Below are 56198 nucleotides of genomic sequence, written 5' to 3'. Positions count from 1 at the left end.
TGGGTGTGAGGGTCAGAGGATCGCGACCGGGTTGATCGGCGATCCGACGGCCCCCGTGATCGGCAGCGGCGCGGCCGACAGAAGCATCTCGTAGCGTCTCAGACGCGCGCACTCGTCGGCGAGCGCTTCGAGGTTCCACATCTCGCCGATCGTGAGTCCGATGTTGGGGATGACGACCTGGTGCAGCGGCTGGAACGCGGGGGCGTCGAACTCGTTGGGCCGCACTTCGAAGCCCCACGTGTCGGTGGCGATGGCGGCGATCTCGGTGCGGTGCAGCCAGCCGGCCGTGGTCAGGGAGAGGCCCGGCGCGGGACCTCCGGCGTAGTCGCCCCAGCCGTCGCGGCGGGTGCGGCCGTACTGGCCGGTGCGGACGAGGACGATGTCGCCCCGGCCGACGGCGCTTGTGGCCCCCTGCGCGGCGATGCACGACTCGAGGTCGTCGACGGTGATGGCGTAGCCGTCGCGCAGCTCGCCCGTCTCGGGCTCGAGGTGGCGGCCCAGGTCGAGCAGCACGCCCCGCGAGACGATGACGGATGCCGCGTGCTCGATGCCCGTCACGAGGTCGCCGTCGCTCGTGACGACGTCGCCGGCCCGTCGCCCGTTCCAGGCGTTGCCGTGGTCGAAGATGTGGCCGAGGCCGTCCCACTGCGTCGAGCACTGGAGGGGCATCGCGATGACGTCGTCGGCGCCGCCGATGCCGTGCGGGAATCCCTGATTGCCGCGCTCGGCGTCGGTGCCGGTGTCGGTCATGGTGTGCACGGGGTTGGTGCGGCGGCGCCACCCCTTCTGCGGGCCGTTGGTGTCGAACGCCTGCGCGAGCGAGATCACCGTGCCCTCGCGGACCAGGCCGGCGGCCTCGATCCGCTTGGCGGCATCAATGAAGTTGAGGGTGCCGAGCACGTCGTCCTCGCCCCATCGACCCCAGTTGCGGAAGGCCTCCGCGCGCACCGCGACCTCGCGCTCGGGGTCGGTGCGGTCGAGCTCGGCGGGGTTCTCGGTGGGCGCCGTGCCGGTCGACGGCGGGGTCATGAGCGCGGTTCCTGCGTCGTCGCCTCGGTGCCCGACCGCGGTTCCGCGACGCAGCGGACGACCTGCGTGCCGAGCCCTTCGATGGACCCCGTCATGACGTCGCCGTCGCGCAGGAATCGCTTCCAGTGCTGGCCGTTGCCGGCGGGGCTGCCGGTGAGCAGCAGATCGCCCGGCAGCAACGGCATCGTCTGCGAGGCGCCGGAGACCAGGGCGGGGATGTCGAACAGCAGGTCGGAGGTCGAGGCATCCTGCATCACCTCGCCGTTGAGCTCCAGCCGGACGTTGAGATTCGAGCCGTCGACGAACGGGGCGGGCACCAGCAGCGGACCCGTGGGCAGGAAGCCCGGGGCGTTCTTCGCCCGGTACCAGTCGGTGCCGATCTCTTTCATGTCCTTGCGGAACACGAGGTCGCGCGTCGTGATGTCGTTGACGATCGTGTAGCCGGCGATGTGGTCGAGCGCGTTCTCGCGGCTCACCCGGAACGCTTCGCGACCGATGACGACGGCCAGTTCGAGCTCCCAGTCGTGGACATTGCTGTACGCCGGCAGCACGAGGGGCACGTCGTCGCCGACGACGGCCGCCGGGAGCCCGATGAAGAAGTACGGCTCGCCGCTGCGCTTGCGCTCGTCCATGATGTCAGCGGCGAAGGAGCGGGCCTGATCCGGGGTGCGCGTGCCGTCCTGGGTGAGGCCGGCGACGACGAGTTCGATGACGTGCTGGCGGTAGTTCGCCCCGGTCTGCAGCACCTGCCGCGGCTCGACCGGCGCCACGAGGGTGAGCTCGGCGACGGGGCGCGTGTCGGTCGACTCGCTCGCGAGACGGGTCAGGCGGTCCCAGTCGGGGTCGGCGAGGAAGTCGTTCAGTGTGGCGGCGCCGAGGTCGTCGGGGCCGAGGTCGCGGACGCGGTCGCCGACGAGCAGCCCGAGCTGGGTGCCGCCGTCCGACCGGTAGCGCACCAGGGCGAAGGGGGCGTCGAACCGTTCGATCGTCATCGAGTGTGTTCCTTCTCGCTCATCATCGTGCGACGTTGGTGTCGCGGGCGGCCACGGCAAGGAGGTACCGTGACCGCCCGCGAGGCTTCAGCCCTGCCCCTGCTTGGCGTAGGGGTTGAGGAGCGCGTCCCGGATCTCGTCGGGCACGCCTTCCTCGGTCGCCGAGGGACCGTCGGCGGGCGGGAACGACTCCGTCATCGACATCGGCATGACGCTGTTGCGGTAGAAGTTGTTCGACCCCTGCGACGGCTTCCAGGTGTTGGCTTCCCAGTCGGGCACGTAGTTGCGGTAGCCGCCGGTGTTGAGTTCGATGCGCAGGCTCGACGGCTCACGGTAGTAGAGGAAGTTCTGCTCGCCGATGCCGTGGATCGAGGGTCCGTACTCGATCGGGTAGCCGTTCTCGCCGAGGAGGTCGGCGGCGATCAGCAGCTCTTCGCGCGTGTCGACCCAGAAGGCGTAGTGGTTCACGCGGCCCGCGCGGGTCGAGCCGTCGAGGACGACGCCGAGGTCGTGCGACTTCTCATTGGTGGTGAGCACGGAGAAGACCGAGATGGGGGCCTCGTCGAGCACGGTGCGCGCCATGAAGCGGAAGCCGAGCACATCGACGTACCACTGCACGAATGCGTCGACGTCACTGGTGGCGACGGTGACGTGGTCGAGCTGGCGCGGAGCGCCGGCGACCTTGCTGCGGCGCGACGGGCGGTCGGGGTAGATCGACGCGGCGTCGCCCTGGGTGTCGTGGTGGCGGGTGACATCCCAGTGGAGCGTCATGTTGTGGCCGAAGGGACCGGTGTAGCGGTAGGCCCGGCCGATGCCGTTGCCCTCGAACCACTCGCCTGTGACGCCGGCCGCCTCGATGTTCGCGACGGCGGCCTGCAGCGCCTCCGCCGAAGACGTGCGCCAGGCCATCGTCTCGAGGCCGGGCTCGTCGCCCTTCACCACCACGACGGAGTACTTGTAGTAGTCCCCCCAGCAGCGGAGGTACACGCGGTCGTCCTCGCGGTCGACCTCGACCAGTCCGACCTGGTTGACGTAGAAGTCGACGGATGCCTCGACGTCCGGCGTCGTGATCGCGACGAACGAGAGGTGGGACAGCAGCTTGATCATCTTCGATCCTTTCCGGTGGGACGGAGGAGATCCCGACCCTTCTTCCACTATCCGACCGAAGTCCGTATCAGGGAACCGGATTGCATCGATGGCGGTCATCGACCGCGGTTATAAGAGAGCGCCGCGGTCAGGCACGCCAAGGATGAGTTCAGCGATGCCGGCGTCGTGGTTCAGCTCCGCGAGGTCGTCGCAGGCAGCTCCGGCTATGGCATCGAGCGCCCGTCGGAGAGCCAAGCGCTCACGAGCCTCATACCGGCCCGGGCGGGTGAGAACACCATCGGCGTCGTGGATCGAAGAACGACGGATGCCGGCGACCGCGTCGATCTCGACCTCCAGGCGCGTCGCGCCCAGGCCATCGACGGACAACGCGGGGGCGATCGAGGTGTCCTGCCGCGTCGCGGTCAGCACGGCGGTCAGCCCTCCGTGCCCGACGACCTCGGCGAGGACCGCGTCCGGGGTGCGGTCGGCGGACACGACCGAGACGGGTGCTCCGGCGAGGAAACGGAGCCAGCCGATGCCGTCCAGCAGCGCCGCCCGGAAATCGGCCGGGCCGCTCACGACATCCACGAGGACGTGGCGCACCGCGACACCTCGTGCCGCCTCCACATCATCCGGACGGAGGAACGGCCGATCGACGACGACCGGGGCCGCGGCATCCGTCAACAGCTCCATTGCCGCACGCGACGCATGCGCGGGATGCGTCAGCACGACGGCGGCGGGGCCTGCTTCGAGAAGCCGCCGCACCCCATCGACGCCCTCGGTCGCCGCGTCGATGACGCAGACCGCCCCGGCGGGCGTGGTCGCGCGTTCGAGCCGGTCGGGAAGCTGCGCGACGGCCGCGGTGAAGCGCTGCTGGTGCGCCCATACCTTCGTGCGGCTCATGCTGCTCCCCCATCGCGGATCGCGTCGGCCACCGCGTCGGCGAGGATGATCGCGAAACGGGCGTCGGCCTCGAGCTCCTCGAACTCCATGGGCAGGTCGCCCCGCAGCAGCGCCGCCAGCGCACGCCACTCCTCGAGGTACCCGTCGCTGGGCTCGACGGGGAAGCGGAGGATGCGCCCTTCCTCGTCGCGCACCCGCACCGCGGCGCTCCCCGCGTGCACGAACGGAGGCGGGAAGTCGACATCGACCCGATCGTGGGTCGTGGCGATCCGCACCCGCCAGAGACTGTCGGCGCCCGACGCGTTGATGAGCGCCGTGAGGCGGACCAGCGCGCCACTGGCGCGGAAGCCGATGTCGTAGCCGATCGGCGGGAGCGCCCGTGCGAAGGAGATCTCCTCGAAGACGGGCGCCACGTCCCGCACGAGGGGCAGGTCGTGGATCGCGAGCCCCAGCACCAGCTGGCGCACGATCGCCGCCGACAGTGCGCGGTCTGCGGGATCGACCGGCGGGCGGTCCGGCGGCGACAGAGCCGGCACCGGGTCGGACACCGCCTCGTGATAGCGACCGTTGGGAGCGAGCGAAAGCGTCGCCGAGACGCTGAGCACACGGGCCGACGCGGCGTTCAGGTGGTGCTTGACGTGACCCCACGCGGGATCGAACAGGTGATTCGTGCCGACCACCAGCGTCACCCCCGCGCCCGTGCACGCCTCGACCACCGCGTCGAGCTCGGCCGACGTGGTCGCGATCGGCTTCTCACAGAACACGGCCCGCTTGCCGGCGCGGACCGCGGCGAGGATGAGCTCGGCGTGCGACGCGGGCGGCGTGCAGATCGCGACGACCTCGACGTCCGGATCGGCCAGAACGTCGGCGGCATCCGCTGAGAATCGCACACCATCTCGCCGAGCCAGCTGCTCGGCCCGCCCGCCTCCCAGGTCGGCGAGGTGCACGACGCGGAAGTCGGCGGGAAGGGCGCCGAGGGTCGGAAGGTGCAGAGCCCACGTGCCCGGCCCAGCGCCGATGATCCCGACGTTGTGCATCGTCGCTCCGTTCGTCGTGGGCGACACTACCCGGTCTTCGGCTGGAATGGAACCAAAGTTGGGTCAGATTGCGGCGTTCAGCGTACGAGTTGCGTCGTCGACGACAGCGCTTGTGTCAGAATCAACCATGGCCACGCAGTCCACACTCCGCTTCGGAGCCCAGACCGACGAGGTGACGAGCCTCCTCCGCATCGTCAACATGGTCCGCACCGGCGATGCGGTCACGCGACCCGACATCGGCCGCGTGACCGGCCTCGGCCGGGGCGTCGTCGCCCAGCGCGTCGACCAGGCCATCGAGATGGGCTTCCTCGGCGACGGCGAGTACGGTCCGTCGTCGGGAGGGCGCGCTCCCCGCACCCTGCGGTTCCGGTCGGAACAGGGGCTGATCGTCGTCTGCGCACTCGGTGCGCTGCACATCCACGTCGGCCTCACCGACCTCGACGGAGCGATCATCGACCAGTCGCACCGGGATTGGGAGATCGCCCGCGGCCCGGCCGAGACCCTCGAGGCCACCCTCGCCATGGTCGACGATCTCCGCGCGCGCAACGACGCCGCGCCGATCTGGGGCGTCGCGGTCGGCCTGCCCGGGCCGGTCGACTTCGCCACCGGCCGCCCCGTCGCCCCGCCCATCATGCCGGGGTGGAACGGGTTCGACGTGCGCCGACGGTTCGAGCAGCACTTCGACGCGCCGGTCTGGGTCGACAACGACGTGAACCTGCTCGCGTACGGCGAGCGCGCCCGCCGGCGCGACGACGACCTCGACCTGATCTACTGCAAGATCGGCACCGGCATCGGCGCCGGACTGCTGTCTCGCGGGCACATCCATCGGGGCGCCAACGGCGCCGCCGGCGACATCGGTCACGTGCGCGTCGCGGGTTCCGAAGCGCAGTGCCGGTGCGGGAAGATCGGATGCCTCGAAGCCGTCGCCGGCGGCTGGGCTCTCACCCGCGACGCCGAGGCGGCCATCGCCGGCGGCGCGTCCGGTCAGCTGGCCCGACAGGCCGCGGACGGCACCGCGCCGACGCCGGAGGTCATCTCACGCGCGGCCGAGAACGGCGACGCCCTCGCGATCTCGCTGGTCCAGGCATCCGCCCGCGTCGTCGGCGAATCGATCGCCGCCCTCGTGAACATGTTCAACCCGGGAGTCATCGTCATCGGCGGCGCCGTAGCCGCGGCCGGCGAGGTTTTCCTGGCCGAGGTGCGGCAGCGGGTGTACGAGCTGTCGCTTCCGCTCGCGACGCGCGATCTGAGCATCGTGCAGTCGGTCGACGACGTCAGCGAACCGTTGCGCGGCGGTGTCGAGATGGTCAAGGAGCAGCTCTTCGAGGCGACGTTCCCCCGCTGGTTCGCCGACCGGCGCCCTCCCGTGTCGCTCACCTCGAACGCCGCCTGACTTATTCCGTTTTTCGACTAAAGCGTGTACCTTAGGTGCTAAAGCCACCTGAGGAGCCGCGATGACGCTGTCCGCTCTGCGCGATGACGCGCTCTCAACGCGCCCCGACGGCTTCGTGCTGCGACTGTCGCTCCCGTGGATCCGGTCACTCCCCCTCGCCAGCCTGCACGACGTCGCGGTGGAGATCGACGGCGAACCCGCGGGCCAGCTGACCGCCGAGATCGGCGACCGGTCCGTGACGCCGGCGGCATTGCGGCACGAGCGGGGGTGGTGGTTCATCCAGGACCGGGTGGTGCTGCGCGGCCGGCGCCCCGTCACCCCAGGGCGTCACACGGTGACCGTCACGTTCCACCTCGTCATCCCCTATCTGCCGGCGGGCCCGGACGGGCCGCTCTCCCTCCCGTTCTCAACGACCCGAGCGCTCCAGACCGACGTCGCGCCGGTCGCCACCGTCTCACGCGATGTCGCCTGACCCGATCGGAACCCCATGACGACACCGATCCCCGACGCCTGGACCCTCTCGGCGAGCGCGTTCAACCTGACCCCGACCGTCATCGAAGCGCGTCGCGACGCGACCGAGGTGGCGGCATCGCTCGTCGCGGAGGGACTCGCGTCGCACATCGAGGTGGAACTCGGCCAGCTGTGGCGGTCGTTCCCCGAGCCGCTCGCCCGCGATGCCCGGGCGCTTCGCGATATGCTCGCGCAGCTCGGCGGCCGGGTGAGCATCGTGGGCGGCAGCATCGACGACTGGGCCGGGCCGAACCGTCGGCGCAGCGACGACGAGCGCTACGACTTCCTGCTGCCGCAATTGCGGACGGCGGCGGCGCTCGGCGCGACCGGCCTGCGACTGCCCCTGGGCCAGGCGGGCGCGGACCTCCTGCATCGCTTGGTGCCCGTGCTCGAAGAGCTCGACGTCGTGCTGTTCGAAGAGGCGCAGGGCTCGGGCTCGCCGTCGAACCCGGCTGTCGCGCCGGCATACGACACCATCGCGAGGATCGACAGCCCGCACCTGCGGCTTCTCGTCGACATCAGCATGCTCATGCCGGCGCTGCCGGTGACCTACCTCGAGCTGCTCGACGCCAGCGACCTCCCGCGCGATCTCGTGCGCCGGCTGCGCGACGAGTGGCAGGATCCGGCGACGACGGGGGCCATCGTGGACGTTCTCCGTGCCGGAGAGGTGCCGCCCGGCATCCATACCCTCTTCATGAACCTGCTGGTGCGATTCGGCCGTTCCTCGGTGGCCGAGCTCGACCCGGTGCTGCCCCTGCTGTCGGCCGTGCACCTGAAGTTCTGGGATCTCGACGATCGCGACGACCGGGTTTCGCGACCGATCCGCGAGCTGGGCGCGACACTGCGCCGGTCGGGATTCGCGGGCACGCTCTGCAGCGAGTGGGGCGGGCAGGAATGGCTCGATGACGACCCGCTCGAGATCACACGCGCGCACCTCGCGCTCGCGTCGGCCGCCCTCGCGGCGAGCCAGAAGCCGGCAGCCGCCTGACTCCCGCCGGTCAGCCCGGTTCGCGCGGCGGGTGTCGGGAAATCAGGAGAATCGGGGTCCGGTCGGCTGACCCGAGGCAGCCGGCCGGCGTGTCTCCTGCTTTCTCGACGCCCCCGCGGTCAAACGCCGGGGAGAATCCGGGGGCGCGACGCCGTGTGGGTGCGGTACGGCCCGTATGAGCCCCGCGCTTTCACGCCGGTGTCGGGGCCACGGCCGGTGTCGGGAAACCAGGAGAAACCCGGTCGGATCGGCTCACGCGCTGCCGCCGGGCGGCGTGTCTCCTGTGTTCTCGACGGTCTTCCGCAGCGCGCCCCAACCAGGGGAGGGGCACCGGATGCCGCAGCTCCGGCCTCTCGGGGCGCCGAACCCAGCCGACACGCCGACCGCACCGGCGGGTCGCGCACCAACCACGCCCCAATACCCGCCTGCCCTCCCGTTCGGGGCGCGTTCGCGCGTTCGGGGCGGGTTCTTCCGCGCCCCGAACCCGGCAGCGCGCCCCCAACCGAGACCCGCTGCCCCCGGCCCGGGTCAGCCCTCGTGGTTGTAGTACGGCCAGGGGAGGAAGCGCCGCTCGCCGCGCCGGTCGGGGCCGTTCAACGTGACCTCGCCGGTCGCCGCCCACTCGACACCGCGCGGGAACATCCGGATGAACTCGATGCGCCGGAACGTGTCGATGTCGTGGCCGATCGTGATCGTGAACGAGCGGCCTGCGCCGTATTCGTTGATCCAGGCGATCGGCTGGTCGGTGTTCATGCCCGGCAGCGCGGCGACGCCCTCGGGCGGGATCGCGACGGGATAGTGCGACATCGGCCAGACAGGGGCCTTCTCGTAGGACTCGAGGTCGTCGAAGGTCGTCAGAAGCACCTGCGCGCCGTCGGCGATCTCGACGCCGGTGAGGATGTCGTCGCCGGTGACGGTCCAGCGGGCGCTGATCCCTTCGGTGATCGGATGCCGCGGCTCCGCCGTGTCGAGCTGCGCCTCGCCCCACGGGCGAGGCCGCAGGCCCCCGGCGACGGTCAGGCGCGACCCGCGCATGACGTTGTACTCCTCGGGGTAGCCCCAGTCGTCCTCCTGCGCGGCCGACCCGTGGAACCAGACGATCCCCTTGCCGTCGTCGTGGACGAACTTGAGCAGCGCCGCGTCGGTCTCGGCGCCGAAGCCGACCGCCTTGTCGAAGTAGCCGTCGCGGCCCTCAAACACGACGATCACGACGTCGTACTTGTCGATGACGGCGGCCCCGAGTCCGCGCGGGTCCTCGACGACCCGCACCCGGAACCGGCCGGTGTCTTCGAGGAGGGTCGTCAGCCACTGGTTGTGCTGCCGGAAGCTGCGGTGCTCGTTGTCGTGCTCGCGGGTCATGTGCCCCGACAGGATGAGGGCGTCGAGCACGTTGCCGCCGCGCGTCATGCGAGCACGACCTCGCGTTCCACGGGCACGCGGTTGGTGACGTAGCGACCGGGGCCGCCGTCCTGCCCGGGCATGATCTGCATGTACAGCAGGCGCATCGTGAGCACGACCTCGACGGTCAGCTTCTCGCCCGGTGCCGGCTCATGGTCGAGCGGGATCACGACGTCGGGCCGGTCGGCGACGAACCACAGGGTGTCGGACTGCTCGGGCAGCTCCTCGACCCGGTACGTCTTGCCCTGCAGCTCGAACCGCAGCGATCCCTTCGGGACCTCGACGCCGTTGACGGATGCCGCGACATCGTCGACCGCCGACAGCCAGAGGCTGCGGTACCAGGGCAGCTGCACCGAGACCGCGATGCCGCCGTCGACGCGACGCACGTCCTTCTCGGAGAAGAGGGAGTTGTGGGTGGCCATGGCGCTTCCTTACGCGTACGTGTCGGTGAAGGTCTCGTGCGGCACCGGCGGTGCGGGCTCGAGCTTCTGGACGGTCTCGGGGCTGTAGGGGTGGTTCGTCGACGGCACCGGCTCGTCGGCCGGCGGCATGAAGACGGGCTTGCCGTCGTCGCCGAAGTACATGAGGTCGAGGTCGAACGCGCCCTGGTTCTTCAGGCCGAAGCTGACCCAGTTCTCCTCGAACGGGGCACGGGCGAGCTCGTAGCAGCGGAACTTCCAGAACTTCCACTCGCCGTCCTGCTTGAGGAAGTCGATGGCGTACTTGCACCACACCCAGTGCGCCCAGACCTTCTTGCCGAGCACTTCCTCCGGCGAGTACATGTCGGGGAACGCCTCGGCGACCTTGGGGTCGGTGAGGCCGGACTCGGTGCCGGCCATGAGCCACACGCCCTTGGCGGTCTTGCCGTCGGCGGCCACTTCGATGACGGGGGTCGTCGTGGCGTGGAGGATGAGCTTGCCGACCGGCGTCGGGCGATCGCGGTGGTAGCGGGTCACGCTCTCCCACGTCGTGTACTGCCCGGCGTTGGTGTAGCGGGCGCGGATCCCCTCCGTGCCCTCCTTCACCCACAGCGGGATGATCTGCTCGTCCTGGAACGCGTTGTGCAGGTACATGTACCGGTTGAACAGGTTCTCGACCTGCCCGCGGTCCTCGGCGCGCTGGGCGAGCCGCTGCGCGGCGACCACCTCTTCGCGCAGCCGCGCGACCTCGGCGGCCAGTTCGGCGACGGATGCCTCGGCAGTGGTCGTGTCAGACACTCGCGGTCTCCTTAACGGTCTCTTCGATCGCGCGCCGCATGAGGGCGTGCTGCTTCCTCACCAGGTCGATGGGGTCGGCCTCGCCGAGGTCGACGAAGGCGTGACCCTCCCACTCGCTGGAGAGATATCCCTGGTATCCGCCCACCACGAACTGCTTCACGATGCGCGGGATGTCCATCGCGGGCTCTTCCCCGTCAGGACCGATGTCGTAGAACTTCGCGTGCACGTGGAAGATCTGCGGCATGATGTCGAGCCATTCCTCCGGCGGCACGAGACCGTGCATGTTGAACGCCAGGCGGGTGTGCGGTCCGAAGCCGACCGGGTCGACGCCTTCGCCGATCAGGTAGTCCTCGAACTTCTGGTTGCGCACGTGCATGGGCGTCGGCTCGTGCCAGATCTCGTCCATGACCGAGAAGTGCCGGGGGTCCATGCCCATCAGCTCGAGCTGCTCGAGCAGCGTCGGCGACAGCGAGTGCATCGTCGACGAGAAGTCGGCGGTGAAGCCCAGTCGGTCGGACTGCAGCTCGTCGTACATCTCGCGGATCTGCAGCACGTGCGGGTTGTTCGGACCCGACGGCGCGTGGATCTCGTAGCCGAGCTTCTGGTCGTACTTCTCCGCCAGCGGGAGGAGGCTGCGCAGCAGCTCCTTGCCGTGCGACCGGATCACGACCCTCTTGAAGCCGAGGGTGTGCGCGGTCTTCAGCTGCCGGGCGAGGAAGTCGTGCTCCTCGTCGGGGGTCATGTCGCGGTCCTTGCGCCGGCCCATGTCGAGGTTCGTGCCGACCGCGCTGGGCTCGAGGCCGTACTTCTCGATCGAGTCGAACCAGAGCTTGACGAACTCCTGGTCGACGTCGGGGTAGGTGCGCAGCAGCTGCGCGATGTTGAACTCGATCCCCGGGCCGATGCCCTCGTCGTGCACGGCGCGGATCAGCGTCTCGGGGGTGTAGAGCCCGGCCGCGAATTCGCTCGTCATCGAGTAGAGGGTGGTACCGAGCTTGATGCCGGTCCCGGCGATCCCACCGGCTTCCTCGTGGTGGCTCATGCGTTCGCTCCCGTCGTGGCGGGCAGGTGGGCGGCGAGCGCAGCCCGGGCCTGCGAGGCATCCGTGATCATGTGCGAGCCGGCCGCCTCGGCAGCCGAGCGCTGCACGGCCTGTTCACCCGCGATGATGTCGAAGGGCGACTGCCAGTAGTTCCAGTGCCATCCCTCGTACTCGCTCGAGATCGCGCCGGAGTACCCGTTCTCGACGAGGAGGCGGATGAGGTCGCGCACCGGCACCGAGGGCTCTTCGCCGTTCTCGTCGATGCCGAAGAACTTGCCGTGGACGTGCTTGATCCACGGGAAGATCTCGAGCCAGTCGTCGACCCGTGCCGGACCGAACAGACCGGTCCCGTTGATGCCGAAGTCGATGCCGAGGTCGGGACGCCCATTCTGTGCGGCCAGGGCGATGAATCGGCCGAAGCGCTGGCCGTGATCGGCCTGATCGGCCGGCGGGCCCTGCTCGTAGAACTCGTCCCACAGCGCGACGACCTTGCCGAGCAGCTCCTCCGAAGCACCGCGGCGGCGGTACGCCTCGACGAGCGACGGCGCGAAGCCGGAGACGGTGGCGCCCCAGTCCATCGTGAAGCCGAGGAACGGGGAGCCGACCTTCTCGTACCGGTCGCGCAGCGCGAGGATGCGCGGGTGCGACGCGTACTGGTCGGCGTGCACCTCGAGGGCGAGCGTCACGCCGTGCTCCTCGGCGATGGGGGCGAGCGCCTCCATCGAGTCGGGCGTGATCGAGATCTGCACGCGCGCGATGGGGAAGCCGAGCTTCGCGGCGGCCTGGATCTGGCGCCGCATGTACTCGAGCAGCTCGTCCTGGTTCAGGAGGCGATCGCGATGGATGCCGATGTCGGCGTTGACCGCGAGCGACGTCGTGACGAGGCCGGTCTCGGCGACGAGATCGCGGAACCAGCCCGCGTATGCGTCGTCGATCGTAGGGAACCCGCGGAAGCTGGAGAAGCCGATGATCTCGAGTCCGGGGCCGTAGCCCTCGGCCGCGACCTTGCGGATCAGTCCCTCGAGGTCGTACTCGCGACCGTGGAAGGCGCGGGTGAAGCTGTAGAGGGTGACACCCTGGATCGGGGTGCCGAGGGTGCCGGAGCCTGGACGGGTCATGCGGCCACCGCCTTCCGTGCGGTCATCGTCTTGGTGTCGTGCTCTTCGATGTGGAGCACTTCGTCGGCGCCGATGACGATGTAGGGGATGTAGAGGACGAGGCCGACCTCGACGGTGTGATCGGCGTCGCCGTCGGCGACGGGGATGTCGCCCGAGAGCACCGCCGAGTCGACGGGGAACCACCACTCGTCGGTGTTGGGGATCAGCTCTTCGAAGGTGAAGGTGCGGCCGTTCATCTCCCACCGGAGGGAGTCGGCCGGGGCCTCGACGCCGTCGACCGCGAGGGTCGCGCCGGCGATGCACGAGGCGGGAAGTGCGCGGTACCAGGGCAGGCGAACCTCGACGGAGGCTCGGGCCCCGTCGGTGGTGAGCGTTCCCTGCTCGATGATGCGATCGGGGATCACGAGTCCTCCTCGACTACTTTGTCTATGTTTCTACAGTGTAATGTCGTATTTCGACATAAGCAAGTCCGGCTAGCTGGTCGCGAGCCGGGCGGAGATGGCACGCGCGCCGTGGACGGCGAGCGCGACACCGGTCAGCGTCGGATTGCATGCCGTCGCCGTGGGGATGACGCCGTTGCCGGCGACGAAGAGCCCCTCGACACCCCACACCTCGCTCTCAGGCGAGCACACACTCGTGCCGTCGTCGACCTCGCCCAGGCGGGTCGTGCCCTGGTAGTGCAGCGAGGCGCCGAGCGGCATGACGAACGGCCGGTCGTCGAGCGGCTCGCCGACCGCCTTGCCCAGGCGCACGATCTCCTCCTTGCCGCGGGCGATCACCGCCTGGTCGTGCGGCGTGAGGGTGTAGTGCAGGGTCATGGCCGGCATCCCGTAGCCATCCGTATCGGCGTCGGAGAACTCCACGCGATCGGATTCCTGCAGGTCCTTGGCGCAGAACAGCCCGAGCCCGACGATCGACCCCGGCGCCGCCGGGTCGTCGTCGGCGAGCTTCACCGGCGAGGCGTCGAGCTGCATGACCTGACCGTGGAAGGGCATGTCATCGGTGAACGGCACCCACGTGACGCCGCTGTACTCGCTGAGTCCGGTCGACCCCGCGGCCTGGTCGTCGGCGGTCTGCTCGAGGTCGCGGATGCGGACGGCGAACACGATCTGCGCCTGGTCGTTGAGGTAGCGACCGAGGGCGGGCGGACGGATGCCGGAGGCCCACAGCAGCTGCGGGGTGCGCAGGGCGTCCGCGGCCACGACCACGAACCGCGCGCGCACCTCGGCGCTCTCGCCGGTGCGCCGGTCGGTCACGACGACGCCTGCGGCCCTCCCGTCCTCGACGAGCACGCGCGTGACCAGGGACTCGTCGAACAGCGTGAACCGGGGGTTGTCGCGCGTGACGTCGCCGAACACGACATCCGATCCCGACCAGACGAGGTTGCCGTCCTCGCGTCGGTGCACGGCCAGCGGCATCCGCTGCACGCGCGTCGACGCGATGCGTCCCGCGTCCTCGGCTGCGGCCAGGCGATTGCGCACGAGCTCCCCGTACGGCGAGGCGTCGAACGCGTCGGTCGTCACGCCGAGGAGCCGCTCGCCTTCCGCGAGGAGCTCGTCGAGCGTGCCGTCGGCCTCGAGCACCGCGATCCGCTCGCTGTCGTTCGGACGCGGGCAGGCGCCGGTCCAGTGCGCGGCCATCCCTCCGACGTTGCTCGACATGGCCGCCACCGGCAGCCCGTCCTCGCCCTCGACCTGGTACCCGCTCTCGAGCAGGAACGTGCCGGGCCGGGCCCGGCGCTGCGAGGTCTTGACGATGCCGCCGACCCGGTCGTCGCTGTCCTTCGCGTTCGGACCCTCCGATCGGGTCTGCGCTCGTGCGCGCTCGGCGGGGTCGGCGATGTTCTTGACGTGCGCGCCCGGCGGCGTCGTGACGGTCGGCCCCACCTCGAAGAGCGCGATCGTGGCACCCGGCGAGCGCTCGCTCAGCACGCGGGCGTAGGCCGCGCCGGCCGGTCCGCTGCCGACGATGGCGACGTCCACCGCGTCGGGATAGCGGCCCGTCATGCCGAGGCCGCCAGTTCGCGCACGAGGGCGACGGATGCCTCCGACTCCTGGGTCGGGTAGTACTCGAGTCCGATCGGCCCGTCGTAGCCCGCGGCGCGGAGGATGCCGAAGCGCTCCGCCCAGTCGAGCGATCCGCTGCCGGGCTCGCCGCGACCGGGAGCGTCGGCCAGCTGCACGTACTTGACGAGGGATCCGGCGTTCTCCAACTCGGCCGCCATGTCCTCGCCCTCGACGGCCGAGTGGTAGATGTCGTAGAGCACGCCGAAGTACTCGGAGTCGACCCCGCGGGCGACGTACACCGCCTCGGCGGTGCGGTCGAGCAGCGACCCGGGGTGGTCGACCCGCACGTTCACGGGCTCGAGCACCAGCGTGATCCCCGAACCGTCGATCTGGGCGGTCGCCTTCTGGTAGATCTCGATCAGCTTGTCGAGCTGAACTTGCCGCTTCCACCCGCCGAACCCGGTGCCGCTTCCCACGACGATGCGGGGGCAGCCGAGGTCGTTCGCGATCGCGACGCCCTCGTCGAGCTTGCGGAAGAACTCGGAGTGGTCCCACGGCGGGATCATGAACTGCGTCCGCGGCTCGGACAGCTGCGCCGTCAGCTGGGTGCCGGTCTCTTCGAGCGCCGCCTTCAGCGCCGGGAGGTCCTTCGGGGCGGCCGGCGCGTCGACGCCCGTGGGCCCCCACATCTCCACGGCAGTGAAACCGGCAGCGGCGGCGGCGCGCACGCGGTCGTGATACTCGCCCGCCTCGGTGAAGAGGAGTTCGATGTTGGGTGCGAGCTGGTACATGAGGAATCCTTCGGAAGTCGGGGTTGGAGGTTCGTCGAGATCAGGCGGCATCGCTGTGACGGATAACGGATGTCGCCGGCATAGATCGCCTCGATAGGATGGGTCGACTCGCCGAAGCCGGAGGGATCACACTGCCGTGACCGACAACCCGCTGCTGTCCCGCCTCGACCTGAATCTGCTCGTGGCGCTGGACGCGCTGCTGACCGAGCGCAGCGTGACGCGTGCGGCCGATCGTCTGCACCTGAGCCGGCCGGCGCTGAGCGCGTCGCTGGCCCGCCTGCGCACGCACTTCAACGACCCGATCCTCGCCCGGCGCGGCAACGCGTACGAGCTCACGCCGCTGGCACTGCGCCTGTCGGAGCACACCACCATCGCGCTCGACGCGGCGCGGCGCGTGTTCGAGAGCCAGGCGACGTGGACGCCCGAAGAGTCCACCCGCGAGTTCTCGATCTACGGCTCCGACTACGGATTCGCCACCATCGGCGCCGCCGTCTCCCGGCTCGCCGCGCAGGCGGCGCCCGGCGTGCGGTTCCGGTTCATGCTGCACAACACCCCGATCGTGGACGACGCGGCGAACAGCCTGCGCTCGGTCGACGGCATGGTCATCCCCCACGGCTACCTGACCGACCTGCCCTTCGACGACCTCTGGCGCGATCGCTGGGTGGTCATCGCCGACGAGTCCAACGAGCGCGTCTCCGGAGGCCTCACGATGGAGCTGCTCAGCGAACTGCCGTGGGTCTTCACCTACCGCTCGCGCTCCGCCTTCACCTCGGCCAGCCGGCAGTTGCAGATGCTCGGGGTCGAGCCCGTGGTCGATGTCGTCGTCGAGAGCTTCCTCGCGCTGGGGCGCTTCGTGGCCGGCACCAACCGGCTCGGCCTGATCCAGGCGGCGCTCGCCCCGGAGGTCGCGCGGCTCGGCGGCCTGCGCGTGCTGGAGACCCCCTTCGACGCCACCCCGACGGCGAACGCCCTGTGGTGGCATCCGGTCCACAATCGCGACCCCGAGCACGCGTGGATGCGACGCATCTTCGCCGAGGCGGCCCGCGAGGTGCAGGCGACCCTCGCCGCCGGCGACCGCTATCTCGAGCCCGCGGGGTCGCTCACGGACTCGATCAACCTTTGAGTCCACCGGCGAACCCCTGGATGAACTTCTTCTGGGCGAACATGTAGAACGCCAGGATCGGGATCATCGAGATGATCACGACGGCGAAGATCTTGTTCCACGCCGACACGAGGCCGCCGACGTAGGTGTACATCGCGACCGGAAGCGTCTGCGTCTCGGACCCGCCGAGGAAGATGAGCGAGTTGAAGAAGTCGTTCCACACGATGAGGCCGGTGAGGATCGCGACCGTCCCCGTCGCCGGCGCCATGAGCGGCAGCACGACGCGGAAGAAGGCCTGCGTGGGCGAGGCGCCGTCGATGACCGCCGCCTCCTCGTACTCCGTGGACAGCCCGCGGAAGAAGCTCGCGTAGAGGAACACCGACAGCGGCAGGAGGATGCCGATCCACAGCAGGATCATGCCGATCGCGTTGCCCGTCAGGCCGACGCTGCGCGCCCCGATGTAGAGCGGGACGGTGCCGAGCTGAGCGGGCAGGATGATCGCGATGAGCACGAGGTAGTAGGTCAGCGTCGTCCAGTGCCGGGTGCGCCGTGAGATGACGTACGCGGCGACCGAGCCCACGAGCACCAGCCCGAAGATCGCTCCCGCGGTGATGATGACGCTGTTGACGATGCTCAGCGGGATGCTGTTGCGTCCGGTCGACGTGAGGACCTCGACGAAGGAGCTGAAGTCGACCGTGGTCGGCGGGGCGATGGCACTGGTGGTCAGCGCCTCTTCGTCGCTCTTGAGGGAGGTCACGACGAGGATGTACAGCGGCACGAGCCCGAGGAGCGTGACGATCCAGACGAGCACCTCGCGGGTCGCGGTGAGCTTGGTGTAGCGGAACATCGGTTCAGGCCTTTCGCGCGTCGCGGTCGCGAGTGACGTACTGCTGGAGGATGGCGAAGAAGAGGATGATGACCGTCAGGACGAGGGCCAGCGCCGAGCCGAAGCCGAACTGCCCGAGCGAGAACGCCTGCTTGTAGACCTGGGTGGCGAGCGTCTCGGTGGCGCCGGCCGGTCCGCCGCCGGTGAGGGCGAGGATCTGGTCGAAGATGCGCAGTCCCTGGATGATCCCGAGCGTGGTCGCGATCGCGATCGACGGGCGGATCGCGGGGACGACGACGTGCCAGAAGCGCCCCCAGATCCCGGCGCCGTCGAGGGCCGCGGCCTCTTCGATCTCGACCGGCACCGAGGCCAGGCCCGCCAGGTAGATCACCATGACGAATCCGGTCTGCTGCCAGACGACGGTGATGAGGATCGCCCAGATGGACCAGGTCGGGTCGGCCAGCCACACCTTCTGGAACTCGGTGAGGCCGAGCGCGCCGAGCAGCCCGTTGAGGGGGCCGTTGAACTGGAAGATGAACTTCCACACGTACGCCACCGCCAGCGGGCTGAGCACGACCGGCATGAAGAGCAGGGTGCGCAGGATGTAGCGGGACTTCAGCGTCCGGTTGATGGCGAGAGCGAACAGCAGGCCGAGGACGTTGGTGAGGATGACGGAGCCGAATGCGAGGAAGAGCGTGTTCCAGACCGAGCCGAGCAGCAGCGGGTCGCTGAAGATGCGCTCGAAGTTCTCGAGCCCGATGAACTCCCAGTCGCCGAGTCCGGTCCAGTTCGTGAAGGCGAAGAACCCGCCCGTGAGCGTGGCGACGTAGTGCACGCCGATCACCAGGATGATCGCCGGAAGCGCCCACCACCAGTGTCCGTAGCTGATCAGCGGCTTGCGGCGGCTGCGGGGCGGCGGAGTGCGCCGGGCACGAGGCGGCACCGTGAGGGTGCGTGTGGTGTTCTCGTCGATCGTCGTCACAATGGTCTGCTCTCTGACCTCGTCGTCATGCGCTCCGACCACGGCAGCGCCTTTGGTCCATGATCACACCCTTGCGTCGAAATCACACATTAGTGATAGCGATATGCGCTATAAGTTCAGGTGCAAAGCCCGAGCCTGGGCAGCGCTCCGCGCGGTGGCAGGATGCTTCGGGTGACCCCTCCCCCCGGCCCCGACGAGAGCCTCTCCCGGCTGTGGTCTGCGTTCGTAGACCCGCCCGACGCCGCACGACCGAGGGCCTGGTGGCACTGGATGGACGGCAACGTCGACCCGGCCGGGATCGAGCGCGACCTCGAGTGGCTCCACCGGGTCGGGGTGCGCGGAGTGCAGCTCTTCGACGGGGGCATGGGCGTTCCCCTCGTCGTCCCGGAGGCGGTGCGGCCGGGGACGCCGGAGTGGCGCGCCGCCGTGTCGACGGCCGCCCGCACCGCGGAGCGACTCGGGCTCGAACTCGCCGTGGCCACCTCGTCGGGCTGGAGCGCCGCGGGCGGACCGTGGGTTCGTCCCTCGGACGCGATGAAGAAGGTCGTGTGGTCGGAGACCGTCGTCGACGGCGGCGATCGCGTCGAGATCGCGCTCCCGCCGCTTCCCGATGTCGCCGGCCTCTATCAGGACACCCCGCGGGAAGGCGGCGCCGCCTCCGAGCGGTTCGCCGTGGATTGGCGGGTGCTGGCGATCCCGCACGCGCACTCGGCCGACGCGCTCCGCCCCGACGCCGTGACGAGCTCGGGCGCGATCGAGGACGCCGCGCTGCTCGTCGACGGATCGTTCGCCACCGCGTTCGCTCTCCCCCGCGACCCCGACGGGTGGTCGGACGCCTGGGTCGAGCAGCAGTTCTCCCAGCCGGCGACCGTGCGCTCCGTGGTCGTCGGACTTCCCGGGCCCCGAGGGTTCGGGGCGGCTCCGGCCGCGTCGGCGGTGCTTCGGGTGAGCGACGACGGCGTCGAGTACCGGGACGTCGTCGCCCTCGACCCCACGACGGTGCCCGCCCGCACGGCGAGCTTCGCGCCCGTGACGGGCCGGCGTTTCCGCCTCCTCCTCTCGGGTGGGAGCGCCGCCGATGCCCTGCCGCCGCTCTCCCCCGGGGTGCGCGTCCCTCCCGTCCTGCGACCCACGGCCGAGTTCCTCCTCACGCAGTTCGCGCTGCACGGAGCAGGACGGGTCCACCACGCCGAGGTGAAGGCCGGCCTCGGCGCGGCCTTCGACTACTACGCGATCGACAGCCCCCTCAACTCGGCCGAGGGCGCCGCTCCTCCCGAGAGCGTGATCGACGTCGGCGCCTTCGTCGAGAACGGCGTGCTGAGCTGGGATGCACCTCCGGGCCGCTGGCTCGTGCTGCGGCTCGGCGCCTCCCTCACCGGCCAGACGAACGGCCCCGCTCCGGCCGACTCCACCGGGCTCGAGGTCGACAAGCTCGACGGCGCCCGCGTGGCGGCGTACCTCGATGCCCACCTCGCCCGGTTCGCGGGCACGGCCCCCGAGGGCGCGCCGGGGTTCGCGGCGCTGCTCAGCGACAGCATCGAAGCAGGTCCGCAGAACTGGACGGACGACATCGCGGACGAGTTCGCGAGCCGCCGGGGATACGACCCGACGCCGTGGCTGCCGACCCTGACCGGGCGGCTCGTGGGCAGCCCGTCCGAGTCCGACCGCTTCCTCTACGACTACCGCCGCACGCTCGCCGAAGTGCTGGCGAGCGAGTACTACGGCACGCTCGGCGCCGAAGCCCGGCGTCGGGGAATGACGTACTACGCCGAAGCGCTGGAGGATGGGCGGCCCTCCCTCGGCGACGACCTCGCCATGAGGGCGGCCGCCGATGTGCCCATGGGCGCGATGTGGACGTTCGCCCCCGAGCGCGGGCCGCGACCGACGTATGTCGCCGACCTCAAGGGCGCCGCCTCGGTGGCCCACGTCTACGGCAAGGAGTGGACCGGCAGCGAGGCCTTCACGTCGTTCGACGAGCCCTGGTCGTGGACCCCAAGGTCACTGAAGCACATCGCCGACCTCCAGCTGTCCCTGGGGGTGACCCGCTTCTGCCTCCACACCTCGCCCCACCAACCGCTGGCCGCCCCTCCGCCGGGCATCGCGCTCGCCCCTTTCCTCGGGCAGGCCTTCACGGTCCACGAGACCTGGTCCGGGATGGCATCCCCGTGGATCGACTACCTCGCGCGCTGCTGCGCCGTGCTCAGCGCGGGCCGACCGTCCGTCGAGGTCGCCGTGTTCGTCGGCGAGGAACGGCCGGTCACCGCGCTGCCCGCGGACGACGTGCTCCGGCTGGCGGCTGACGGCATCGACGCGGACTTCGTCGGGATCGACGGCCTGCTCCGCGTGCTGCGCGTCGAGCAGGGCGAGCTCGTCTCGGAAGGCGCGACGTACGCCCTGCTCCACCTGGGCGGATCGTCGCATCGCATGACCCTCGCCGCGCTGGAGGCCGTCGAGCGGCTCGTGGACGACGGCGCGCGCGTGGTCGGCTCCCGCCCCGCGACCTCTCCCTCCCTCGCCGATGACCCCGCAGAGTTCGAGGCGGCATGCGACCGCCTGTGGGGAACCGGCCGGGTGAGCGACGTCGACCTCGACGAGGCTCTGGCAGGTTTCGGCATCCGCTCCCCGCTGCGGATCGAGGGCGGGCCGGTCCGCCGCATCAGCCGGATCGTCGACGGCGCTCGCGTCACGTTCGTCGCCAACCCGACGCCGGAGGCGCTGCGTCTGCGTGTGACCGCGCTCGACGGGCGCCGGCTCGCCGCGTGGGACCCGGTCGCCGTCACGCGTGCGCCGTTGCCCACCGAACGGTCCACGCCCGACGGCCCGGTCGCTCACACCGTCGAGCTGGCGCCGTTCGGCTCGCTCTTCCTGGTTGCCGACGAAGCCGACATGTCCGCCCCGACCTCCGTGCGAACGCCGGCCGAAGTGGAGCTTCGCGGTGACTGGATCGCCTCGCTCCCCGGACTGGAACCCCTGACGATGCGACCCGGACCCACCCTGTGGACCGACGCCGACAGTACCGCGCGCGGCTTCTCGGGGGTGGGAACGTACCGTCACGAATTCCGGATGCCGGAGCACGAGAAGACTCATGCGAGCTGGAGTCTCGAGCTCGACGTCGTGCGCGACATCGCCCGGGTCGTCCTGAACGGCCAGGACTGCGGCGTCGCCTGGACGGCTCCGTTCCGCGTCGACGTCTCGTCGGCGTTGCGGCCGGGGCTCAACACGCTGGAGGTGCACGTGGCGACGCCGTGGCGGAACCGCCTGATCGCCGAGGCCGCGCACGCGAGCGGCGAGCTGTTCGCACCGGCGACGACGGTGTTCACGCCGACCGCGGAGCCCCTGCCCGCGGGTCTGAGCGGGCGGGTGCGCCTCGTCTCCGAGGCCTGACACGCGGCCTGGGACCCGACACGACGGATCAGCCACCCGATATGTGCACATAAGCGACCGTTATGTCGAAATGATGCAAATGGTGTCACAGTGGAGGTGCGGCCCCCGAAGCCGCGGTCAGCTGCACCGCTGACGACAATGACGTCACGAAAGGTTCGATATGTCACAGCACGACGCCGCACGGCGCATCCGCTGGTCGCTCCTCGCGGTTCCCGTCGCGGGTGCCCTGGTACTCGCCGGGTGCTCCGGCTCGAGCGACAACGACGCTGACGGGGGCGACACCGGCAACGGCGACCTCGCCGGCTTCTCGGTCATGGTCGCACAGGCCAACGATCAGGACGACTTCTACGCGCAGATCCTCGAGCAGTACTCCGAAGAGACCGGCGTCGAGGTCGAGGTCATCCCCTACCCCTCCGACGCCTACAACACGCAGGTGACCACGCAGCTGCAGGCGGGCAACGCCGCCGACGTGATGATCCTCGCTCCCGGCACGGGGCAGCCGATCTCGGTCATCACGCTCGCCGAAGCCGACTTCCTCGAGCCGCTCGACGAGACCTCGGCGGGCCTCATCCCCGAGGGCAGCGAGGCCGAGTACCAGATCGACGGCGCCACCTTCGCCCAGCCCACCGCGCTCACCCCCGTCGGCATGGTGTACAACGTCACGGCGGCCGACGAGGCCGGCGTCACCGCGTACCCCGAGACCTACGAGGAGCTGCTCGAGGCGTGCACCACCGCGCGCGACGGCGGCAAGACGTTCACGGTGCTGGCCGGCGGCATCCCGTTCAACACGGGTCTGTTCTCGATGCTGATCTCGGCGACCCGGGTCTACGCCGAGACCCCCGACTGGAACGAGCAGCGCGCCGCGGGTGAGGTCACCTTCGCCGACAGCGGCTGGCGCGAGGTCCTCGAGGACGTCGTCGAGATGAACGACGCCGGATGCTTCCAGGACGGCGCCGCGGGCGGCACGTTCGACAACATCACCGCTGGCCTCGGCGGCGGCACGTCGCTCACGGCCGCCGTTCCGGGCAGCGCCGCTGCGTCCATCAGCGACGCGACCGGCGCCGAGCTGAACGTGCAGGCGTTCCCGCCGGCCGACGGCCAGGAGGCCTTCACCGTCACGGGTGCGAACTACGCGTGGGGCATCAACGCCTCGTCCGACGCCGACGTGAAGGAATCGGCTCAGGCGTTCCTCGACTGGGTCGCCCAGCCCGAGAACGCGCAGGCCTACGCGGAGCTGTCCGGCAGCGTGCCGATCACCGGCATCGACCCCGAGACGCTCCTCCCGCAGTACGAGCCCATCGGCGACCTGCTCTCGAGCGGCGCATACGCGGGCCTGCCGAACGCGACCTGGCCGAACCCCGCCGTCTACGACGCGCTCGGCACCGGCGTGCAGGGCCTGCTGACCGGTCAGAAGACCGTCGACCAGGTGCTCGACGAGATGGATGCCGCGTGGGGTTGAGCCCGCTCGGCCTCCCCTGAACACATCACCGGCCGCAGCCCAGGGATTCGCTCCCTGGGCTGCGGCCCCGTTTACGCCGAAGGACCGCACCATGGTGAGTGCCCGGATCCGATCGCTCCTGTCGCGCATGACGACGGACGAGAAGCTCGGCCAGCTCCAGGTCGTCTTCCGCCCCGATCTGGACGACGCCGCGGCGCTCGTGCGAGCGGGCATCGGGGCGATGTTCTGGCCGCAGTCTGCCCGCAGCTCGAACGCGCTGCAGAGCGAGGCTATCGAGAACACGCGGCTCGGCATCCCGCCCCTCATCGGTCTGGACGTGATCCACGGCCAGCGCACGATCTTCCCCGTGCCGCTGGGTCAGGCCGCGTCGTTCGACCCGGCGATGGTCGAGGCGCTCGCACGCACCGCTGCCGCCGAGGCCCGCTCGGGCGGTGTCACCTGGACGTTCTCGCCGATGGTCGACATCGCCCGCGACCCCCGGTGGGGTCGGGTCGTCGAGGGTTTCGGCGAGGACGTGCATCTCACGGCCACGATGGGCGCGGCGATGGTGCGGGGGTATCAGGGCGACGACCTCGCGTCTCCGGGCTCGATCGCCGCGACCGCGAAGCACTTCGTGGCCTACGGCGCGGCGGAGGGAGGCCGCGACTACAACACCGTCGACGTCTCGGACGCGCGGCTGCGCAACGTCTACCTCGAGCCGTTCCGTGCCGCGGTCGAGGCGGGGGTCTCGTCGGTGATGGCCTCGTTCAACACGGTCGCGGGCGTGCCGATGCACGTTCACCGCGACCTGCTCACCGGCGTCCTCAAGGACGAGTGGGGCTTCGCCGGGGTGGTCGTCGGCGACGCCGACGGGGTGCCGAATCTGCTGGATCACCGCATCGTCGCGACGCTGAGCGACGCCGTGCACGCGGCATACAGCGCGGGGCTCGACATCGAGATGGGAGGCTCGGCTGCGGGGTGGGATGCCTCGTCCCTCGACCAGCGCCGCCTGGACGACGCGGTCATGCGCGTGCTGGCGTTGAAGGAGGCGCTCGGGCTGTTCGAGCGCCCGTACGCCGACGAGTCGGCGGAGCGCACCGCGCCGACGATCGCCTCGCGGTCGGAGGCCCGACGCGCGGCTGCGCGCTCGGCGGTGCTGCTGCGCAATGACGGAACGCTCCCCCTCGCTGCGCCCGCGCGGATCCTCCTCACCGGCCCGTACGCCACCTCGACCGATCATCTGGGGGCGTGGACGCAGTCGTTCGGCGCCCGCGCGATCAGCATCGCCGAGGCTCTCTCGGCGCGCGACGACGCTGATGTCGATGTCATCGAGGGGGTGTCGTTCTTCGGCGCCCGCTCCGACGACGTCGACCTCGTCGCAACGGCGGCGCTCGGCTACGACGCGGTCGTCGTGTGCGTCGGGGAACCGTCCTCCCTGTCGGGCGAGGCAGCCTCGCGGAGCGACCTGCGACTGCCGGGACGGCAGGCGGACCTGATCCGGGCGGTCGCCGGCACCGGCATCCCGTTCGTCGTGGTCCTCGCCAACGGCCGTCCGCTGGTCGTCGCGGACTGGATCGATCACGCGCCGGCCGTGCTCGAGGTCTGGCACGGAGGCACCGAGGCGCCCGCGGCGATCGTCGACCTGCTGTTCGGCGACGAGGAGCCGGCCGGCCGACTGCCGATGTCGTTCCCGCGCTCCGAGGGCCAGGTGCCGATCCACTACGCGCACGAGAACACCGGCCGCCCCGCGACCGTCCGAGGCGCGATGGAGCTGGAGGCCGTCGACGTGGCCCTGGCCGGTCCGGCGAACCTGAAGGACAAGTACACCTCGAAGTACCTCGACCTCGATCTCGGTCCGCAGTTCCCGTTCGGGCACGGCTCCGGCTACGCGTCGTTCACGCACGCAGCTCCGCGTCTCTCGGCCACCGAGCTCGGCCCCGGCGATTCGACGATCCTCTCGATCGAGGTGACGAACACCTCGGCGCGGGCCGGCGACGAGGTCGTGCAGGTGTACCTCGAAGACCTGGTCGCGACGGTCGCCCCTCCCGTGCGACGGCTGATCGCCTTCGAGCGGCGGAGTCTGGCCGCGGGCGAGACGGGCACCTTCTCGTGCACGATCGGGCCCGAGCAGCTGGGCTTCTGGCTCCCCGACGGTTCGTTCACGGTCGAGCCGGGCGGGTTCGTGCTCCACGTCGGCCCGACGCTCGACCGAACCCAGGCGCTCACCCTCGAGGTGCGCGCCTGACCGCGCACCACCGGCGACGGCCGCGACCGCGCCAGATCCCGGCGAACGCTGAGCCGCGCGTAGCGTGGCAGGCCGCGAGCGCGCTCCATTACTGCGACTGCTGCATCGGGCGACGGCGCGGATACCGGAAAGTGCAGCGGATGCCTCGGGCCGGGGCATCCGGAAGCGTCGTCCGCGCAGTCGCGATGCGGTCGCCGCTGTGGTGGTCAGAGCGCGGTGTACCGGAAGTCGCGGAACCGCGCCGAGCCCGAGCCCGCCGAGTACAGGGCAGGGCGCAGGCTCAGCAGGTCGCCGACCGTGTTCGCGTGGTACCCCGACGTCTCGTACCGCACCCCGTGTCGCGTCCACTCACCACCGGCGACGCGGTACCAGCCGATGACGATGTGCCGGTCGTTGCGGAGGCGCAGGGCGATTCGTCGTGTCGGCGGCACGGGCTCGCGCCAGTGGGTGCGGATGCCTCCCGAAAAGCTCAGCATCCGCTCGCCGTCGATGCCCATGCCGCAGAACAGCCGGCTGTTGAAGAAGAGGAGCAGCCCCGCCTGCACGTCCCCCTCGAGCTCGACGTCGACTTCGACCTCGTAGGAGTGGTGGCCCGCGAGGATGGCGAGGGGCGAGGCATCCGCCGGCGACGATCCCTTGCCGTCGACCACGAGGCCGTCGTCGACCCGCAGCCGCGCGGCTTCATCGGGGCCGGGAGCGTGGAACGCCCATCTCTCACCGAGGCGCAGGTCGGAGAAGTCGTCGGTGAAGGAGGGCGACGGATGCTGCGCCCCCGCGCCCGCCGGAGCGACGAGCTCCCCGCCCGGATCGTCGACGGCACCGTCGGGCCAGCCGTCTGCGCTCCAGCGGACGGGTTCGAGCAGGATCTGCCGGCCGAGGGTGCGGTAGCCGTTCTCATAGCCGTGCGAGACCATCCACCAGTCGTCGTCGTCGGGCGGAGCGCCCGGTCCGGGGACGAGCGTCGCGTGGCCCCGCGACCACCATTTCTGCGCGGCATCCGTCGTCCGTGCGATCGGGTTGCGGGGGTGGTTCTCCCACGGCCCGTCCACCGAGCGCGACCGAGCCACGATGACCATGTGCCCCGTCGGCGGTCCCCCCGTGCCCCCGACGGCGCTGACCAGGTAGAACCAGGCGCCGCGGCGGAACAGCTTCGGCCCTTCGAGGGCGTACGCCTCGGTGACCCATTCGTCGGGGTACCGCCAGCCGTCGTAGACGTGCTGGAGTTCACCGGTCGTCGACAGCCCGTCGTCGCTCAGCGCGATGCGACGGATGCCGCTCACGAACAGCCAGCGTCGGCCGTCCTCGTCGACGACATGGCCCGGGTCGATCGCGCCCCGGATGCCGAGGTCGATCGGCGTCGACCAGGGCCCGGCCATCGAGTCGGCGTGGATGACGTAGATCGACGGCTCGGTCAGCTCGGACCACGGTGCCGGGATGAACGGGATGTAGATGAAGAAGCGGCCGTCGTGCTCGGCGATGTCGACCGCGAAGGTGCTGCCGAGCGGCTCGGGGAGCGCGGCCGTGACGTAGGTCCAGGTGACGAGATCGCGGGAGCGGTACAGCAGCAGGCCCGGGGATGCCTCGAACGACGAGTACGTCATCCAGTACTCGTCGCCGACCCGGATGATCGCGGGGTCGGGCCGGTCGCCGGGGAGGACCGGGTTGGTGAAGGTGGTGGTCACCGCACCGCTCATGCCGGCTGCAGCTCCCGCATCGACCGGCGGATCAGGTCGTGCTGGCGGCGGACGAGGAGCAGTGGGTCGACCTCGCCGAGCTCGGCGAAGGCGTGACCCTCCCACTCGCTCGACCAGTAGCCGCGGTAGCCGCCCTCGACGAACACCCGCACGAGCGCGGGGTAGTCGATCGCGGGTTCCAGACCCGACTCGTCGATGTCGTAGAACTTGGCGTGCACGTGGCTGATCTGCGGCATGATGTCGGCCCACTCCTCGGGCGCGACGTGGCCGTGCATGTTGAACGCGAGGTGGGCGAAGGCACCGAGGCGGGCGGGGTCGAAGCCGCGGTTGCGCAGGTAGCCGATGAACTGCTCCTGCCGCTCGCGCATGGGAGCGTCGGTCGCCCAGATCTGCTGCAGGCGCTCCACCGCCTCGTCGTCGAGGCCCGCCCTGCGCACGGCGCGCAGCAGCGTCGGCGACATCGCATGCATGGTCGACGAGAAGTCGGCGACGAACCCGAGCAGCGGCGAGTCGAGCTCGGCGAACGTCTCACGCACCCGCAGGATCGGCTCGGCGTTGGGTCCGAGCGGGGCGTGGATCTCGTAGGCCAGCTGCAGCTCGAGCCGCTCGGCGATCGGCAGCAGGCGCCGCAGCAGCTCGGGCTTGGCGCTCTGGATGCGCACGAGCGGAAAGCCGAGCTTCTTCGCGCCCTGGAACATGAGCTCGCTGAACTCGAACTCCTCGTCGGGGGTCATGTCGCGGTCGCGGCGGCGCCCCATGTCGAGGTTGGCCCCGAACGAGCTGGCGACGAACCCGTGCCGGTCGAACGCGTCGCGCCACGTGCGGACGAACTTGTCCGACACCACCGGGTAGGTGGGCAGCACCTGCGACGCGACGATCTCTATCCCCGGTCCGATCCCGAGCTCCGCGACCCGGTCGAGCAAACCGTCGAAGTCGAACCACCCCGCCCGGAACTCGGCACTCGCCGAGTAGAGCGTGAGCCCGAGCTGGAACGGGTCGGCGTCGGTCGCGGCGGGCGGGGGCGGCACGTCCCTGACCATCGGGGGGACGGATGCCGCGGCATCCGTCACCGTCAGCGTGAGGTGATCGCGCACGAAGTTCGGGACATAGATTCCCGGCCCGCCGTTGTCGCCGGGCGCGATCTGCATGTACGGCAGCCGCAGCTGGCCGGTGAGCACGACGTCGTGCGTTTCGCCGAGTGCGACCGGCTCGTCGCGGCGCACGACGAGCAGCGGGTGCTCCTGCAGGAACCACAGCGTCTCGCTCTGCTCGGGCAGCTCGTCGAGGCGGTACTCGCGGTCGGGGGTGACGAAACGGAGGTCGGTCTCGGCGACGGGCTCACCGTCGATGGTCAGTTCGAGGCCGCTGATCGACGAGAGCCACAGGCTGCGATACCAGGGCAGCGTGAGGCGCAGGGCGAGCCCGTCGGAGTGAGGGCGGAGGCTGTCTTCGTGGATGAGTCCATTGGGCATGAGGGTGTCCTGTTCAGAGGCCGTCGGCGACCTGGCGCATGAGGGAGTGCTGCCGTCGCACCTGCTCGATCGAGCGCCACGGTTCGCGCTCGCCCTCGTATTCGCTGGAGAGGTAGCCCGTGTATCCGGCCTCCTTGAGGGCGCGCAGCACCGGCTCCCACGGGATCTGCTGGTCTTCGAGGCTGTCGTCGATGTCGTGGAACTTCGCCTGAATGAAGACGACATGGTCGATCACGTCGAAGACGTCGGCCGGGTCGACGCCGATGCCGTCGAGGAAGGCGGGCCGCCGGCCGGGAAGCTCGCCCGGGCGCAGCGGGATGGGCCGGTCTTGGAAGATACCCGTATCGAGCAGCAGGCCGAAGTGCTTCCTGCCGGTGCGCTCAATCAGGGCGATGTAGTCGTCGACCACCTCGTGCTTGATCGGCGTCGGCGAGTGGATCTCGGGGCAGATGACGACGTCGAGCTCCTCCGCGAGCGGGAGCGACTGCTCGACCACCTCGGTCCAGATGGGGTGCGGGATGAGGTCGCTCGACACGACGCCGATCTTGGGCCGGACGAACCGGAAGCCGAGCCGCTTCGCGAGCCGCAGGTCGCGCTGCAGCACGGCGGCGCCCTCGTCGACGGTCATGTCGCGGCCGTTCGGTCCGCTGGAGTGCAGGCGGGTGTCGATCCACGAGCCGTAGTTCGTGGGCTCGAGACCGTACTGGTCGAGCAGGCGGAACCACTCGTCGACCCACTCCTGGGGCGGGTTCGGGTAGTTCGGGACGTGGCCTTCGCCGAGGATCTCCACTCCGGTCGCGCCGAGGTCGGCGATCGAGCGGAGCGCGGTCTCGAGGTCCATCGTGGTGCCGTAGTCGCCCATATAGCTGTAGAGCGACACCCCGTATTTGAAGGGCGCACCGGATGCCTCCGGCGACAGGGTCACGTGCTTGGTGACCTGGTACCGGCTGGGCTGGTGCTCCTGCGGGATGTACGACATGCGCAGGCGCAGGTCGATGGAGAGTTCGTGGATGCCGTCGGGCAACCCGCCCGCGAGCGGCACCGTGACGACCGCGGCGTCTTCGAGCTGCCACCGCACGTCGGTCGACTCCCACAGCTCGGCGAGCGTGTAGGTGCGTCCCTGAAGGGTCCAGGTCGGGACATCCGGCTCGACGTCGACCAAGCCCGGGATGCTGACGCCGATGCCGTCGATGAGCGAGGCCGCCATGCCGCGGTACGAGGGCATGCGCACCCGGAACTGGAAGCCCGTGATCGCACCACCCTCGCGGACGTTGCGGAATCCCACCGACTGGATCAGGTCTCGCTCGAGAAGCATCTGCGCCCGCTCTCCTTCGTGTCGCGCCGTCGCGGCATTTCGAGGCTATCCCGTTTCGTCGCCTTCGCTCATAAGTACTTCTGATTCGCGCATAAGGACTGGTGCGGCGGGCACCCTTTGACTCGCTCGACTTATCCACAGATCCCCGGACCGAGCCTTTCCGCCCTCGGTCGGTGCGCCAGTGTGGGGACTTGTGCCCGCGCCCAGGAGGCGTGAACACGCTCCACTGAGCATCAACGAAGGGAAGTCATGAAGACCAACCGTCCTCGCATCCTCTTGGCAGCAGGAGTCGCTGCCGCACTGACCTGCGGTCTGTCGCCGCTGGGCGCCGCTGCCGCGACGCCGGAAGCTCCCGTCCCGCCGAGCGCGAACGCGGTCGTCCTGGGCTACGAGGTCACGCAGTCCGCGGTCCCGAACATCGCCGCCGGCTACACCGGAAAGGCGACGGTGCGGGTGGCCAACCAGACGACCAGCAACGGCGGACACGGCGCGGTCCTGCGATTCACCGCGCCCGAGGGCACGACGTTCGCCGACACCAGGCTCACCTCGGTGTGGAGCAACGGAGCGGGGGTCTACGACTACGGCACGCTGTCCGCCGACAAGCGCACGCTGGTCGTGAACTGGAGCGACTACGTCAAGGCGGGCTACTGGGTCGACCTCACCGTCACGCTGCGCTCGGACGCCGACAACAGTCGGCGTGGCGCCGTGGGGGGCGGCTCCTTCTCTGTCGACTCGGGCCTGGCTTTCCCGCTCGTCCTCGAGCAGGACATCAGCTACGAAGCGGTCGACGCGTTCACCCTCGCGCAGACGGCGGCTCCCCGCATCGCGCCGGGTGAGGCCGGGGTGATCAAGGCCCGCTGGCAGAACAACCTCGACACGAACACCCGCTACGGTGCGACGTTCCTCGTCGATGCGCCGGAGGGGACGAGGTTCGCGAGTGCGAGCATCGCGCTCGAGCAGAGGGACGGCTACAAGGCATCCTGGGCGGGAGTCCTTTCCGCCGACCGCCGCACGATGACGATCAAGCAGGATGCCCACTACCTCAGGGCCGGAGTGTGGGCGGAGATCTCCCTCCCGGTGGTCTCCGACGACGACAACACGCGCACCGGCACCGTCGAGGGAGGCAGGCTCGTCGTCAGTGGTGGACTGGAACTGCCGACCGGGCTGAGCACGCCGCTCGCCTACGAGTCGGGCTACGTCGCTCCGCAGATCGCACCGGGTGACCCTGTCTTCCCCGGCCATCGGCGCCGAGATCACCGACACCAAGCGTCCGGAGTTCGCCGGCACGGCGCACCCCGGCGCCGTCGTCACGGTGACCGACGCCTCCGGCGAGGAGGTCGCGAGCACCACCGCAAACCCCGACGGCAGCTGGAAGGCGTCCGCCGCTTCCGACCTCGACAACGGGTCGTACTCGGGCACCGTGTCGCAGTCCTCGGACTCCACCACCGCCCGGTACGAGTTCACGGTGAACGTGCCCGATCCGGTCGAAGTGGTGACTCCGGTGACGCTCACCGCTCCGGCCCTCGATGCCGTGATCGAGCCCGGCAAGCCGGTCTTCGCCGGCAAGGGGAACCCGGGCGCGACGGTCGTGGTGAAGGGCCAGTTCGGCACCCGCCTCGGCACCGCCACCGTCAAGGCGGACGGCACTTGGGAGGTCGAGTCCGTGGTCTCGCTCGTCGCTGGCAGCTACATGGGTACGGCGGTGCAGACGGCCGGAGCGGACGTCACCAGCGCGACGTTCCGGTTCACAGCAGTCGCGAACACCGACGTGAAGCTCACCACGCCGAAAATCGGCGCCGCCCTCGCACCCGGACGCCCCGTCTTCGCGGGCACCGGCCACCCGGGCGCGACTGTCACAGTGCAGGGCAGGTTCGGGACCGTCCTCGGCACGGCCACGGTGACGGCCTCGGGCACCTGGTCGGTCACCTCGACCGTGTCGCTCGTCGCCGGCTCCTACTCGGGCACCGCGAAGCAGAACGTCGCCGGCAAGGCCACCAGCGCTCCGTTCGAGTTCACCATCGATTAGCCCCCGCCCCCAAGCGAGGATGCCTCGCCACCTCCGACGGTGGCGAGGCATCCTCAGCATCCAATCGTGCTGAGAGCGATGAAACGTCTCTCATTCACCGCGGAAACGGATCTGGACGTTGCTATTGATCGTCTTCGTGGCCATCGCGGGTACTGCGCTCGGCATCCTGCTGACGACCGCGACCGTGCCTCGCGTCACCGTCGCCCCGTTCGTCAGCGTCGTCGCTCTCACCCCTCTCGTAGCCGCCACCATCTTCGTGTCCGACTCCGGCGATATCGCCGCCGCGCCCGTCTTCGTTGCGATGAACAGCCTGGCGGCAAACGGTTCACGGGGGCGCCCTGTGGAAGCAGGCGATGCCGCAGGCACCCCGCGGCCTGGCCTGGTTCTGCTGGATGCACTTCGCCCGCCCGATCTTCCTGCGCGGCCTTTACCAGGCCCAGCATCGCGGCGGCCTTAGTCGCGCTTACGACAAGACTGAGAACGGATAGTTTTCGCATCGACGGCGTGCCGCTCTCCCCGGGTCCAAAGGGGTCGACCTGCACCTGGTACGTCGATGCGGGGGTAGCGGGTCTAGATTCGCCGTCACGAAAGACCCCCCATCCACCATGACATCCTGGCGAGGACGGGGACCGCTGATCGCGTCGGGCCCTCAACGTGATCGGCGCTGAGGGATCCGGAACGAGCCGCCTTCAGTCGACGCGATGTGCCGCCGAGCAGGAGAGCGGTCCAGACTTACCCTCTCGCCGTGTCCGGTCCCAGCACGACCGCGACGAGGTTGTCGATGGCGCCCTCGTCGAGCGGGCTCTGGGTAATCACGCGAACGAGCAGTGCGCCGAAGACCATCTCGATCACGGTGTCGACCGGCGTGTCCGCGCGCAGATGGGGAGCTTGTCCGATCGCGGCGGTCAGTCGCTCGGTCAAGGCGACGGTCGGTACGAGGAGTTCCTCGAGCTGGGAGGCGATTTCGGGGCTGTGGGTGGCTGCCATGATGATCGACCGCATCGGTCCGACGCTTTGCGGATCGTCGATGAGCTCTGCCAGTCCCGCCAGCCAGCTCGTGAGGTCGTTGCGCAGGTCACCGGTATCGGGAACGGCGAGTTGCTCAGACAGCACGAGACCCTCGACGAGAGCCTCGGCCACCACGGCGCTTCGCGAGGTCCACCACCGGTAGATGGTCTGTTTCGAAACCCCGGCCCGGCTGGCGATCCCCTCCATCGTCAGACGGTCGTATCCGACTTCGGCCAGCAACTGCGACGTGGCCCGCAGCACCGCTTGACGGGCGGCCTCACTGCGCATGGGGCCACTGCGGGGTGCGGTCATCCTCTGCTCCTGACTAGACGAGACGTTGCGTATACTCTAGCCACGGCGGTCGCCCTCATCCACGCCTGCGCTCCGCGGAAAGTGAGAACGCATTGTCCGGCCTGCTGCACCGCCTGGGGAAAATTGCCGCTGCCCGCGCGTGGCTGATCATTCTGGTGTGGAGTCTCGTGCTCGCTGCTGCGGGGGTCGCCTTCGCGGTGGGATTCAAGAGTGTTTCAGCAACGTTCGACATCCCCGGAACCGCGGCGGGCAAGGTCGTCGAAGAGCTGCAGGAGCGGCTGCCCCAGTTCAGCGGCGGCACCGGAACCGTGGTCTATCGCACGACCGACGGCGAACCGTTCACCGCGGAGCAGCAGCAGGCGATTTCGGAGCTTGTTGAGTCCGCGCGCGACCTCGACGACGTCTCGGACGTGATCGATCCGTTCGCCACGCAGCAGCAACTGGCCGATCAGCAGCAGCAGATCGATGAAGGACGCGCGCAACTCGACACAGCGCGGGCCCAGGCCGACGACGGTCAGGCGCAGCTGGATGCCGCCCGTCAACAGATCGACGACGCCCAGGCGCAACTGGACGCTGCGCGCGCCCAGCTCGAATCCGCTGGCCCGTCCGCCGCCGCGCGCGCTGCGCAGCTCGCCCAGCTAGATGCTCAGCAGGCGCAGCTGGATGCCGGACTCGCGCAGCTGGACGCTCAGCAGCAGCAGCTGACGGATGCTCGCGCGCAGATCGAGAACAACACCGTTGCGCTCGAGGAGGGCGCGGAGCTGCTGTCATTTGCCGACGAGATCCGCACCGTGTCGCCCGACGAGTCGACTGCTCTCCTGGCCATCACTTTCGATCGCCCGCGACTCGAGCTGTCGGATGAATCCAAAGAGGCAGTAATCGCCCACTTCGCCGACGATCCCGTCGAAGGAACCGACGTGGCATTCTCGACGGACATCTCGCAAGGCGTGCCCGAGGTGCTCGGCGTCGGCGAGGCGATCGGCGTGGTCATCGCCGGGATCGTGCTCCTCACGGTGCTCGGCTCCGTGCTGGCGGCATCCTTCCCGATCGTGACCGCCATGACCGGCGTCGCCGCCGCCGTGCTGGGAACCCTCTCACTGTCGGGTGTCATCGAGATAGCCTCGATCACCCCGGTTCTCGCGGTGATGCTTGGCCTGGCGGTCGGGATCGACTACAGCCTGTTCATCCTCTACCGACACCGCAAGAACTTGCTTCAGGGCGCCGAGGTGCGGGAGTCGATCGCGCTCGCGAACGGGACGGCCGGCAACGCCGTCGTCTTCGCCGGGGCGACGGTGATCGTGGCCCTTCTCGCACTGAACATCGTCGGCATCCCTTTCCTCGGCCTCATGGGCACGGTCGGCGCGGTTGCCGTCGCTGTCGCCGTGCTCATCTCGATCACGCTGACGCCGGCCCTCCTCGGGCTTGCGGATATGCGCATTCTCAGCCGCAGAGCCCGCGCCCGGATGTTCCGGTCAACCGCCGGCGAGGACAGCGTCAGGCGACGTGTGCGCGCGAATGCGGTGCGCGAGATGTCCAACGTGCGGGCGATCACGACGGCGGTGCTCGCGGTCGTCGCGCTGCTGCTGCTCGCCGTCCCGGCGCTGTCGATGCGCCTCGGACTTCCCGACGGCGGCTCCGAAGCGCCGGACTCGACGGCCTATCAGGCGTACACGTGGACGCAGGACGCGTTCGGCGAGGGTGTCAACGGCACTCTTCTCGTGACGGCGGACCTGCCGGCCGGCCTCTTTGAAGGAGATGTTCGAAGCGCGCAGCTGTCGGTCGCACGGGAGCTCGCCGCGCAGGAGGACGTCGTCGCCGTCGCGCCGATCGGCATCTCGGACGACTCGACGCTTGCGGCGTTCCAGGTGGTGCCGACGGGCGGACCGAACAGCGAGAGCACGGATCAGCTCGTGCGCGAACTGCGCGCCCTGCCGCCGATCGACGGTGACATCGTGCTCGGCGTCTCGGGCCAGGCGGCGATCAACATCGACATTTCCGCCGGGCTCGGCGACGCGCTCCCCGGGTATCTCGTGGTCGTCGTCGGGCTGTCGTTCCTCATCATCACGATGGTGTTCCGTTCGCTGGTGGTCCCGCTGCTCGCGACGGGCGGCTTCATCCTGTCGCTCTTCGCGACGTACGGCGCGCTGACCGCGGTCTTCCAGTGGGGGTGGCTGGGCTGGCTGTTCGGCGTGCACACCCCCGGGCCGATCCTCAGCTTCCTGCCCGTCATCCTGGTCGGCATCCTGTTCGGTCTCGCGATGGACTACACCTTGTTCCTCACGTCGGGTATGCGGGAGGCCTTCGTACACGGCTCGCCTCCTCGGCTAGCTGTCGCGCGCGGCGTCCGTGCCGGGCGCACCGTCGTAATCGCCGCGGCGATCATCATGGTTTCCGTGTTCGGAGGGTTCGTCACCTCGGAGTCGATCCTCGTGAAGGGCTTCGGGTTCGGCCTCGCCGCCGGCGTGCTGATCGACGCGTTCATCGTGCGCATGCTGCTGATCCCCGCGCTCATGCACCTGCTCGGCCGTGCCGCCTGGTGGCTCCCCCGATGGCTTGACCGCATCATCCCCGACGTCGACGTCGAAGGAGCCGCCCTCGAACGCCGACACATCACGCCGGAACAGCGAGACGCGGCTGTACAGTCAACCGGATAGACCGGTGCATCCGCGCGCCTCGTCCGAAAGCGCTCGCCCTCGCTGTTCCGGCGCCCGGTTTCGGACGACAGCCGCACGCGCTCGCCCACGTTCACGACCGCCCTCCTTCGCGCAGTGCCCGATGAGGGTCCCAGGTGCGCGCAACGGCTCCGCCCGTACCAGGATCGACGGCGATCGCTGATTGTCTGTGATAGCGATCGCCGCGTACTTCGCAGATCGGCACCCGATACGCACACAATCGCCGGAAATCTGCGAAGCAGCGCGCTTTCTGCGAAGCTGCCGCCCGCTCAGCGCTCGAGCACGACGGCGAGGCCCTGGCCGACGCCGATGCACAGCGCGGCGACGGCCACTCCCCCGCCGCGGCGGCGCAGCTCGTGCGCGGCGTGGCCGATGATGCGACCACCCGACGCGCCGAGCGGGTGACCGATCGCGATCGCGCCGCCGTGCACGTTCACCCGGTCGGGGTCGAGGTCGGGCCAGCCGGCCAGGCACGCTAGCGACTGCGATGCGAAGGCCTCGTTCAGCTCAACGAGATCCACATCGGCCCACGTCCGCCCGGCACGCGCCAGCGCCCTGTTCGCCGCCTCCACAGGCGCGACCCCGAACACGTCCGGATCGTTGCCGAACACCCCGCGCCCGGTGATCCGCGCCAGCGGCTCCCCGTCGATCGCCCCCTCCGCACCGAGCAGCACCGCCGATGCACCGTCGTTGATCGGCGACGAGTTGCCCGCCGTCACCGTGCCGTCCGCGGCGAAGAGCGCCTTGAGCGCTCCGAGCTTCTCGAGGGACGTGTCATCGCGGATGCCTTCATCCCGCGTCAGCTCGGCACCCGAGACCTGCACGATCTCATCGTCGTACGCGCCGGCGGCCCAAGCCTCCGCCGCGAGTCGGTGGCTGCGGAGAGCAAAGGCGTCCTGCGCCTCGCGGGAGATCCCGTAGATCCCGGCCAGCTTCTCGGCGGACTCTCCGTTCGAGATCGTCCAGTCCTTGCGCAGCGCCGGATTCGTCATCCGCCAGCCGATCGCCGTGTTCCACAGCGTCTGGTTGCCGACCGCGGGCCACGGTCGCGCGGACTTCTCGACGACGAACGGCGCCCGGCTCATCGACTCGACGCCACCGGCCAGCACGATGTCGGCGTCGCCGGACTCGATCGCGCGCGAACCCTGGATCACCGCCTCGACGCTCGACCCGCACAAGCGGTTCACCGTCACCCCGGTCACCGTCGTCGGGAACCCCGCGAGCAGGGCCCCCATTCGGGCCACGTTGCGGTTGTCCTCGCCGGCCTGATTCGCGTCGCCGAAGATCACATCGTCGATCCGCGCGGCATCCAGCCCCGTGCGCTCCACCGCCGCCCGCATCACCACCGCTGCCAGGTCGTCGGGCCTCGTCCCCGCCAGAGCGCCGCCGGCGCGGCCGAACGGGGTGCGGACGGCGTCGTAGATGTAGGTCGCGGGCATCAGTGTCCTCCGACGGCGGCTGCGGCATCCGCCTCGATCAAATCCAGTCCGGTCAGCTCGGCGAGCGTCTCGGTCGTGTTGTCGCCGAACGCCTCGCGCACGGTGAACCGCCCGTCGACGATGTCGAAGACCGCGTGGTCAGTGTAGACACGCGTGACGCACCCGACACCGGTCAGCGGATACGTGCAGGCCGCGACCAGCTTCGACTGGCCCGTCTTGGTGAGCAGATCGGTCATCACGAACACCTGCTTCGCCCCGATCGCGAGGTCCATGGCGCCGCCCACCGCCGGGATGGCACCGGGCGCGCCGGTCGACCAGTTCGCGAGGTCGCCGGTCTGCGACACCTGGAACGCACCCAGCACGCACACGTCGAGATGCCCGCCGCGCATCATCCCGAACGAGTCGGCGTGGTGGAAGTATGCGGCCCCCGCGAGCGCCGTCACCGGCTCCTTGCCGGCATTGATGAGGTCGGGGTCGACAGCGCCCGGCTCGGGCGCCGGCCCCATCCCGAGAAGGCCGTTCTCGGTGTGCAGGATGATCTCGAGGTCGTCGGGGAGGAAGTTCGCCACCAGCGTGGGCGCACCGATGCCGAGGTTGACGTAGGCGCCCTCGGGAATGTCGGCCGCGATCCGGGCGGCGAGCTCGTCGCGCGTGATGCGTGTGCTCACTGGTCCACCTCCGATACGACGACGGATGCCGCAGCCGGGCGCCCTTCGACGTCGACGCCGCCGACGAACTCGCCGTCGCGCAGCCACGCCCGCTCACCCACGGCGACCACCCGGTCGACGAAGATCCCCGGAGTCACGACGGTCTCGGGGTCGATCCAGCCGAGCGGCACGAGCTCGTCCACCTGCACGACCGTGGTCGTCGCGGCCGTCGCCATGACCGGACCGAAGTTGCGCGCCGTCTCGCGGTAGACGAGGTTGCCCCACCGGTCGGCACGGAGGGCCGAGATCAGCGCGTAGTCGGCCCTGATGGGGTGCTCGAGCACGTAGTCGCGGCCGTCGATCGTGCGTCGCTCCTTGCCCTCCGCCAGCTGGGTGCCCACGCCGGTCGGCGAGAAGAAGCCGCCGATCCCGGCGCCGGCCGCGCGGATGCGCTCCGCGAGATTCCCCTGCGGCACGAGTTCCAGCTCGATCTCGCCCGCCCGGTACAACCCGTCGAACACCCACGAATCGTGCTGGCGGGGGAACGAGCAGATGATCTTGCGCACCCGACCCTTCGCGAGCAGCGCCGCCAGGCCGGTGTCGCCGTTGCCGGCGTTGTTGTTCACGATCGTGAGGCCCGACGCGCCCTGCTCGATGAGCGCGTCGATGAGTTCGACCGGCTGGCCGGCCCGGCCGAACCCGCCGATCATCACGGTCGCACCGTCGGGGATGCCCGCGACGGCGGCCGCGGCATCCGTCACCGTCTTGTCGATCACGAGACCTCCTCGGCCAGCGCCTCACCGGCTATGCGGAACGCCGTGTTCGCCGCCGGAACGCCGGAATAGATCGCCGACTGCAGGATCACCTCGCGGATCTCGTCGACGCTGAGCCCGTTGCGGCGCGCGGCCCGCACGTGCATGGCGAACTCCTCTTCGTGCCCGTGGGCGATGAGCGAGCTGAGCACGGCGATCGAGCGCGACCGCCGGTCGAGTCCCGGACGCGACCAGATGTCGCCCCACGCGACGCGCGTGATGAAGTCCTGGAAGTCGGCGGTCAGCGCGGTCGTCGCGGCGGTCGCGCGGTCGACGTGCTCGCTCGAGAGCACCTCCCGCCGCACGACCATGCCCTGGTCGTAGCGCTCCTCGTCGGTGAGTCCCTCACCGTCCGGTCGTGACATCGGCGTCTCCTTCCACGCGGGCGAAGAATCGTCGCAGCAGGTCGGCGACCGCCTCGGGCTGCTCGGCGGGCGGCAGGTGCGCGGCATCCGGCACCATCGCCGACTCGCCGCGCGGCACGCCCGAGGCGATCTCGGCGGCCTTCGCCTGCGGAGCCACCCGGTCGTGCTCACCCCACACCGCCAGCACGGGCGCGCTGATCTCGCCGAGCCGGTCGCGCACGTCGTACTCGGCGAGCGCTTCGCAGCACCGCGCATAGCTCTCGTCGTCGGCGGCGGCCAGGGCGTGCAGCAGCCGGCCGGTGAGTTCTGGATGCTTCGCCACAGACCCGTCCGCGAACCACCGCTGCGCCGACCCGACGATGAGGCTCGACGTGCTCTGCGCGCGGGCCTGTTCGGCCCGCTCGTGCCACGCCGCCGGTTCGCCGAGCTGGGCGCCCGACGCGAGGATCGCGGCCGCCCGCACCCGCCCGGGATGACGGAGGGCCAGCTCGAGCCCGGTGGCCCCGCCCAGTGAGACGCCCGCGTAGAGGAACTGCTCCTCGTCGACGACGACGGCCACCGCGTCGGCGAGGTCGGCCACCGTGAACGGTCCGCCGGCGGCCGGCGACGCCCCGTGCCCGGGCAGATCCCACGCCGTGACGCGGAAGCGGTCCTGCAGCAGGGGTGCCACCGACTCCCACAGGATCGTCGACGTGCCGAGGGACGGCCCCAGCACGAGCAGCGGCGCGCCGTCAGGTCCGTTCGGGGCGGTCAGGGCGACCGCGGGCACGCTCACGAGCCGACCGCCGGGTCGGGATCGCTCGCCACGCGCGGCGCGAGGCCGGTGTAGCGGGCGGGATCGAGCAGGTCGTCGAGGTCGAGGTGCGCCGCTTCGGGGAGGGCCCGGATCCGCTCGGCGAGCGTCTCGGGCGACCCCGCCAGCGCGTGCGCGAACCGCTCCGGGCCGACGAGCGGCACGAGCACCGCCCGCAGCCGCTCGCTCACGAGCAGCCCGCCCGTGAGCGCCAGGTTGCGCGCCACCGCGTCGCGGTCGACCCGCAGCCCGCGCGCGAGGTCGGCGGCGTGCGCGGCGGCCCCGAGCGTCACCCGCAGCAGCTCGCGGAGGGCGGGCCACTCGGCGTGCCAGGCGCCGTCGGGGCGTTCGTCGACGGCCAGTGCGGCCGCGAAGTGCAGTGTGGCCCCGAGCTGCGGGGCGCGGATCGCGGCCGACCGGATCAGCACCGCCCGCACCGGGTTCTGCTTCTGGGGCATCGCGCTCGAGCCGCCGCCGGTGCCCTCGGCCAGCTCGCCGATTTCGGTGCGACTCAGGGTCGCGACATCCGCCGCCATCTTGCCGAGCGCGTCCGTGACCTGCACCAGCGCGTCGCCGAGCTCGGTCACCGGCCACCGTTCGGTGTGCCACGGCGCGGCCGGCGCCCGCAGACCGACCTGGGCGGCGAACGTGCCGGGCAGCCGGAGCGCGACGTGCGGCCCGAAGCCCTCGACGAACGACGCGAGCGTTCCCGCGGCGCCGCCCAGCTGGGCAGGCAGGGCATCGCGTGCCGCGACGAGGCGGGCGAGGGACCGACGGATGCCGCGTTCCCACCCGGCGGCGCGGGCACCGACGGTGGTCGGCACGGCGTGCTGGGTCAGCGTGCGCGCCGCGGCGACGTCGTCGGCGTGCGCGCCGGCGAAGGCGACGAGCGCGTCCGCGGCCGTCGTCAGGTCGGCCCCGATCGCGTCGGCCGCCGACCGCGCCACGATCATGAGCGCGGTGTCGAGGATGTCCTGGCTGGTCGCGCCCCGGTGGATCCACGGCGCGTCCTCGGCCGCGACCGCGTCGCGCAGCCCGGCGACCAGCGGGATCACGGGGTTGCCGTCGGAGACGGCGGCGGCCGACAGGTCACGGGCCGAGACGCCGTGGCCGCGGCATCCGTCCCCCTCCGCCTGCCAGCCCAGGGCCCCCGACACCCGCTCGGCGATCGACGGATCGATCGCGCCCTCGGCGGCGAGCGCCCGCACGAGCGCGACCTCGGCGGTCACGAGCGCATCGACGACCGCGTCGTCCGATACGACGGCGTCTCGGCCCGCGGTCACGGGAGACAGCAGGCCGGCGTCGAAGGGAGCGAGGTCGTCAGAAGGCAAGGAACACCGTCTCGTCCTCGCCCTGGAGGCGGATGTCGTGGCGCAGGTGGCCCTCGGGTGTGCGGGCCGCGATGAGGGTGCGTCTCTCGTCGGGGTCGAGCGAGGCGAGGAACGCGTCGGCGGCGAGAGCGTCGGCGTCGTCGGGGAGGTAGATGCGGGTGTGCAGCTTGTCGGGCAGGCCGCGGGCGTAGACGATCGCCGCGAAGAACGCTGCCCGGCCGGGAGCGGCGCCGGGGATGCGGGTCCAGAACTCGAAGCGACCCTCGTCGTCGGTGAACGCCCGGCCGAAGCCCGTGAACGTGTGGTCGTCGCGGCGAAGGGTGCCCCGCGACCGCGGCACCGCGCCGTCGGCGTCGGCGCCCCAGATCTCCACGAAGGCGTCGGGGATCGGTGCGCCCGCTCCGTCGAACACGGTCCCGCCGAGCACCACCGCTCCCGGCGAGTGCGGGAACGCGATCTGGTTCATCTTTGCGAACTCGACCCCGTACGCGAAGAACGGGCCGACGGTCTGGCCGGGCGTCGGACGGTGAGTCCTCGTGGGCACCGTCATGTCACTCGCCCTCCGGCTCGAACCAGGTCGCGTCGGGGCCGTCGACGACGATGTCGAAGCGGTACCCGGTCGACCACTCCGGTGCGGTGAGGTCGTGGTCGTAGACCCCGACCAGGCTGTCGCGGTCCTGCGGGCGCCAGATCGTGTTGTAGATCGGGTCGAGCGCGAAGAGCGGGTCACCCGGGAAGTACATCTGCGTGACCAGCCGCTGCGTGAACGACGAGCCGAAGATCGAGAAGTGGATGTGCGCCGGACGCCATGCGTTGAGATGGTTCTTCCACGGGTACGGGCCGGGCTTGATCGTCGTGAAGAGGTATTCGCCGTCGTCGTTCGTCACGGCCCGCCCGGCGCCGGTGAAGTTCGGGTCGAGGGGCGCGGGGTGCTGGTCGCGCTGGTGGATGTACCGGCCCGCGGAGTTGGCCTGCCAGATCTCGATGAGCTGATTCGCGACCGGGCGTCCCCACGAGTCGAGCAACCGCCCGCGCACGGTGATGCGCTCGCCCAGCGGCTCGCCCGCGTGCTGCAGGGTCAGGTCGGACTCGATCGCGGCGACGTCGCGCTGCCCGAACGCGGGCGACAGCAGCTCGATCGTCTCGGGGTCGACGAGCTTCGGGTTCTTCGTCGGGTGCCGCAGGATGCTGGAACGGTACGGCGCGAAGTCGTGCATCGTCGCCGGCAAGGTCTCGCCCGCGGCCTCGCGTCGGGCGTAGTCGGCGTGGAGCTCGCCGATCTCACGGGTGATCTCGGACTGGCTGGCCTGGTCGGGGGCCGCGAGCAGGGTCTCGGGCGCCGCCGCGGTGGGTGGGGTCACGGGTCTCCTTCGACGCGATCGGATGCTGCACCCATCGTGCGCGCTTCCGTCGGCGTGTTGCGGAGTCGTCCCACTGAATGGGAATGTCGTTCGCCGAGTGCCATGCTGAGCACATGGCGAACTCTCCTTCGGGGGACTCGGTCACCGACCGCCTGGTGCGGGTGCTCGAGACCTTCACCCCCACCCGCACCGCGCAGACGGCCGCCGAGATCGGACGCCGCAGCGGCCTGCCGAGCTCCACCGCGCACCGCATCGTCGGCGAACTCGTCGATGCGGGCCTGCTCGAACGCGACGACGAGCGGCGGGTGCGGATCGGCATGCGGCTGTGGGAGCTCGCCACGCGCTCCTCGCACGCGCTGCGGCTGCGGCAGGCGGCACTGCCATACATGGAGCGGGTGCAGCAGCGGGTGCGAGAACACACGCAGCTGGCGATCCTCGAGCACGACGAAGCGCTGTTCCTCGAGCGGCTGAGTGCCCCGGCATCCGGTTCCAATGTCACCCGCGTCGCCGGACGCCTGCCGCTGCACGCCTCGTCGTCCGGCCTCGTGCTGCTCGCGTTCGGCGACCGCGACCTGCAGGACCGGATCATGTCGGCGCCGCTCGCGAGGCTCACACCGCGGACGCCGGTCGACCCCGCGCAGCTGCGTCGCAAGCTGTCGGAGGTGCGGACGGTCGGGCACGCCATCGCGCCCGGATACATCGAAGAAGTCTCGACCGGCGTGGCCGTGCCGGTGCGCGACGAGACCGGCGCGGTGATCGCGGCGCTCTCGGTCGTGCTGCCGCGCGACGCAGAGGTCGAGTTCGCCCTCGTCGAGCTGCACCGGGCCGCGCGCGACATCGAGCGATCGCTCGGATACCGGCGCTGAAAACTTCCCGTTGATCGGGAGGACGCGCATGGGATCGTCGCCGGGCACCGCACACTGAAGCGGTTCCCACGTCGAAGGAGACGACATGCCCACGACGCTCCGCACCCGCGTCGCCATCATCGGCGCCGGCCCCGCCGGCCTGCTGCTTGCTCACCTGCTCGCCGCGGCCGGCATCGAGTCGATCGTCATCGACCAGCGCACCCGCGAGCAGATCGAGAGCACCATCCGCGCCGGCATCCTCGAGCAGGGGACGGTCGAGATCCTCGAGTCGAGCGGCGCCTCCACCCGGGTCCGCACGGTCGGCAGCCGCCACGACGGCATCGAGCTGCGCTTCGCGGGCGAAGGCCACCGCATCGACTTCGACGCGCTCGTCGGCCGATCGGTCTGGCTCTACCCCCAGCACGAGGTGCTGAAGGACCTCATCGCGGCACGCCTCGCGGGCGGCCAAGACCTGCGGTTCGGGGTGACCGCGGAGCGGGTGGAGGACGCGCCGTCCGCTCGTCCCCGCGTCATCGCGACCGACGCCGACGGGTCGCGCCTCGTCATCGAGGCGGATTTCGTCGTCGGGGCGGACGGGTCGCGCAGCGTCGCGCGCGCCGCCGTCAGTGGATCGTCGACCGGCGGGTACTTCCGCGAGTACCCGTTCGCGTGGTTCGGCATCCTGTGCGAGGCGCCCCCGTCGGCGCACGAGCTCATCTACAGCAACTCGCCCGACGGGTTCGCGCTCGTCAGTCAGCGCAGCGCCACGGTGCAGCGCATGTACTTCCAGTGCGACCCCGAGACCGACCCGGCGGCGTTCAGCGAGGCGGAGCTGTGGGACGCGATGCAGAAGCGCGTGCCCGGCACGACGCTTCAGGAGGGCCCGATCTTCCAGCGGGACGTGCTGCGGTTCCGCAGCTTCGTGGCGCATGAGCTGCTGCGCGGCCGGGTCGCGCTCGTCGGCGACGCCGCGCACACCGTGCCACCCACCGGCGCGAAGGGCATGAACCTCGCCGTCGCCGACGTGCTGATCCTCGAACGGGCGCTGCGGGCGCTGCTGCTCGACGGCGACGACGGTCCGCTGACCGCATACCCGGAGCAGGCGCTGCACCGCATCTGGAAGGCCCAGCACTTCTCCTGGTGGATGACGAACATGCTGCACGTGGCACCGGATGCCTCGGACTTCGACCGTCGCCGCCAGCTCGGCGAGCTGCGGTCCGTCGTCGAGTCGACCGCCGCCCGGGCGTACCTCGCCGAGGCCTACACGGGGTGGCCGCTGCCGTGAGGCGGCGGGTGCGGCTGACGCTGATGGGCGGGGTGAGTTAGGAGGAGCGGTGCGCCTCTGGCGCAGGTTCTGCACGCGCGTGCGCTCGACGCGCGCGCACGCGCGCCTCGCAGCCACATCGAGCGTGCCGATCGGAAATGATTGACATGCTGTTCCCGCGTAGGAGTGATCAGGACTCACTCTCGCGCGATACGCCAGTGACTCCAGCCGATAGTTCAGAACCCGGCGGCACTTGCGGCGAAGTCGTGTAAGCCTTGGTCAGAGGCTGACTGGCACCGAGGACGTTCACCTGGGCCGTAGTGCATCGGGCGGACTCTCGCGGACTCGCGAACCGATTGAAGGGGTGACACGTGCCGGGCCTCAGCCGATGATCCAGTCCTCGCGGACGATCATGTCGACGAGTCGGCCATGCTGCACGCCTCGCTGGGCGCAGACGTACGGGATTTTCGGCTTCCCGGGCCCACCGTTCGTCTCACCGGAGATCACCATGTAGGTTTCGTGCTCGGCCACGGCGATGACGAACGGGTCGGCGCCGTTCTTTCGTCCTTGCTTGATCCACGTGGGGTACTCGAGCCCGATCTCACCTGCGATAGCGGCGACCTCGGCAGTGGTCGGGTACACGCAGCGTGATCGGTTCATGCCGGGTTCTTGGCACCACTCCTTGAGCGGTGCGTCTGCCCTGATCGCTTCATTCCAGGCCTCTTCGGAAACTCGGAGCCGACCTTGGTCGATGAGGTCGTCCATCCTGTCCCAGAATCGCGGGAAGTTCCGGAACGGATAGAAGCGCTCGATGCCGTCGATGAGCGCGCTCGTATCGACCGAATAAACGGTGTCGGGTCTCACGCAGCCCCCGCAACTTCCGCGAGCTTCCCAAGTTTGTCGTATGACACCTCAAGCAGCTGCGCGACGTCGCGCGCGCTGATGGCACCGTCGTCGTGAGCTCGGAGGATGGTTCTAATGAACGGGCGCCCCAGATCGCGGGCTTTCAACTGGTAATAGATCGGGACGTCTTTATCGGCGTTGGCGTCCTTCTCGTCGCGCTTGTACTTCTGGTATGCCTCGCGAAACACCGGCTTCATCTCTTGGTATTCGTCCCACGTCGCCAACTTGAGATCAACGAGGCGCAGCAGACCAGACTCAGCGCTGGCACCGAACCCATGCGCCAGGCCGGCGAGGTCGGCGTACCTCGTTCTGTCGACGCCTTGAGCGGCACGGGCGAAGGCCTTTGCCGGCATAAGCGCGGCTGCAGCGGCTTCGTCGCAGTAGCGCTCCTCCGGAGAGGCGGCATCTCGCGAGAGGTCGCAGAGGCCGCTGTGTCGACGGCCGACGTGAACAAGCTCGTGCAGCAGGGTGTAAATCTTCCCTCGGGGCCAGTCAGCGCCGTTCAAGGCGATCACGGGGGCGGGTCCATCTCCTAGTGAGAACCCGCGCATCTCGTCCATGCTCACGTTCTGCACCTGTATAACGAGGTAGCCCCGGCGCTCGACGACGCGGACAAGGTGTCGGAGAAGGTCCTCCGGACGGAGCAGCACTCTCGATGGCACGTCATTTAACCCGAGCGCCTCGCGCAACACGTGTCCGGCGTCGGCCGGGGAGGCGCCATCGTCGAACAGGACGACATCCGGGGATACGAAGGGCGTCTCGGTACCTTCCTCAATGACTTCCTGGATCGCGTCTTGCTGTCGGCGCGCACGAAGGATGGCCCGGCGAAGCGAAGTGGACTCGCCGGAAGCCGCTGTGCTCGGTCGGCGGAAGTCAGGCAGATCGAAGATCTCCTCGTTTCGAGGGGGCGCCTCGACGAACAGCGCCGCGAACGGGCGGTCGTAAGCGTCAGCCGCCCTGCGCAGTTGGATGATCGTCGGCTCGACCTCGCCGTGCTCCCACTCCACGATCCGATCGGCTCGCACGCCGATCCGCTTGGCCGCCTGCTCGACACTCAGTCCAGCTGTGCGCCTCGCCCATTCCAGAACCTGCGGCTGCACGGCCATGCGTCGATGCATCACATCGATCCCCCCGTCGCCACACTCAGGATGCTACACAGGTCCGAGCGTGCCACGGTGGACGGACAGTGGCCGACTTCTGGCGGTGTGCGCCCATCTGGCGCGTCGGGGGACAACAGTCGAGACGGAACGTCGTGCCGTGCCGTTGAGGCGCGATGATTGCGCAGGGTTTAGATCCGAAGCCGGTTCCGTGCCCTCGCGAAGAAACGGTCGGGCGGGATGTGACCGGCGCGCCGGGTTCGGAGCCGGGGTCACTCGTGCTCGGGGAGCAGCGGGGTCGACCACCCGGGGTCGCGGCCGAGTTGGGTCGCTCGCGACACCGACGCGGAGCCGAACTTGTCGCGCACGGCATCCAGTACGGTGTCGAGGCGCAGGCCGTCGTCCCAGTCGATCGGGAGCTCGGGCTGCACGCTGTCGGCGCGACCGAGCTGCGACAGTGAGACGCCGATCAAGGTGATGCCGCGTTCCTCGATCTGGGGCTGCGCGGCGGCGAGCAGCCCACGCGCGATCGTGAGCAGCACGGCGGTGCGATCGCCCGGGGTGCGCATCGTCCGCGACCGCGTGGCCCTCGTGTAGTCGCCGAACCGTAGCCGGAGCACGACGGTGCGACACACCCGCTCCTTCTCGCGGAGGCGGCGCGCCAAGCGGTCGACGATCTGGCTCAGGATGACGTCGAGCTCCTCCGGCGAGCGCGGCGCGGTGCCCAACGCCCGCTGCGATCCGATCGAGCCGCGGCGCCGCGTCGTGTCGACCGGGCGGGGATCGCGCAGCCGAGCGAGCGCGTGCAGGTGCGCGCCGGCGGCCTTGCCCAGCAGGCGCTCCGCGGTCGCCGCCTCCAGCTCGGCGAGCTGGCCGACGGTGCGGATGCCGAGCCCGTGCAGCTTCTCGGCGGTCTTCGCCCCCACGCCCCACAGGCGTTCGACCGGCAGCGGCAGCAGGAACTCCTCCTCGCGTTCCGGCTCGACCACGAGGAGTCCGTCGGGCTTGCTCACCGCGCTCGCCACCTTCGCGAGGAACTTCGTGCGGGCCACCCCCACTGAGATCGGCAGCCCGACCTCGGCGCGCACCCGCTGCCGCAGGAGCACCGCGATCTGCTCGGGGGTGCCCGCGATGCGGCGCAAACCGCCCACCTCGAGGAAGGCCTCATCGATCGACAGCCCCTCGACGAGCGGAGTGGTGTCGCGGAAGATGTCGAACACGGCACGGCTCGCCGCCGAGTAGGCCTCCATCCGCGGCGGCACGACGATCGCGTCGGGGCACAGATCGCGGGCCTGCCGCCCACCCATCGCGGTGCGCACGCCCCGGGCCTTCGCCTCGTAGCTCGCGGCGAGCACCACCCCGCCGCCGACGATCACCGGCCGACCGCGGAGCGCCGGCGCGTCCCGCTGCTCCACCGACGCGTAGAAGGCGTCGAGGTCGGCATGCAGCACGGTCGCCTCGCCCCGCATCCGCCTCCCCCTCGCTCCCCCGCATGCTCCCACCGACCGACGACATCGCCCCGGGCCGCGGCATCCGCCCCATAATCCCTCTCGCCCGACCACGCCAGTCCCTCGCGCCGGAACGCCCGGATCAATAACGTCGAAGGATGGCGCACGACGAGCTCCGTCCCGAGGACCTGTACACCGGCCCCATCGACCTGGCCGGGATCGAAGCGATCGAGAGTGAAGACGCCGAACACGAGATTCCGGAGATCAGCTACGACGAGCAGCGGTATCCGGCGCGGCCGCGCAGGCTGCGTCCGAGGGATCACCTGCGGGGCAGCAGTGTGCGGCGCATCCGCACCGACCCTCGCACGGCGAACGGCACCAACCCGTCGTACGTCGAGTGGCTCGTGCGGCAGGCGATGCTGAAGGACGCCGACGTGCTCGCCCGCCAGCTGTCGGGCCAGCCGACGATGTGGCGCAACGCCTACGCCCGGCCGGACGCCCGGCGTGCCATAGCGACGAGCGACGTGTGGTTCACGGCGTACCCGATCTCGCTCATCACCCGCCCGGGGCAGTCGTTCCTGTCGGCGCTCGGCGACGACGCGCTGTGGTCGACGTTCGAGCGCATCGGGATCACCGCCATCCACACCGGACCGGTGAAGCGGGCCGGCGGAATCGCCGGCTGGCTCGAGACGCCCAGCGTCGACGGTCACTTCGACCGCATCAGCACCCAGATCGATCCGACGTTCGGCACCGAGGACGAGTTCCGCGCCCTGTGCGACGTCGCCGACGGTCACGGGGGCAGCGTGATCGACGACATCGTGCCCGGACACACCGGCAAGGGGGCCGACTTCCGCCTCGCCGAGATGGGGTTCAAGGACTACCCGGGCATCTACCACATGGTCGAGATCCCGCCCGAGGACTGGGCGCTGCTGCCCGACGTGCCCGAGGGGGTCGACAGCGCCAACCTCGACCCGGCGACCGAGCACGAGCTCGCCGAGCGCGGGTACATCATCGGGGCCCTGCAGCGCGTGATCTTCTACACCCCGGGCGTCAAAGAGACGAACTGGAGCGCCACCGCTCCCGTGATCGGGCCCGACGGGATCACCCGGCGCTGGGTGTACCTGCACTACTTCAAGCAGGGGCAGCCGTCGATCAACTGGCTCGATCCGACGTTCGCGGGCATGCGGCTGGTGATCGGCGACGCGCTGCACTCGCTCGGAGAACTGGGCACGAGCGCGCTCCGCCTCGACGCGAACGGGTTCCTCGGCGTGGAGAAGAGCGCCGAGGGTCTGCCCGCGTGGTCGGAGGGGCACCCGCTCTCGCACGCCGCGAACCACATCATCGCCGGCATGGTGCGCAAGGTCGGGGGGTTCACCTTCCAGGAGCTGAACCTCACGATCGAGGACATCCGCGACACCGGCGCGGTCGGCGCCGATCTGTCGTACGACTTCATCGGCCGGCCGGGCTACCATCACGCGCTCGCCACGGGGCAGACCGAGTTCCTGCGTCTCGCGCTGACCGAGTCGATCCGGCACGGGGTGCAACCGGTGCAGCTCGTGCATGGCCTGCAGAACCACGACGAGCTGACCTATGAACTCGTCCACTGGGCGACGCGTCACGGCGACGACCTGTTCCACTTCCGCGGGCGCGACATCTCAGGAAGCCAGCTCGCCGAAGAGGTCCGCGCCGACCTCACCGAGAGCCTCACCGGCACCGCCGACTACAACCGGGTGTTCACGCAGAACGGCATCGCCTGCACGACCGCGTCGCTCATCGCCGCGACGCGCGGCATCGAGCGGCTCGACGACATCACCGACGACGACCTGCCCGCCATCCGCGACGCCCACCTGCTGCTGTGCGCCTACAACGCGTGGCAGCCGGGCGTGTTCGCCCTGTCGGGCTGGGACCTCACCGGCATGCTCACCGTGCCGTCGGAGGAGGTGTCCGACCTGATCGCGGCCGGCGACACCCGATGGATCGAACGCGGCGCCCACGACCTCCTCGACGTCGACCCCGACGCCCGCCGCTCGGCGGCCGGGATGCCGCGCGCCCGCTCGCTCTACGGCGCACTCCCCGCGCAGCTCGACGACCCCGAGTCGTTCGCGTCGCGGCTGGCCGGCATCCTCGACCTGCGTCGTACGCACGGCATCGCCAGCGCGTCGCAGATCGACATCCCCGAGGTCGCGCACGCCGGGATGCTCGTGCTCGTGCACCGCCTCGACGACGGGGATGCACACGCGGATGCCGCGACCCAGGTGACGGTGCTCAACTTCTCGCACGAGCCCACCGAGGGCACGGTCCGATCGGAGCAGATCCTTCCCGGCAGCGACGTGATCGACGCGGCCACCGGCGATGTCATCGGACGCGTGGACGACCTGTGCAGCTTCTCGGTGTCGCTCCCCGCGTACGGCGCGACGTTCCTCCTCCTGCGTCCGGAGGAGACGGATGCCGCGACCCACGCGTAGCGGCGATCTCTGGGCGCACCGGCCGTCGAGATTCGAGGAGACACGCCGTCGACCGCCGCCCGGGAGGCGGCCGCCTCGGCGTTTCTCCTGATTCTCCGACAGCGGACCCGGTGCGTCAGCGGAGCGCGGCGTCGATGCCGGCCAGCGGCACGGGCAGCCAGTCGGGGCGGTTGCGCGCCTCGTAGATCGACTCGTACACGGCCTTGTCGAGGATGAGCGCGCGCAGCAGGACAGGGTCGAGCTCGGCCGCCCCGGCCGCCACGTAGGCGTCGACGAAGGCCGTCTGGCACTCCGCCGCCCACGCGCCGGCGTCGGGTCCGGCCGCCACAGCGCCCGCGTAATCGAAGGAACGGAGCATCCCGGCGACGTCGCGGGGCGGCAGATCGGGGATCGCACGCTCCTCCATCGGGCGGAGCGGTTCGCCCTCGAAGTCGACGATGCGCCATCCGGCGCCGGGCACGGCGAGCACCTGACCCAGGTGCAGATCGCCGTGAATGCGCTGCAGCCGCGGCCATGGCCGGGCGAGCGCCGCCTGGTAGACCGCCTCGATCGCGTCGCGCCGCTCGGCGACGGCGGGCACCTCGGTGGCGCCGATCCGCAGGCGGCGGCGCCACGCCGTGCCGACCGCGGCGACCTCTGCCGGTCCGGCGTCGGCGGTCTCGAGCGCGGCGCCCAGGGCGCCGTGCACACCGGCGACCGCCGTGCCGAGGTCGCGGGCCGCGCCGGTGAAGTCGCGCCCTTCGGCCGCCGCTTCGAGGGCGACAGCCCACCCGTCGCGCACGCCGGGCAGGAACTCCTGCGCGAAGGCCAGGGTGCCGTGGGCGACGCCGGACTCGCGACCCACGTCGGGCCACTCCGCGTCGATGCTGCCGAGGAACCGCGGCACATAGGGCGAACCCGCGTTGCTGAGCACGCGCTGCACCGTGACATCCGGGTTCTCGCCGTGGTGGAGCGTGCGGAAGAGCTTGAGGATGATCGTCGGCCGGCCGTCTTCGTCGAAGACGATCGACGTGTTGGACTGCTCCCCGGTGAGCACCCGCGAACCCGTCACGCGGCTGACGTCGACGCCCATCTCGGCCAGCAGCGCCTTCGCGAACGCGGCGTCGCGCGCCGCGTCGGTGAAGAAGCCGGATCCGTTGCGGCCGACGACGGCGGCCGGGTCTTCGGGCTCGGCCACCACGGACAGCGGCACGTGATACAGGGTCGGCCGGGCGCCCTCGTCGTCCATCAGCAGATAGCGTGTCGCCCCGCCCGCCGGTTGCGTCTCGAGAATCCGGAACCGCGGTCGGTGGCTCTTCCCGGCGTACCACCGCTGCCGCGCCACCCAGGCGCCGAGGTCGTCTGCGAATCCCACACTTCACCTTGGCCGGTGAGCGGACCGACCGGAAGGGGCTGGACGCGGCATCCGCCTCCCGTTATGCGTCGCCGTCGGACTCGTCTTCGCCGCGCGGCGTCATGAACCACTCGACGAAGCGAATGGCCCGACCGTCGGGAGCGAACCACACCTCCCACAGGTTGGAGTAGGTCGCGTGACCCGGATACTCGACGGTGCCCTTGATGACGGCGAGCCGGTCGTCTTCGATGAGGACCGACAGGTCGTGAATCGGGTCGGTCGGCTCGGGCTCGCGCCACATCTCGACGATCGCGTCGATTCCGGCCACCGGCGCGGGGTCGTCGGGGCGGAACCAGTACTCCGCGTCGTCGGTGAAGATCGCCCGCACGTCGGCCTCGTCCTTCGAGGCCCACGCCCTGACATAGCCGTCGAGCCATTCGTTCGCACGTGTCATGCTCCGTGTCTACCCCTACCCACCGACACGGCCCGCGCCGGAGCATCGACCGCTCGCCGCTAGAGTGGCGAGGTGGTACAGCCCGCACCGACGAGCCCCGCACCCGCGCCGCGGCCGGGAGCCGTCTACTTCCTCGGCCGGGCTGTTCTGCGGCCGCTGTTCTGGCTGCTGTACCGCCCCCGAATCGTCGGTCGCCAGCACGTCCCGGCGCACGGGCCGGTGCTGCTCGCCAGCAACCACCTGTCGTCGCTCGACACGGTCATCATCCCGACCGCCGCGAACCGTCCGGTGCAGTTCCTCATCAAGTCGTCGTACTTCACCGGTCCCGGTGTGCTCGGTCGGGTCAAGCGCTGGTTCTTCCGGTCCATCGGCGGCGTCCCCGTCTACCGCGCGACCGGCCGCGACGCGCGGGCCGCGCTCGATGCGGGCAGCAGCATCCTGCGCGCCGGCAGCGTCTTCGCCGTCTTCCCCGAGGGGACCCGCTCCCGCGACGGCAAACTCCACGAGGGCCACGGCGGCGCGGCCTGGATGGCGCGCGACACCCGGGCGACGATCGTCCCGGTCGGCCTCATCGGCACAGGCACCGCCCGACCGTTTAGCCACCTGCGTCCTGGCAGGGCACGCGTCGAGGTGCGCTTCGGCGAACCGCTCGACCTGTCCGACCTCGAGGGCGTCCCAGACGGCAAGGCCCGCCGCGAGATCACCGAGCGCACGATGGTCGCCATCGCCGGCCTCAGCGGCCAGGAGCGTTCCGGCAGCGTCAACGCCTCCTCGCGGGACTGACCCCGCGCTCCTCAGGGGAGCAGATCGAGCATCCGCGGCCGCGCCTTCGTCGCGTGAATGATCAGTTCGTTACCGCCGCGTACGCGGCGAGTGCATCGCGGATGAACTCAGATCGGGTCTTGTGCGCCCGAGCCGCCAGCGCGTCCAGCTCTGCGAGCTCCTCGCTCGTCAGCCGCAACGCGACGACCTGGGACGGTTCCGCGCCGCGGCCAGGGCGGCCGCGACCGCGCCTCTTCAGTGCCTCGACGTCGTATCCGGCTTCAGCCTCGGCCGCCCACTCGGCGATCTGCCCTTGTGTGACCGGCTGACCGTTGATGGTTTCACCCGTGCTCATAGGAGAATCGTAATACGAAAAGCCGTCACGGACCAGCATCTGTACGATTCGGGGCAAACAGAAAGCCCGCGGCCTCAGCCGCGGGCTTTCTCACTGTCTCAACACAGTGCGCGCCCGAAGGGACTCGAACCCCTAACCTTCTGATCCGTAGTCAGATGCTCTATCCATTGAGCTACGGGCGCATGGCTTCCGCCGTAGCGCAAACCGACGTCCAGAATACCCGACGGCGGCCTGCGGAGCGAATCGGGCGAACGGATGCCGGAATCCCGGGCGTGTCCGCACACCCGAGGTCATCCGCCCCCGAGGTCATCCGCCGCCGACCTCATGCGTCGAGCTCGGTGAGGTCGATGCCGCCCGCCCTCGCGGCAGGCGCATCCTCGACCGGCCCGGCATCCTCGCCGGCGCCCGCCTCGCCCTCGGCGACCTTCCGCCGATGCGCGGCGAGACGCGGCAGATCGACCAGGCGCAAGGACTGCATCCGGGCGGCCCGCATGGTCTCGTAGTCCGGGTCCAGATCAGGACGCATGCCCTCGGCCCGCAGACGACGCTGGAGATTCGCTTCGACGTCGCCCCACGCGGCATCCCTCGACTGCTCCACCAGGGTGCGCACGGCGTGCGGGTCCTCCGCGATCCGACGCAGCTCCTTCGCCACGCCGACGTACTGGCGATGACGCTTGCGCAGGTTCCGCATGTCGCGGTCGCGGTAGTCGTGAGTGCCGTCGGGATCGGTGAACTTGCCCCACGCCTTCTTGCGCTGACGTTTCGCGAGGGCCGCGGCCTCCTCCTGCTCCTCCGCGAGCGCGATGAGGGTGTCGTGGGCGAACGGCGCGATCCGCGAGATCTCGAACGGCTCGTCGTGCGCGATGGTCTCGACGAGGATGTGGTTTCGCACCGCGAGCCGCGCCGCCGCAGACGCGATGGACACGCCCTCGGCGATCGCCTCCGCGGTCTTCCCCATCGCACCTCCCCCTCCGAGGCTAGCGTCCGCGGCCACCCCGCGAGCGCACCGGCCGGACCCCGGCGTGATCAGGTCGTCATGTGTGCGCTGCTCCGCGATACCAATCCCCCGAACGCGGCGCAACCCCCACCGTCGCGTTCCGGGCGACCCCTAGCGTCGGAGCACTGTCCTCCACCAGGGGACGGTCCTTCACGAAAGGAGCGCCAATGGGAATCCTCGATGACGCCAAGAACGCGGCCGGAGCCGTCGGCGACAAGATCAAGGACGCGTGGGAAGACACCACCGACCGCGTCGGAGACAAGGTCGACGAGATGAAGGCCGACGCAGAGGTCCGCAAGGCGGAAGCCGAGCGCGACTCGGTCAAGACCCGCAATGACTTCAAGGAGGGTCTGCGCGACTGACCCGCAGACCTCGCCACGGCCCGGCCGTGGCGCCCGCCGAGGGGCCCCGCTGATTCGCTCGGGGCCCTGGCACCACCCGGAGTCCAAACCGATCCGGGCCGCAGATCCGAACAAACCCCAACCACGCGGCATCCGTCGCACAGCACACAGGAGAAACGCACATGCGCTCGTCACCCAACCGTCTCGTCGCCACCATCTTCGGCGCCGTCTACCTGCTCGTCGGACTGCTCGGCTTCACCGCAACGGCCGGAGTGGACTTCATCGCCACCGACGGCGGTCTTCTGCTCGGCATCTTCGAGGTGAACCCGCTCCACAACATCGCCCACCTCCTGATCGGTGCGGCGCTGCTCATCGCGGGCCTCCGCAACGCCCGTGCCGCCAAGACCGTCAACATCATCGTCGGCGCGGTCTACCTGCTGCTCGGTATCGTCGGGTTCTTCCTGGTCGACACCCCCGCGAACATCCTCGCGCTGAACACCCCCGACCACTTCCTGCACCTGGCCAGCGCCCTGGTGCTGCTCGGTGTCGGACTGGGTGCGGAGCGCAACGTCCGCACCGACGTCCCCGGCCGCGCGGTCTAAGGGATTCCTCATGACCGCCACGATCCCCGCATCGGAGCAGCCCGGCATCGTCCGGGCACCCCGGACCGCCGGCGCCTTCCACGGCGCGGGCGCGTCGTGGGCGGCCGTGGCGGCGTGGGGCGCCGGGCTCATCGAGCTCGCCGTCGGCGCCGGCGCGCTGACGCAGGGAGGTGCCGCCCGGGGGGCCGGCATCGCTCTCGTCGCGCTCGGCGCCGGCGGGCTGGCGTGGGGCGCCGTCACTCTCGCCCGCGGACGCATCGTCGTCCCGCGGACGGCAGTGGCCGGCGCCCTCGCCGGTACCGCAGCGGTCGTCGCCGCGCTTGCGGCCGATCCGGTGCGCACGAGCGTGCTGGCCGCCGCTTCCGCCGCGGCCCTCCTCCTCACGATCGCCTTCGCGTGCGCGGCCCGTGTGCGAGCCGCGAGCCGCGGGCGGACGGATGCCGCTCCCCCGCGCGTCTGGGCGATCCTGGTCGCCGCGACCCTGGTCGCGGGCGTCGTCACCCCGGCGCTGGGCGCCACCGAGGCCGGCCGCAACGCCGTTCCGCACGGCGAGCACTTCGTCGACCCCGGCCACCACTGAATCCGACTTCGGCCGTCC

Annotated in this window: 50 protein-coding genes and 1 tRNA gene; 16 read left to right on the top strand and 35 right to left on the bottom strand. The window is 70.2% G+C overall.

Annotated elements, in window-relative coordinates:
* Window positions 1–12: 12 nt before the first annotated feature.
* The 5 genes from ACFUTX_RS13420 to ACFUTX_RS13400 form a co-directional block, all read right to left on the bottom strand.
* Window positions 13–1029 carry a cyclase family protein gene (locus tag ACFUTX_RS13420; RefSeq protein WP_378865497.1) on the bottom strand — a complete coding sequence of 339 codons (1017 nt, stop codon included), beginning with the start codon at window positions 1027–1029 and terminating at the stop codon, window positions 13–15.
* The gene (locus tag ACFUTX_RS13415) at window positions 1026–2021 is read right to left on the bottom strand and encodes a fumarylacetoacetate hydrolase family protein (protein ID WP_378865494.1); all 996 of its coding nucleotides are present in this window, start codon (window positions 2019–2021) and stop codon (window positions 1026–1028) included. Before ACFUTX_RS13415 ends, ACFUTX_RS13420 begins: the two co-directional genes overlap by 4 nt.
* 87 nt (window positions 2022–2108) lie before the next feature.
* The gene (locus tag ACFUTX_RS13410; protein WP_378865491.1) at window positions 2109–3128 is read right to left on the bottom strand and encodes a VOC family protein; all 1020 of its coding nucleotides are present in this window, start codon (window positions 3126–3128) and stop codon (window positions 2109–2111) included.
* A 108-nt stretch (window positions 3129–3236) separates the two neighbouring features.
* The gene (locus ACFUTX_RS13405) at window positions 3237–4010 is read right to left on the bottom strand and encodes a hypothetical protein (RefSeq protein WP_378865488.1); all 774 of its coding nucleotides are present in this window, start codon (window positions 4008–4010) and stop codon (window positions 3237–3239) included.
* Complete coding sequence (locus tag ACFUTX_RS13400) at window positions 4007–5047, bottom strand: Gfo/Idh/MocA family protein (protein WP_378865485.1); 1041 nt, start codon at window positions 5045–5047, stop codon at window positions 4007–4009. The genes ACFUTX_RS13405 and ACFUTX_RS13400 overlap by 4 nt, the downstream gene beginning before the upstream one ends.
* A gap of 127 nt (window positions 5048–5174) precedes the next feature.
* On the opposite strand from ACFUTX_RS13400, the gene ACFUTX_RS13395 reads away from it, so the two are divergent.
* The 3 genes from ACFUTX_RS13395 to ACFUTX_RS13385 all read left to right on the top strand — a co-directional run bounded on the left by ACFUTX_RS13395 (window position 5175) and on the right by ACFUTX_RS13385 (window position 7938).
* Window positions 5175–6440 carry an ROK family protein gene (locus ACFUTX_RS13395; protein WP_378865483.1) on the top strand — a complete coding sequence of 422 codons (1266 nt, stop codon included), beginning with the start codon at window positions 5175–5177 and terminating at the stop codon, window positions 6438–6440.
* Window positions 6441–6501: 61 nt separating this feature from the next.
* Entirely contained in the window at window positions 6502–6912 is a 411-nt protein-coding gene (locus ACFUTX_RS13390; protein ID WP_378865480.1) for a hypothetical protein, read from the top strand.
* 15 nt (window positions 6913–6927) lie between these two features.
* Window positions 6928–7938, top strand: coding sequence for a restriction endonuclease subunit R (locus ACFUTX_RS13385; RefSeq protein ID WP_378865477.1), 1011 nt, complete (start codon window positions 6928–6930; stop codon window positions 7936–7938).
* Window positions 7939–8466: 528 nt separating this feature from the next.
* Here the strand turns inward: ACFUTX_RS13385 and ACFUTX_RS13380 are convergent.
* The 8 genes from ACFUTX_RS13380 to ACFUTX_RS13345 all read right to left on the bottom strand — a co-directional run bounded on the left by ACFUTX_RS13380 (window position 8467) and on the right by ACFUTX_RS13345 (window position 15510).
* Window positions 8467–9345 (bottom strand): ThuA domain-containing protein, encoded by an 879-nt coding sequence (locus ACFUTX_RS13380; protein ID WP_378865475.1) that lies wholly within the window; start codon window positions 9343–9345, stop codon window positions 8467–8469.
* Entirely contained in the window at window positions 9342–9758 is a 417-nt protein-coding gene (locus tag ACFUTX_RS13375) for a DUF6379 domain-containing protein (RefSeq protein WP_378865472.1), read from the bottom strand. Before ACFUTX_RS13375 ends, ACFUTX_RS13380 begins: the two co-directional genes overlap by 4 nt.
* 9 nt (window positions 9759–9767) lie before the next feature.
* Entirely contained in the window at window positions 9768–10553 is a 786-nt protein-coding gene (locus ACFUTX_RS13370) for a nuclear transport factor 2 family protein (protein ID WP_378865469.1), read from the bottom strand.
* Window positions 10546–11595 carry a sugar phosphate isomerase/epimerase family protein gene (locus tag ACFUTX_RS13365; RefSeq protein WP_378865467.1) on the bottom strand — a complete coding sequence of 350 codons (1050 nt, stop codon included), beginning with the start codon at window positions 11593–11595 and terminating at the stop codon, window positions 10546–10548. Before ACFUTX_RS13365 ends, ACFUTX_RS13370 begins: the two co-directional genes overlap by 8 nt.
* Window positions 11592–12713: a sugar phosphate isomerase/epimerase family protein gene (locus ACFUTX_RS13360; protein ID WP_378865464.1), complete on the bottom strand. Its 1122-nt coding sequence runs from the start codon at window positions 12711–12713 to the stop codon at window positions 11592–11594. Before ACFUTX_RS13360 ends, ACFUTX_RS13365 begins: the two co-directional genes overlap by 4 nt.
* On the bottom strand, window positions 12710–13117 hold the full coding sequence (locus tag ACFUTX_RS13355) for a DUF6379 domain-containing protein (protein WP_378865461.1): 408 nt from the start codon (window positions 13115–13117) through the stop codon (window positions 12710–12712). Before ACFUTX_RS13355 ends, ACFUTX_RS13360 begins: the two co-directional genes overlap by 4 nt.
* Before the next feature lie 69 nt (window positions 13118–13186).
* Window positions 13187–14719, bottom strand: coding sequence for a GMC oxidoreductase (locus tag ACFUTX_RS13350; protein WP_378865458.1), 1533 nt, complete (start codon window positions 14717–14719; stop codon window positions 13187–13189).
* Entirely contained in the window at window positions 14716–15510 is a 795-nt protein-coding gene (locus ACFUTX_RS13345; protein ID WP_378865455.1) for a TIM barrel protein, read from the bottom strand. Before ACFUTX_RS13345 ends, ACFUTX_RS13350 begins: the two co-directional genes overlap by 4 nt.
* A 136-nt stretch (window positions 15511–15646) precedes the next feature.
* On the opposite strand from ACFUTX_RS13345, the gene ACFUTX_RS13340 reads away from it, so the two are divergent.
* Window positions 15647–16633, top strand: coding sequence for a LysR family transcriptional regulator (locus ACFUTX_RS13340; protein WP_378865452.1), 987 nt, complete (start codon window positions 15647–15649; stop codon window positions 16631–16633).
* Here ACFUTX_RS13340 and ACFUTX_RS13335 read toward each other — a convergent pair.
* Complete coding sequence (locus ACFUTX_RS13335) at window positions 16623–17459, bottom strand: carbohydrate ABC transporter permease (RefSeq protein WP_378865449.1); 837 nt, start codon at window positions 17457–17459, stop codon at window positions 16623–16625. The genes ACFUTX_RS13340 and ACFUTX_RS13335 overlap by 11 nt on opposite strands.
* Before the next feature lie 4 nt (window positions 17460–17463).
* The gene (locus ACFUTX_RS13330) at window positions 17464–18462 is read right to left on the bottom strand and encodes a carbohydrate ABC transporter permease (protein WP_378865446.1); all 999 of its coding nucleotides are present in this window, start codon (window positions 18460–18462) and stop codon (window positions 17464–17466) included.
* 129 nt (window positions 18463–18591) lie between these two features.
* On the opposite strand from ACFUTX_RS13330, the gene ACFUTX_RS13325 reads away from it, so the two are divergent.
* The 3 genes from ACFUTX_RS13325 (at window position 18592) to ACFUTX_RS13315 (ending at window position 25487) form a co-directional block, all read left to right on the top strand.
* Window positions 18592–21804 (top strand): glycosyl hydrolase, encoded by a 3213-nt coding sequence (locus ACFUTX_RS13325; protein ID WP_378865443.1) that lies wholly within the window; start codon window positions 18592–18594, stop codon window positions 21802–21804.
* Between the two features lie 160 nt (window positions 21805–21964).
* Window positions 21965–23263, top strand: a complete 1299-nt coding sequence (locus ACFUTX_RS13320; protein WP_378865440.1) for an ABC transporter substrate-binding protein — start codon at window positions 21965–21967, stop codon at window positions 23261–23263.
* A 91-nt stretch (window positions 23264–23354) separates the two neighbouring features.
* The gene (locus ACFUTX_RS13315) at window positions 23355–25487 is read left to right on the top strand and encodes a glycoside hydrolase family 3 N-terminal domain-containing protein (RefSeq protein WP_378865437.1); all 2133 of its coding nucleotides are present in this window, start codon (window positions 23355–23357) and stop codon (window positions 25485–25487) included.
* Between the two features lie 206 nt (window positions 25488–25693).
* Here ACFUTX_RS13315 and ACFUTX_RS13310 read toward each other — a convergent pair whose 3' ends face one another.
* From ACFUTX_RS13310 to ACFUTX_RS13300, 3 genes are read right to left on the bottom strand one after another with little or no spacing between them, the layout of a single operon-like run.
* Entirely contained in the window at window positions 25694–27169 is a 1476-nt protein-coding gene (locus tag ACFUTX_RS13310; RefSeq protein ID WP_378865434.1) for a family 43 glycosylhydrolase, read from the bottom strand.
* Window positions 27170–27177: 8 nt separating this feature from the next.
* A complete protein-coding gene (locus ACFUTX_RS13305) occupies window positions 27178–28653 on the bottom strand; it encodes a DUF6379 domain-containing protein (RefSeq protein WP_378865431.1) in 1476 nt (491 codons plus the stop codon).
* Between the two features lie 13 nt (window positions 28654–28666).
* Window positions 28667–29968: a DUF6379 domain-containing protein gene (locus tag ACFUTX_RS13300; RefSeq protein WP_378865428.1), complete on the bottom strand. Its 1302-nt coding sequence runs from the start codon at window positions 29966–29968 to the stop codon at window positions 28667–28669.
* Window positions 29969–31187: 1219 nt separating this feature from the next.
* Here ACFUTX_RS13300 and ACFUTX_RS13295 point away from each other — a divergent pair.
* Window positions 31188–31994, top strand: coding sequence for an Ig-like domain-containing protein (locus ACFUTX_RS13295; protein WP_378865425.1), 807 nt, complete (start codon window positions 31188–31190; stop codon window positions 31992–31994).
* 732 nt (window positions 31995–32726) lie between these two features.
* On the opposite strand, the gene ACFUTX_RS13290 is transcribed toward ACFUTX_RS13295, so the two are convergent.
* Window positions 32727–33314: a TetR/AcrR family transcriptional regulator gene (locus ACFUTX_RS13290; RefSeq protein WP_378865422.1), complete on the bottom strand. Its 588-nt coding sequence runs from the start codon at window positions 33312–33314 to the stop codon at window positions 32727–32729.
* A gap of 92 nt (window positions 33315–33406) precedes the next feature.
* Here ACFUTX_RS13290 and ACFUTX_RS13285 point away from each other — a divergent pair, with 92 nt between their 5' ends.
* The gene (locus tag ACFUTX_RS13285) at window positions 33407–35968 is read left to right on the top strand and encodes an MMPL family transporter (RefSeq protein WP_378865419.1); all 2562 of its coding nucleotides are present in this window, start codon (window positions 33407–33409) and stop codon (window positions 35966–35968) included.
* A 287-nt stretch (window positions 35969–36255) separates the two neighbouring features.
* Here ACFUTX_RS13285 and ACFUTX_RS13280 read toward each other — a convergent pair whose 3' ends face one another.
* The 8 genes from ACFUTX_RS13280 to pcaH are packed head-to-tail and all read right to left on the bottom strand — an operon-like array spanning window position 36256 to window position 42734.
* On the bottom strand, window positions 36256–37425 hold the full coding sequence (locus ACFUTX_RS13280) for a thiolase family protein (protein WP_378865417.1): 1170 nt from the start codon (window positions 37423–37425) through the stop codon (window positions 36256–36258).
* Complete coding sequence (locus ACFUTX_RS13275; RefSeq protein WP_378865415.1) at window positions 37425–38093, bottom strand: 3-oxoacid CoA-transferase subunit B; 669 nt, start codon at window positions 38091–38093, stop codon at window positions 37425–37427. Before ACFUTX_RS13275 ends, ACFUTX_RS13280 begins: the two co-directional genes overlap by 1 nt.
* Window positions 38090–38848, bottom strand: a complete 759-nt coding sequence (locus ACFUTX_RS13270) for a 3-oxoacid CoA-transferase subunit A (RefSeq protein ID WP_378865412.1) — start codon at window positions 38846–38848, stop codon at window positions 38090–38092. Before ACFUTX_RS13270 ends, ACFUTX_RS13275 begins: the two co-directional genes overlap by 4 nt.
* The gene (gene pcaC, locus ACFUTX_RS13265) at window positions 38845–39249 is read right to left on the bottom strand and encodes a 4-carboxymuconolactone decarboxylase (RefSeq protein WP_378865409.1); all 405 of its coding nucleotides are present in this window, start codon (window positions 39247–39249) and stop codon (window positions 38845–38847) included. The genes ACFUTX_RS13270 and pcaC overlap by 4 nt, the downstream gene beginning before the upstream one ends.
* Window positions 39230–40018 carry an alpha/beta fold hydrolase gene (locus tag ACFUTX_RS13260; protein WP_378865406.1) on the bottom strand — a complete coding sequence of 263 codons (789 nt, stop codon included), beginning with the start codon at window positions 40016–40018 and terminating at the stop codon, window positions 39230–39232. The genes pcaC and ACFUTX_RS13260 overlap by 20 nt, the downstream gene beginning before the upstream one ends.
* Window positions 40019–40020: 2 nt before the next feature.
* Entirely contained in the window at window positions 40021–41373 is a 1353-nt protein-coding gene (locus ACFUTX_RS13255) for a lyase family protein (RefSeq protein ID WP_378865402.1), read from the bottom strand.
* Window positions 41363–41923 carry a protocatechuate 3,4-dioxygenase subunit alpha gene (gene pcaG, locus ACFUTX_RS13250; RefSeq protein ID WP_378865400.1) on the bottom strand — a complete coding sequence of 187 codons (561 nt, stop codon included), beginning with the start codon at window positions 41921–41923 and terminating at the stop codon, window positions 41363–41365. The genes ACFUTX_RS13255 and pcaG overlap by 11 nt, the downstream gene beginning before the upstream one ends.
* Window position 41924: 1 nt before the next feature.
* On the bottom strand, window positions 41925–42734 hold the full coding sequence (gene pcaH / locus ACFUTX_RS13245; RefSeq protein WP_378865397.1) for a protocatechuate 3,4-dioxygenase subunit beta: 810 nt from the start codon (window positions 42732–42734) through the stop codon (window positions 41925–41927).
* A gap of 113 nt (window positions 42735–42847) precedes the next feature.
* On the opposite strand from pcaH, the gene ACFUTX_RS13240 reads away from it, so the two are divergent.
* Window positions 42848–43600 (top strand): IclR family transcriptional regulator, encoded by a 753-nt coding sequence (locus tag ACFUTX_RS13240; RefSeq protein WP_378865394.1) that lies wholly within the window; start codon window positions 42848–42850, stop codon window positions 43598–43600.
* 85 nt (window positions 43601–43685) lie between these two features.
* A complete protein-coding gene (locus ACFUTX_RS13235; RefSeq protein WP_378865391.1) occupies window positions 43686–44864 on the top strand; it encodes a 4-hydroxybenzoate 3-monooxygenase in 1179 nt (392 codons plus the stop codon).
* A 360-nt stretch (window positions 44865–45224) separates the two neighbouring features.
* Here ACFUTX_RS13235 and ACFUTX_RS13230 read toward each other — a convergent pair whose 3' ends face one another.
* The 3 genes from ACFUTX_RS13230 to dinB form a co-directional block, all read right to left on the bottom strand.
* Entirely contained in the window at window positions 45225–45707 is a 483-nt protein-coding gene (locus ACFUTX_RS13230; protein ID WP_378865389.1) for a DUF4411 family protein, read from the bottom strand.
* Window positions 45704–46852 carry a helix-turn-helix domain-containing protein gene (locus ACFUTX_RS13225; RefSeq protein ID WP_378865386.1) on the bottom strand — a complete coding sequence of 383 codons (1149 nt, stop codon included), beginning with the start codon at window positions 46850–46852 and terminating at the stop codon, window positions 45704–45706. The genes ACFUTX_RS13230 and ACFUTX_RS13225 overlap by 4 nt, the downstream gene beginning before the upstream one ends.
* Window positions 46853–47115: 263 nt before the next feature.
* Window positions 47116–48312 (bottom strand): DNA polymerase IV, encoded by a 1197-nt coding sequence (gene dinB / locus ACFUTX_RS13220; RefSeq protein ID WP_378865383.1) that lies wholly within the window; start codon window positions 48310–48312, stop codon window positions 47116–47118.
* 137 nt (window positions 48313–48449) lie between these two features.
* Here dinB and treS point away from each other — a divergent pair, with 137 nt between their 5' ends.
* Window positions 48450–50756 carry a maltose alpha-D-glucosyltransferase gene (treS, locus tag ACFUTX_RS13215; protein ID WP_378865380.1) on the top strand — a complete coding sequence of 769 codons (2307 nt, stop codon included), beginning with the start codon at window positions 48450–48452 and terminating at the stop codon, window positions 50754–50756.
* Between the two features lie 115 nt (window positions 50757–50871).
* Here the strand turns inward: treS and ACFUTX_RS13210 are convergent, their stop codons facing one another.
* Entirely contained in the window at window positions 50872–52110 is a 1239-nt protein-coding gene (locus ACFUTX_RS13210) for a phosphotransferase (protein WP_378865377.1), read from the bottom strand.
* 61 nt (window positions 52111–52171) lie between these two features.
* On the bottom strand, window positions 52172–52543 hold the full coding sequence (locus ACFUTX_RS13205) for a nuclear transport factor 2 family protein (protein ID WP_378865374.1): 372 nt from the start codon (window positions 52541–52543) through the stop codon (window positions 52172–52174).
* Between the two features lie 72 nt (window positions 52544–52615).
* Between ACFUTX_RS13205 and ACFUTX_RS13200 the strand changes: the two genes are divergently transcribed.
* The gene (locus ACFUTX_RS13200) at window positions 52616–53326 is read left to right on the top strand and encodes a lysophospholipid acyltransferase family protein (protein WP_378865372.1); all 711 of its coding nucleotides are present in this window, start codon (window positions 52616–52618) and stop codon (window positions 53324–53326) included.
* A gap of 61 nt (window positions 53327–53387) precedes the next feature.
* On the opposite strand, the gene ACFUTX_RS13195 is transcribed toward ACFUTX_RS13200, so the two are convergent.
* The 3 genes from ACFUTX_RS13195 to ACFUTX_RS13185 all read right to left on the bottom strand — a co-directional run bounded on the left by ACFUTX_RS13195 (window position 53388) and on the right by ACFUTX_RS13185 (window position 54618).
* Window positions 53388–53660 (bottom strand): ribbon-helix-helix domain-containing protein, encoded by a 273-nt coding sequence (locus tag ACFUTX_RS13195; RefSeq protein WP_378865369.1) that lies wholly within the window; start codon window positions 53658–53660, stop codon window positions 53388–53390.
* A gap of 109 nt (window positions 53661–53769) precedes the next feature.
* Window positions 53770–53842, bottom strand: a tRNA-Arg gene (locus tag ACFUTX_RS13190).
* 140 nt (window positions 53843–53982) lie between these two features.
* Window positions 53983–54618, bottom strand: a complete 636-nt coding sequence (locus ACFUTX_RS13185; protein ID WP_378865366.1) for an asparagine synthase — start codon at window positions 54616–54618, stop codon at window positions 53983–53985.
* A gap of 206 nt (window positions 54619–54824) precedes the next feature.
* Between ACFUTX_RS13185 and ACFUTX_RS13180 the strand changes: the two genes are divergently transcribed.
* The 3 genes from ACFUTX_RS13180 (at window position 54825) to ACFUTX_RS13170 (ending at window position 56180) form a co-directional block, all read left to right on the top strand.
* On the top strand, window positions 54825–55019 hold the full coding sequence (locus ACFUTX_RS13180) for a hypothetical protein (protein WP_378865363.1): 195 nt from the start codon (window positions 54825–54827) through the stop codon (window positions 55017–55019).
* Between the two features lie 161 nt (window positions 55020–55180).
* Window positions 55181–55600: a DUF4383 domain-containing protein gene (locus tag ACFUTX_RS13175; RefSeq protein ID WP_378865361.1), complete on the top strand. Its 420-nt coding sequence runs from the start codon at window positions 55181–55183 to the stop codon at window positions 55598–55600.
* Between the two features lie 10 nt (window positions 55601–55610).
* Complete coding sequence (locus ACFUTX_RS13170; RefSeq protein ID WP_378865359.1) at window positions 55611–56180, top strand: hypothetical protein; 570 nt, start codon at window positions 55611–55613, stop codon at window positions 56178–56180.
* Window positions 56181–56198 lie beyond the last annotated feature (18 nt).

The sequence above is a fragment of the Microbacterium sp. NPDC057407 genome (assembly GCF_042803895.1).
Classification (GTDB): domain Bacteria; phylum Actinomycetota; class Actinomycetes; order Actinomycetales; family Microbacteriaceae; genus Microbacterium.
The sequence above is the reverse complement of the archived record's forward strand: the minus strand, read 5'-3'. Positions and strand labels throughout refer to the sequence as shown.

Excerpts from the sequence above, each read along its gene's own strand:
- ACFUTX_RS13420 (WP_378865497.1), bottom strand. The coding sequence starts at position 1,029 with ATGACCCCGCCGTCGACCGGCACGGCGCCCACCGAGAACCCCGCCGAG.
- ACFUTX_RS13415 (WP_378865494.1), bottom strand. The coding sequence starts at position 2,021 with ATGACGATCGAACGGTTCGACGCCCCCTTCGCCCTGGTGCGCTACCGG.
- ACFUTX_RS13410 (WP_378865491.1), bottom strand. The coding sequence starts at position 3,128 with ATGATCAAGCTGCTGTCCCACCTCTCGTTCGTCGCGATCACGACGCCG.
- ACFUTX_RS13405 (WP_378865488.1), bottom strand. The coding sequence starts at position 4,010 with ATGAGCCGCACGAAGGTATGGGCGCACCAGCAGCGCTTCACCGCGGCC.
- ACFUTX_RS13400 (WP_378865485.1), bottom strand. The coding sequence starts at position 5,047 with ATGCACAACGTCGGGATCATCGGCGCTGGGCCGGGCACGTGGGCTCTG.
- ACFUTX_RS13395 (WP_378865483.1), top strand. The coding sequence starts at position 5,175 with ATGGCCACGCAGTCCACACTCCGCTTCGGAGCCCAGACCGACGAGGTG.
- ACFUTX_RS13390 (WP_378865480.1), top strand. The coding sequence starts at position 6,502 with ATGACGCTGTCCGCTCTGCGCGATGACGCGCTCTCAACGCGCCCCGAC.
- ACFUTX_RS13385 (WP_378865477.1), top strand. The coding sequence starts at position 6,928 with ATGACGACACCGATCCCCGACGCCTGGACCCTCTCGGCGAGCGCGTTC.
- ACFUTX_RS13380 (WP_378865475.1), bottom strand. The coding sequence starts at position 9,345 with ATGACGCGCGGCGGCAACGTGCTCGACGCCCTCATCCTGTCGGGGCAC.
- ACFUTX_RS13375 (WP_378865472.1), bottom strand. The coding sequence starts at position 9,758 with ATGGCCACCCACAACTCCCTCTTCTCCGAGAAGGACGTGCGTCGCGTC.
- ACFUTX_RS13365 (WP_378865467.1), bottom strand. The coding sequence starts at position 11,595 with ATGAGCCACCACGAGGAAGCCGGTGGGATCGCCGGGACCGGCATCAAG.
- ACFUTX_RS13360 (WP_378865464.1), bottom strand. The coding sequence starts at position 12,713 with ATGACCCGTCCAGGCTCCGGCACCCTCGGCACCCCGATCCAGGGTGTC.
- ACFUTX_RS13350 (WP_378865458.1), bottom strand. The coding sequence starts at position 14,719 with ATGACGGGCCGCTATCCCGACGCGGTGGACGTCGCCATCGTCGGCAGC.
- ACFUTX_RS13345 (WP_378865455.1), bottom strand. The coding sequence starts at position 15,510 with ATGTACCAGCTCGCACCCAACATCGAACTCCTCTTCACCGAGGCGGGC.
- ACFUTX_RS13335 (WP_378865449.1), bottom strand. The coding sequence starts at position 17,459 with ATGTTCCGCTACACCAAGCTCACCGCGACCCGCGAGGTGCTCGTCTGG.
- ACFUTX_RS13320 (WP_378865440.1), top strand. The coding sequence starts at position 21,965 with ATGTCACAGCACGACGCCGCACGGCGCATCCGCTGGTCGCTCCTCGCG.
- ACFUTX_RS13315 (WP_378865437.1), top strand. The coding sequence starts at position 23,355 with ATGGTGAGTGCCCGGATCCGATCGCTCCTGTCGCGCATGACGACGGAC.
- ACFUTX_RS13305 (WP_378865431.1), bottom strand. The coding sequence starts at position 28,653 with ATGCCCAATGGACTCATCCACGAAGACAGCCTCCGCCCTCACTCCGAC.
- ACFUTX_RS13300 (WP_378865428.1), bottom strand. The coding sequence starts at position 29,968 with ATGCTTCTCGAGCGAGACCTGATCCAGTCGGTGGGATTCCGCAACGTC.
- ACFUTX_RS13290 (WP_378865422.1), bottom strand. The coding sequence starts at position 33,314 with ATGACCGCACCCCGCAGTGGCCCCATGCGCAGTGAGGCCGCCCGTCAA.
- ACFUTX_RS13280 (WP_378865417.1), bottom strand. The coding sequence starts at position 37,425 with ATGCCCGCGACCTACATCTACGACGCCGTCCGCACCCCGTTCGGCCGC.
- pcaC (WP_378865409.1), bottom strand. The coding sequence starts at position 39,249 with ATGTCACGACCGGACGGTGAGGGACTCACCGACGAGGAGCGCTACGAC.
- pcaG (WP_378865400.1), bottom strand. The coding sequence starts at position 41,923 with ATGACGGTGCCCACGAGGACTCACCGTCCGACGCCCGGCCAGACCGTC.
- ACFUTX_RS13240 (WP_378865394.1), top strand. The coding sequence starts at position 42,848 with ATGGCGAACTCTCCTTCGGGGGACTCGGTCACCGACCGCCTGGTGCGG.
- ACFUTX_RS13235 (WP_378865391.1), top strand. The coding sequence starts at position 43,686 with ATGCCCACGACGCTCCGCACCCGCGTCGCCATCATCGGCGCCGGCCCC.
- ACFUTX_RS13225 (WP_378865386.1), bottom strand. The coding sequence starts at position 46,852 with ATGGCCGTGCAGCCGCAGGTTCTGGAATGGGCGAGGCGCACAGCTGGA.
- dinB (WP_378865383.1), bottom strand. The coding sequence starts at position 48,312 with ATGCGGGGCGAGGCGACCGTGCTGCATGCCGACCTCGACGCCTTCTAC.
- treS (WP_378865380.1), top strand. The coding sequence starts at position 48,450 with ATGGCGCACGACGAGCTCCGTCCCGAGGACCTGTACACCGGCCCCATC.
- ACFUTX_RS13205 (WP_378865374.1), bottom strand. The coding sequence starts at position 52,543 with ATGACACGTGCGAACGAATGGCTCGACGGCTATGTCAGGGCGTGGGCC.
- ACFUTX_RS13195 (WP_378865369.1), bottom strand. The coding sequence starts at position 53,660 with ATGAGCACGGGTGAAACCATCAACGGTCAGCCGGTCACACAAGGGCAG.
- ACFUTX_RS13185 (WP_378865366.1), bottom strand. The coding sequence starts at position 54,618 with ATGGGGAAGACCGCGGAGGCGATCGCCGAGGGCGTGTCCATCGCGTCT.
- ACFUTX_RS13180 (WP_378865363.1), top strand. The coding sequence starts at position 54,825 with ATGGGAATCCTCGATGACGCCAAGAACGCGGCCGGAGCCGTCGGCGAC.
- ACFUTX_RS13175 (WP_378865361.1), top strand. The coding sequence starts at position 55,181 with ATGCGCTCGTCACCCAACCGTCTCGTCGCCACCATCTTCGGCGCCGTC.
- ACFUTX_RS13170 (WP_378865359.1), top strand. The coding sequence starts at position 55,611 with ATGACCGCCACGATCCCCGCATCGGAGCAGCCCGGCATCGTCCGGGCA.